Genomic DNA, 56453 nt, shown 5'->3' on the forward strand with positions numbered 1-56453 from the left:
AGCGGTGGATCGTATGCACAGCGGCCAGCGTTCCGATTTCGATAAGGAATTGTCTGCCCAAGGTGTCGGCAACATGCTCTGCGGCCTGGTGGGTGCCCTGCCGATGACCGGCGTGATCGTGCGCAGCTCGGCCAACGTCCAGGCCGGGGCTACCACTCGCTTGTCGGCGATGTTCCATGGCCTGTGGTTGCTCGGCTTCGTGCTCTTGCTGTCGAGCGTGCTGCAAAGCATTCCGGTCGCGAGCCTGGCGGGTGTGCTGGTGTACACCGGGATCAAGCTGGTGGACGTCAAGGCGTTCAAGGCGCTGGGACGTTACGGGCGGATGCCGATGTTCACCTATGCGGCCACGGCACTGGCGATCATCTTCACCGACTTGCTGACCGGTGTGCTGGTGGGCTTCGGACTTACGCTGCTCAAACTGGCCTTCAAGGCTTCGCGGCTGAAAGTCAGCTTGATCGACCTGCCTCAAGAGGGGGAGATGGAGCTGCGCTTGACGGGTGCGGCGACCTTTCTGAAAGTGCCGGCGCTGACTCAGGTGCTGTCGGCGGTGCCTGCGGGGACCACGTTGCATGTGCCGCTGAGTAACTTGAGTTACATCGACCACTCTTGTCTGGAATTGCTGGAGGAGTGGGGGCGGGCCAATGCGGCCAAGGGCTCGACGCTGGTGATCGAGGCGCGTGGCTTGAAGCGCCGGTTGGAAGGTCGGGTACGTACGACGGTGGGAATAGGTTCGGCGCCGTCCGTTACCTGACGAAACCCGATCAAAAAATGTGGGAGGGGGCTTGCTCCCGATAGCGGTGGACCAGTCAAAATCTCTTTGGCTGATACACCCCAATCGGGAGCAAGCCCCCTCCCACATTTGATCGCCGTAAAATGGCAGTTTTATGCAGGCTGATCCAGCGTCAGCTCAACCCCAAGCTGGCGCGACAGGCACGGCCAGCGCTTCCATGCCGCTTCGGTGCTCGGGCTCTTCAGGGTCTCGCGGTACGCCTCGACCGACTCCAGCGCAAAACTGTCTTCGTTGAGCATTTCATCCACTGCGTGGTGTACGGCTTCATCCAATTGGTTGGCGAATGTTTCGCCGATCAATTGATGGGCAATCACGTTGGCCACGGTGGTATCCGCCGGAATCAACGGCTGGCCGAAATGCTTGATATACAGATCGTTGACCTCCTCCACCAAGCGATGGGCCAGGTAAGCTTCGTCCAGCAGGCCGTCCAGACCTTCGTGGCCGGCCAGGATCGCGGGGGGTTGCAGGAAGAAGTGTTCGGCGATTTTCAGCACCGGCTTGATCTGGCTTTCAATTCCGGCCTCGCGGGCCACGTCATTGGCAGCGTCCAGCAAATCGGGAACCAGGTCGATGTAAGCGGTGACAAAGCGCGTCATAACGATGTTGCGATCACCGTCAGCCAGGGAAATGGCCGAGTGCAGGTGCGGCAATTGTTGTCCCAACTGAGTGGCAAGTTGGCCGGTGCTGGCTTCGTGTTGATGGGCACGGGAAATCTGCTCGCGCAATGCGGCGGTGTTCATGAAGGCTCCAGTGAAACAGGCGTAGGAAAAGGGAGAGGATAAGATAGTTCGTTTATACGAGCGCCTAAGACGCATTTGTCATAATTATTTCATGGTTATACGCAGGCGTTATATCGAAATGCCATCGTTCGTCGGATAAACGATTCCGCCGCCCATTTTACGGGGTCCGTCTGTCTGTTTCTATTCATTTGCCCCCACACATTGCGGGGTTGCTAGGGCTGTCTATACTCGATTTTGTACGCAATTAGCTGATGACGCCCAACTGCATGGCGCAGGCAAGGCTTGGCGGTTGTAAGCAGTATGGAAGCCGCTCCCTTGGCCGCAGGTGCAAACCGGCGGGATAACAAGAAACATAAAGGGGAACCCGCAATGACGCGACATCCACACGTATGGATGGGCCTCCTGTTGTGGTCGGTATTCGGCCAGGCGCACGCCGCCTGGACAACGAATATGGCGCCAGGGGCTACTGAAGTCAGTCACGCCGTGTTTGACCTGCACATGACCATTTTCTGGATCTGTGTGGTGATCGGCATCGTCGTGTTTGGCGCGATGTTCTGGTCGATGATTTTGCACCGGCGATCCACGGGCCAGGTCGCGGCCAAGTTTCACGAGAGCACCACGGTGGAAATTCTCTGGACGGTCGTGCCCCTGCTGATCCTGGTGGCCATGGCGATTCCGGCGACCAAGACCCTGATCAACATCTACGACAGCAGTGAGTCGGATATCGATATCCAGGTCACCGGCTACCAGTGGAAGTGGCACTACAAATACCTGGGCCAGGATGTGGAGTTCTTCAGCAACCTGGCCACGCCCGCCGAGCAGATTCATAACCAGGCCACCAAGGGCGAACATTACCTGTTGGAGGTCGACCAGCCGCTGGTGCTGCCGGTGGGTGCCAAGGTGCGCTTTCTGGTGACCGCCGCCGACGTGATCCACTCCTGGTGGGTGCCGGCCTTTGCGGTCAAGCGCGATGCCATCCCGGGCTTCGTCAACGAGGCTTGGACCCGTGTCGAGAAACCCGGCATCTACCGCGGCCAGTGCGCCGAACTTTGCGGCAAAGACCACGGCTTCATGCCCATCGTGGTCGAGGTCAAGTCCCGGGCCGACTACGACACCTGGCTCGGCGAGCGCAAGGAAGAAGCGGCCAAGCTCAAGGAGCTGACCTCCAAAGAGTGGACGCTGGACGAACTGGTGGCCCGTGGCGACAAGGTCTATCACACCACCTGCGTTGCCTGTCACCAGGCTGAGGGCCAAGGTTTGCCGCCGATGTTCCCGGCGCTCAAGGGCTCGAAAATCGCCACCGGCCCCGCCGCCGATCACCTGGGCATCGTCTTCCACGGTAAGCCCGGCACCGCGATGGCAGCCTTCGGCAAACAACTCTCGGAAGTGGATATCGCCGCCGTGGTGACTTACGAGCGTAACGCCTGGGGCAATAACAAAGGCGACATGGTCACGCCCAAAGACGTGCTGGCTTTGAAACAGGCCGAAAGCAAATGACTACTTTCAACGCCAATACCCTGAATCGCCCCGCTCACTCGCTTGCAGGAGAACGGCCATGAGCACTGTGATCGACCACGGTCATGCCGACCATGCCCACGGCCCCGCCAAAGGCTTGATGCGCTGGGTGCTGACCACCAACCACAAAGACATCGGCACGATGTACCTGTGGTTTGCCTTCACCATGTTCCTGCTCGGTGGCTCGTTTGCCATGGTGATCCGCGCCGAGCTGTTTCAGCCAGGCCTGCAGATCGTGCAGCCGGCGTTCTTCAACCAGATGACCACCATGCACGGCCTGATCATGGTGTTCGGCGCGGTGATGCCGGCCTTCGTCGGGCTGGCCAACTGGATGATCCCGCTGATGATCGGCGCGCCGGACATGGCCCTGCCGCGCATGAACAATTTCAGCTTCTGGCTGCTGCCGGCGGCGTTCCTGCTGCTGGTCTCCACCTTGTTCAGCCCCGGTGGCGGGCCGAACTTCGGTTGGACTTTCTATGCGCCGCTTTCCACCACCTATGCGCCGGAAAGCGTGACGTTCTTTATCTTTGCCATCCACCTGATGGGCATCAGTTCGATCATGGGCGCGATCAACGTGGTCGCCACCATCCTCAATCTGCGCGCCCCCGGCATGACCTTGATGAAGATGCCCTTGTTCGTGTGGACCTGGCTGATTACTGCGTTCCTGCTGATCGCGGTGATGCCGGTGCTGGCGGGCTGCGTGACCATGATGCTGATGGATATCCACTTCGGTACCAGCTTCTTCAGCGCGGCCGGTGGCGGTGATCCGGTGCTGTTCCAGCATGTGTTCTGGTTCTTTGGCCATCCCGAGGTGTACATCATGATTCTGCCGGCCTTTGGCGCCGTCAGCTCGATCATCCCGACCTTCTCGCGCAAGCCGCTGTTTGGCTACACCTCGATGGTCTACGCCACGGCGAGCATCGCGTTCCTGTCGTTCATCGTCTGGGCGCACCACATGTTCGTGGTGGGCATTCCGCTGGTGGGTGAGTTGTTCTTCATGTACGCCACCCTGCTGATCGCCGTGCCCACGGGGGTGAAGGTATTCAACTGGGTCAGCACCATGTGGCAGGGCTCGCTGACGTTCGAGACGCCGATGCTGTTTGCGGTGGCCTTCGTGATCCTGTTCACCATTGGCGGCTTCTCCGGGCTGATGCTGGCGATTGCCCCAGCGGACTTCCAGTACCACGACACCTACTTTGTGGTGGCGCATTTCCATTACGTACTGGTGCCCGGCGCGATCTTCGGGATCTTCGCCTCGGCCTACTACTGGCTGCCGAAATGGACCGGCCACATGTACGACGAAACCCTGGGCAAGTTGCATTTCTGGCTGTCTTTCGTGGGCATGAACATGGCGTTCTTCCCCATGCACTTTGTAGGGCTGGCGGGTATGCCGCGGCGGGTGCCGGACTACAACCTGCAATTCGCCGACTTCAACATGGTTTCGTCCATTGGTGCCTTTATGTTCGGCGCCACACAGATCTTCTTCCTGTTCATTGTCATCAAGTGCATCCGTGGGGGTACGCCGGCACCGGCCAAGCCCTGGGATGGCGCCGAGGGCCTGGAATGGAGCGTGCCCTCGCCTGCGCCGTATCACACCTTCACCACCCCGCCGGAGGTCAAATGAATACCTCTGTGTGTTGCGAACGCGGTCCATGTGGGAGGGGCGCACCAGCCTTGGGTGGGTGTCATGTCTGACTCCGTGCCGATCAAACGCTTGGTCACCCGCCTGCTGATCCTGGTACTGGCGATGTTCGCCTTCGGCTTCGCGCTGGTGCCGATCTACGACGTGATGTGCAAGGCCTTCGGCATCAACGGCAAGACCGCCGGGCAGTACGAGGGCGAGCAAATGGTCGACCCCTCACGTCAGGTTCGGGTGCAGTTTCTGTCCACCAACGCCATCGACATGGTCTGGGAATTTCATTCCAAGGCCGATGAGATTGTGGTCAACCCGGGGGCGGTCAACGAGATGCTGTTCGTGGCCTACAACCCCACCAATAAGCCGATGACCGCCCAGGCGATCCCGAGTATTTCCCCGGCCGAAGCGGCCATGTATTTCCACAAGACCGAATGCTTTTGCTTCACCCAGCAAGTGCTTCAGCCGGGTGAGCGCATCGAGATGCCGGTGCGTTTTATCGTCGACCGCGCGATGCCCAAGGATGTGAAGCATTTGACCCTGGCGTACACGCTGTTCGATATCACTGCGCGCCAACCGCCCGTGGCCGCGAGGACCGGGGGCTAGCTACTGTTTGCCCCCTCAATCAGGAGAGCGAATACATGTCGACTCATGATACGTACTACGTACCAGCGCAAAGCAAATGGCCGATAATTGCCACGATTGGCCTGCTGGTCACCGTGTACGGCCTGGCGGTGTGGTTCAACGACTTGAAGGCTGCGCGCCCCGAATCCCACGGGCCGTGGATCTTTTTCGTCGGCGGCCTGTTGTTGGCCTACATGCTGTTTGGCTGGTTCGGTGCTGTGATCAAGGAAAGTCGCGACGGGCTGTACAGCGCGCAAATGGACCGCTCGTTTCGCTGGGGCATGACCTGGTTCATCTTTTCGGAGGTGATGTTCTTTATCGCGTTCTTCGGTGCGTTGTTTTATGTGCGGCACATGTCGGCGCCATGGCTGGCAGGTGAGGGCTCCAAAGGCGTTGCGCATATGCTGTGGCCGAACTTCGAGTTCGCCTGGCCCTTGCTCAATAACCCTGACCCCAAGCTCTATCCTGCGCCTGAAGGCACCATCAGCCCGTGGGGCCTGCCGTTGGTGAATACCATCCTGCTGGTGAGCTCCAGCGTGACCATCACCATCGCCCACCATGCCCTGCGTAAAGGCCATCGGGGTGCGCTGAAAATCTGGCTGGCGATCACAGTGCTGTTGGGCTTGGCGTTTCTCGGGTTCCAGGCCGAGGAGTACATCCACGCCTATAAAGAACTGGGCCTGACCCTGGGTTCAGGGGTATACGGCGCCACGTTCTTCATGCTGACGGGCTTTCACGGCGCCCACGTAACCATCGGCACCATCATTTTATTCGTGATGCTGATGCGCATCCTGCGTGGGCATTTCAACGCCGAGCACCAGTTCGGCTTCGAGGCGGCCAGTTGGTATTGGCACTTTGTGGACGTGGTGTGGATCGGGTTGTTTTTCTTTGTTTATGTGCTGTGAGGCGGATTACCAAGGCGCATGAGAGACCAGTTGGCCGCTGAAAAAGCCCCAGGCGATCAAGCCCACGGTGATCACGGCCAGTACCACACGCACGGTCAAGGCAGTGACGAGGCGGTTGGAGTTGCCCTCGTCCTTGACCAGGAAGAACAGGCCACTGAACAGGCTCACGACAGTCGCGATCAGCATCAGGGCAATGGCTGCTTTGAGCATGGTCTGGCTCCAGGGCTACAGAGGGAGGGGCGATGAGATCCAGTATAGCCAGTGCCATGCAGCGCTTTCGTCCAGGTATCGCGCCGACGCTGGTGGTGCTGGTGTTGCTGCCGCTCATGGTGAGCCTGGGGTTCTGGCAACTGTCCCGTGGGCATGAAAAACAGCTGCTGGTGGAGCGTTATGCCGAGCGCCGCGCTGCCGAGCCGATCAGCAGTGCGCAGCTCAATGATATGGCCGACCCTGCCTTTCGCCGCGTCCATCTTCGCGGGCAATTGGACGCTGCGCACAGCATATTGCTGGATAACCGTATGCGTGACGGCAAGGCAGGTGTCGAGCTGCTGCAACCCTTTCAGGACCAGGCTAGCGGCCTGTGGCTGTTGCTTAATCGCGGCTGGTTGCCGTGGCCGGACCGGCGCACGCCGCCGGCCTTCTCCACGCCTGAACAGGCATTGAATCTTGACGCCTGGGTGTACGTCGCCCCCGGCGGGACCTTCCAACTGCATGCCGACCCTGCCAGCGCGCAATGGCCACGTTTGCTCACCGCACTGCATCCCGCCGCGCTGTGGGACGAGCTGGGGCGCAGCGGCTTTGCCTACGAACTGCGTGCCGAAGCGGGCCCGGGTACGTACGAAACCACCTGGCCTATCGTTGCCATGGGCCCGGAAAAACACTTGGCCTACGCAGTGCAGTGGTTCGCCATGGCACTGGCACTGCTGGTGCTTTACCTCTACCTCGGATGGCACAACAAAAAGGAGAAGCCCCATGGGAGCGGCCATGAATCCACCCAGCACGTCTGAAACGCCGGACCGGCGCAAAGGGCGCTGGCAGCTGATTTTGATCCTCATGATGGTGATCGGTCCGATGGCGCTGGCCACCTTCATGTACAAGTTGCAGTTCTGGGTGCCGGACAGCCGCAGCTATCACGGTGAACTGATCGGCAACGGCCAGACCCGTGCCGATATCGGCGTGCAGGCCGGCGAAGGTCGGTGGCAACTGTTGGTCACCGCACCCACCGCCTGCGCCGCCGATTGCCAACAACTGGTGTACTTGGCGCGCCAACTGCAAATCAGCCTTGGCCGTGATGCGTCCCGCGCCAACCATGCCCTGGCGGCTGCGCAACCGCTGAGCACCGACTATGAGGCCAAGCTCAAGGCTGAGTACCCGCAACTGCAGCGCTACCCGCTGGATGTGTCGACCTTTGCCAGGAACGCCGCGGCGCCCGGTGAGGCTCAACTGTGGATCGTCGACCCCCACGGCAACCTGGTGCTGCGCTACGACGCCAAGGTCAAGGGCAAGGACTTGCTCAACGACCTGCGCCTGCTGCTGAAACTGTCGAACATCGGATAGGGGCACCGTCATGGCCAAGCCTGGATTTCGCCTCGCGCTGTTTGCCACCTTATTGGCGCTGATCGTCGTGCTGCTCGGTGCCTATACCCGGCTGACCCACGCCGGGCTCGGCTGCCCGGACTGGCCCGGTTGCTACGGCTTTATCAGCGTGCCGCAAAGCGAAGCCCAACTGGCCCATGCCGAACTGCATTTTCCGGATGCGCCGGTAGAGGCTGACAAGGGCTGGGCAGAAATGACCCATCGCTACTTCGCCGGCACCCTGGGGCTGCTGATCGCGCTGCTGGCGGCGCGTGCGTGGAGCCATCGACGCGATCCGGGCCAACCGGTGAAACTGCCATTGTTTGTATTGGTGGTGGTGTTCGCCCAGGCGGCTTTTGGTATGTGGACGGTGACGTTGAAGCTCTGGCCGCAGGTGGTGACGGGGCATCTGCTGGGCGGCTTTGCGACCTTGAGCCTGTTGTTTCTGCTCACTTTGCGCCTGTCCGGTGTGCTGCCTGCGTTGATTGTGCCCAGGCGCCTGCAATATTGGGCAACGGCGGGGCTGGTACTGGTAATCGGGCAGATCGCGCTGGGCGGTTGGGTCAGTTCCAACTACGCGGCCGTGGCCTGTGTCGACCTACCGACCTGTCACGGCCAATGGTGGCCGGCGGCGGATTTTGCCAATGGCTTTCACCTGACCCAGCATATCGGCCCCAATTACCTGGGCGGCCAACTTGATAGCGAGGCGCGCACGGCGATCCACCTGACCCATCGCATCGGCGCGGTACTGGTCACCTTGGTGCTATTGGGGTTGGCCTGGCAACTGCGTGCAGTGGGCATGACGCGGTTGGCGGGCTTGCTGCTGATCGCCCTGGCTGCGCAAATCTGCCTGGGTGTGAGCAATGTGGCGTTCGGCCTGCCGCTGCCGGTGGCGGTGGGTCACAACGCGGGTGGAGCGGCCTTGTTGCTGAGCCTGGTGCTGGTCAATTACCACGCCCGCACGAGCCTGGTCCGGGTTCGCGCCCCGCTGACGCTCGGTTGGCGGTTCATCCCGCGCAAACAGGTCTCAGGCCTGATCACCCTTAAAGGAGAGATGCCATGGCGACCCTGATCGGCGCAGGTCACGATCGGGCAATCTGGCGTGACTATCTGGAGCTGACCAAGCCCAAAGTGGTGGTGCTGATGCTGATCACCTCGCTGGTGGGCATGTTCCTGGCCACCCGCGCTGGCGTGCCGTGGACGGTGCTGGTGTTCGGTAACCTGGGCATTGCCCTGTGTGCAGGCGGCGCGGCGGCGGTGAACCATGTGGTTGATCGGCGGATTGATGCGCTGATGGCGCGCACCCATAAGCGGCCACTGGCTGAGGGCCGTGTATCGCCCGCTGCAGCATTGGCCTTTGCGTTGTTGCTGGCGGTGGCGGGCCTGGCGCTGCTGTTGGCGTTCACCAACCCGCTGGCGGCCTGGCTGACATTGGCGTCGCTGCTCGGGTACGCGGTGATCTACACCGGTTTTCTCAAGCGGGCGACGCCGCAAAATATCGTCATCGGTGGCCTCGCCGGCGCAGCGCCGCCGCTGCTGGGTTGGGTGGCCGTCACCGGGCATGTGAGTGCCGAACCCCTGCTGTTGGTGCTGATTATCTTCGCCTGGACCCCGCCGCACTTCTGGGCCCTAGCCATTCACCGCAAAGAGGAATACGCCAAGGCCGACATCCCCATGTTGCCGGTCACCCATGGTGAGCACTACACCAAGGTGCATATCCTGCTATATACCTTCGCCTTGCTGGCGGTGAGCCTGATGCCCTATGTCATCCATATGAGTGGCGTGCTCTACCTGGCCTGTGCCCTGGTTTTGGGTGCACGCTTTCTGCAATGGGCCTGGGTGCTGTACCGTGGCAGCCAGCCGCACGCGGCGATCAACACGTTCAAGTACTCTATCTGGTACTTGTTGCTGCTGTTTATCGCCCTGCTCGTAGACCACTACTTACTGTTGAACCTATGACTCGAACTCAAAAAACCGTCTTCATCCTCGTGGCCCTGGTGGCGTTGATCATGGGCCTGACCGTCAACAAAGTGCTCTCGGGCAAAGGCCAGGGCGACCCGACCGCGCTGATCGACGCCGGCATCATCCTGCTGCCGCAAAGCCGCCAGTTGCCCGCAGTGAGCATGACCAACCAGGACGGCCAGCCGGTGCTGGCCAATGAATTGAAAGGCAAGTGGAGTCTGTTGTTCTTCGGCTACACCTTCTGCCCGGACATCTGCCCGACCACCCTCGCCCAGCTGCGCCAGATCAAGAGCGAGCTGCCTAAAGAGGCTGTGGATAAGTTGCAGGTGATTTTGGTCAGCGTCGATCCGAACCGCGATACTCCGGCCCAGCTCAAGCAGTACCTGGGTTACTTCGACCCGCAATTCCAGGGCCTGACCGGCGCGAATGTTGAGGATGTGCAGAAGGTATCGAATGCCGTGAGCATCCCCTTCATTCCGGCAGATACCAGCAAGCCGAATTACACCGTGGACCACAGCGGCAACCTGGCGCTGATCGGCCCGGACGGTACCCAGCGTGGGTTTATCCGTGCGCCGTTGAACAACCAGAAGCTGGTAGCGCAGTTGCCAGGCTTGCTACAGCGCAAGTAGCAGGCAACACAAAGCAAATGTGGGAGGGGGCAAGCCCCCTCCCACATTTTGATCTCCGGTGTGTTGGAGATCGGGGCATCAGAACGCCGGCTTGATCGCGCCTTTGTACTTCTCTTCGATGAATTTTTTCACTTCAGGCGTGTGCAAGGCTGCAACCAGCTTCTTCACTGCGTCCGAATCCTTGTTATCTTCGCGGGTCACCAGGATGTTCACATAAGGCGAGTCGCTGCCTTCGATGACCAGGGCGTCCTTGGATGGATCCAGCTTGGCTTCCAGGGCGTAGTTGGTGTTGATCAGTGCCAGGTCGACCTGGGTCAACACGCGCGGCAGGGTGGCGGCTTCCAGTTCGCGGAACTTCAGGTTTTTATCGTTGCCGGTGATGTCCTTGATGGTCGACAGGATGTTGGTCGGGTCCTTCAGGGTGATCAGACCGTTCTTGGCCAGCAGCAACAGCGCACGACCGCCGTTGGTGGCGTCGTTAGGGATCACCACGTTGGCGCCGTCAGGCAGGTCGGCCAGTTTCTTGTACTTGCTGGAGTAGGCGCCCAGCGGCTCCAGGTGCACGCCGCCAACGCTCACCAGGTGAGTACCCTTGGCCTTGTTGAACTCATCCAGGTACGGCTGGTGCTGGAAGAAGTTGGCGTCCAGGCGTTTTTCAGCCACCTGCACGTTTGGCTGCACGTAATCGGTGAAAACTTTAACCTGCAAATCCACGCCTTCTTTGGCAAGGGCGGGCTTCACGAATTCGAGGATTTCCGCATGAGGCACCGGCGAGGCAGCGACCTTGATCGTCTCGGCATGGGCGGAAAACGCGGCAACGGCAGCGAAGGCAACCAGTAGTTTTTTCATCCAGCAAGCTCCTTGTTCGGGCATCTGCCGGCTGTGAGCCGGCAATGGCCGTTATTTTCGAGAAAAATGCACCACCAGCCTGTCGCCGACGGTTTGCAGAATTTGCACCAGGATCAACAGCATTACCACGGTGACTACCATCACATCGGTCTGGAAGCGCTGGTAACCAAAACGGATTGCCAGGTCACCCAGGCCACCAGCTCCGACTACACCGGCCATGGCCGTGTAGGAAACCAGTGTAATCGCCGTCACCGTAATCGCCGCAAAAATGCCGGGGCGCGCCTCGGGCAACAAGGCGTTGGTGATGATCTGGCGGGTGCTCGCACCCATGGATTGGGTGGCTTCGATGATGCCGCGGTCGACTTCGCGCAGGGCCGTTTCTACCAGCCGCGCAAAGAATGGCGTAGCACCTACGACCAGCGGCGGGATCGCGCCGGCAACGCCCAGCGATGTACCGGTGATCAGGACGGTGAACGGAATCATCACGATCAACAGAATGATGAACGGCAGCGAGCGCAGGATATTCACGATCAGCGACAGCAGCGCGTACAGGCCTTTTTGTTCGAACAGCTGGCGCGGGCTGGTCAGGAACAGCAGCACACCCAGAGGCAGGCCCAACAGCACGGTGAAGAACAGCGAGCCGAACAGCATGGTCATGGTGTCGCCGGTGGCGAGCCAGATTTCGGACCAGTCGATATTGGCAAAGAAACTCAGGAAAACGTCCATCAGCGCAGGACCTCCATGTGAACGTCGGCGGCGGTGAAGCGCGCAAACGCGGCCTCCATGTCACCGCCGGTGACGGCGAGGGTCAGTTGCCCGTAAGGGATGTCTTTGATGCGGTCGATACGACCGGCCAGGATGCTGTAGTCCACGCCTGTTTCGCGAGCGACGGTACCCAGCAATGGCGCGTAGGTCGCATCGCCCTGGAACGTCAGGCGTACGATGCGGCCCGGCACGTGGGCGAAGTCGTCGCGCTGCTCGCCTTCGTCAACCTGTTCGGCTTCCTGAACGAAACGCTTGGTGGTCGGATGCTTTGGGTGCAGGAACACATCGGCGACCGAACCTTGCTCGACGATCACGCCAGCGTCCATCACTGCAACTTGGTCACACACGCGGCGGATCACATCCATTTCATGGGTGATCAGCACGATGGTCAGGTTCAGTTCGCGGTTGATCTCGGCCAACAGTTGCAGGACTGACGCGGTGGTCTGTGGGTCGAGGGCGCTGGTGGCTTCGTCGCACAGCAGGATCTTTGGCTTGGTCGCCAGGGCGCGGGCAATACCGACGCGCTGTTTCTGACCGCCGGACAGCTGCGCCGGGTACTTCCTGGCGTGGTCCGACAGGCCGACGCGAGCAAGCAGCTCAGCCACGCGCTGGTCGATCTCCTTGCGCGACAATTCACCGGCAAGCGTCAGTGGCAGAGCGACGTTGTCGGCCACGGTCTTGGACGCCAGCAGGTTGAAGTGCTGGAAGATCATCCCGACCTGCTGACGGAAGCGGCGTAGGCCGTTGGCATCCAGGGCGGTGACTTCTTCATCGTCGACCGTGATCTGCCCGCCGCTGGGTTCTTCCAGGCGGTTGATCAGGCGCAGCAGTGTGCTTTTACCCGCACCCGAGTGGCCAATCAGGCCAAACACCTGGCCATTGGCGACGCGCAGACTGGTGGGGTGCAGTGCGGGGATATCCTTACCGGCGACGCGGTAGGTTTTATGGACGTTTTGAAACTCGATCACGTAGCGAACCTTGTGGGGCGCATTGAAAAGGGATCAGCGGTTAGCCGGGCGCGCATTTTAGCCTGTCCATCTAGTGTTTCTTAGCATTTATTTCGTATCCATCCAGCGATTTGGCAATAACGAGACCAAAGGTCATAAAAAAGGAACGGCCCAAAACCCTGTCAGTCACTACTTAAGCAATTCGATCTCCCGGGTGCCGTGCCTGGGGTTTCGCTCAAACGAGCCGGGGACCGCTCTGGCCACTTTGACTAAGGAGTTTTGACTGATGAGTACCAAGAAGCCAGCCACCCCGCCCAAGAGTGAAGTCGCGGGCACTGATACCCTGGACCGAGGCAATACCAACGCCAAATTGCAGGCGTTGGAAGAATTCCGTTCCGATGCGACCGGCCAGGCCCTGCGCACCAACCAGGGCGTGAAGATTTCCGACAACCAGAACAGCTTGAAAGTCGGCGCCCGTGGCCCTTCGCTGCTGGAAGACTTCATCATGCGTGAAAAGATCACGCACTTTGACCATGAGCGTATCCCTGAGCGCATCGTGCATGCCCGTGGTACCGGCGCCCATGGTTATTTCCAGAGCTATGGTGACCATTCGGCACTGACCAAGGCCGGTTTCCTGCGCACGCCCGAGCATAAAACGCCGGTATTCGCGCGTTTTTCCACGGTGCAGGGCCCGCGCGGTTCCGGCGACACCGTGCGCGATGTGCGCGGTTTTGCCGTGAAGTTCTTCACCGACGAAGGCAACTTCGACCTGGTGGGCAACAACATGCCGGTGTTTTTCATTCAGGATGCGATCAAGTTTCCTGACTTTGTACACGCGGTAAAACCTGAGCCGCACAACGAGATACCTACCGGCGGCTCGGCACACGACACCTTCTGGGATTTCGTGTCGTTGCAGCCGGAGTCGGCGCACATGGTGATCTGGGCCATGTCTGACCGGGCGATTCCAAAAAGCCTGCGCGCCATGCAGGGTTTTGGTGTGCACACCTTCCGCTTGATCAATACCGAAGGTAAATCCAGCTTCGTGAAATTTCACTGGCGCCCAAAAGTAGGCACGTGCTCCCTGGTATGGGACGAGGCGCAAAAGCTGGCCGGTAAGGACACGGACTATCACCGCCGTGACCTGTGGGAATCGATTGAGAGCGGCGATTACCCCGAGTGGGAACTGGGTGTGCAGATCGTGGCGGAAGAAGACGAACACAAGTTCGATTTCGACTTGCTCGACCCGACCAAAATTATCCCTGAAGAGCTGGTGCCGATCACACCGCTGGGCAAGATGGTGCTCAACCGTAACCCGGATAACTTCTTCGCTGAAGTCGAGCAGGTCGCGTTTTGCCCTGGCCATATCGTGCCGGGCATCGACTTTACCAACGACCCGCTGCTGCAAGGCCGCTTGTTTTCCTACACGGATACGCAGATCAGTCGGTTGGGCGGCCCCAACTTCCATGAGATTCCGATCAACCGCCCGGTAGTGCCTTTCCATAACGGCCAGCGCGACGCTCAACATCGCACCGTGATCGATAAAGGGCGGGCCTCGTACGAGCCGAACTCGATTGATGGTGGCTGGCCGAAAGAAACGCCTGCCGGTCCTGCCGATGGAGGTTTCGAGTCCTACTACGAGCGCGTCGATGCCAATAAGGTGCGCGAGCGCAGCGAGTCGTTCGGCGACCATTTCTCCCAGGCCACGTTGTTTTACAACAGCATGAGCCACCACGAGAAAGAGCACATCATCGCGGCCTACAGCTTCGAGTTGGGCAAGGTTGAGCGCGAGTTTATCCGGGCGCGTCAAGTCAACGAGATCCTGGCCAACATTGACCTGGAACTGGCCAAACGCGTGGCGCAGAACCTGGGCTTGCCAGCGCCGACCAAGGGCACGGTGCCCGCACGTGAAACATCGCTGAAGGAATCACCGGCATTGAGCCAGGTGAATTTGCTGTCTGGCGATATCAAGACGCGCAAGGTGGCGATTCTGGCGGCTAACGGCGTTGATGGTGCGGCAATTGATGCGCTCAAGGCAGCGCTGGAGGCAGAGGGTGCCCATGCCAAGTTGCTGGGCCCGACTTCGGCGCCTGTGACCACTGCCGATGGCAAGACGCTACCCGTAGACGCTTCGATGGAAGGCATGCCGTCCATTGCCTTCGACGCGGTGTTTATCCCGGGCGGTAAGGACTCGGTGAAGGCGTTGAGCGGCGATGGCGTGGCGTTGCATTACGTACTGGAAGCGTACAAGCACCTCAAGGCGATTGCGGTGGCCAGTGATGTGAAACCGTTGCTGGACTTGCTGAAGCTGGAAGCGGATGCGGGGTTGATCGTGGGCGCTGATGCCAAGGCGTTCAAGGCGTTCTTTGCTGCGATTGCACAGCATCGGGTTTGGGAGCGGGAGCCGAAATCCAAGGCGATTCCGGCTTAAATTATCGGTTGTTTGTTAGATCGTCATCGCAGGCAAGCCAGCTCCCACACTTGAATGTGTTCACCCTTCAAATGTGGGAGCTGGCTTGCCTGCGATGCTTTTAGTCCGCCTTGCGCGGAATCAGCACAACCTGCGCCGGAATGTGTTTCAGGATCTGCCGGTGAATCTTCAGGTCATACCCCGAATCAATTCGTTTCACCCGTTTGGTCAGCAATGTGGCCAGCCACGGGTAATCCTGGGTGCGTGGCACCTGGATGCTGACATCGCACTGGTAATTCACCACGTCGGTGGCGATGGCATCCAACTGATGACGCATGTCTTCGACATCCGCGAGGTTCAGCGCCACGGTGGTGCTCGGCGCTGCGGGGTCGATGACCTTGGCCGCAGGCTTGGCTTCGGCGGCTTTCAACGCGGCTTCTGCCTGATCCAGCTCGGCCTTGCGCGCATGGCTGATAGCGCTGTTGACGCCACCGGTCAGTGCCGGGGCTTTTGGCATCAGCGCGCGGGCCCGGCTCAGGGCGGTGGCGGCGGCGTTGACATCGCCTTTTTGCAGCACGATCTGGCTGCGCTGCAGGTAGGCTTCGGCCAGTTGACGCTGATAGGCCTCAAGTGCGGGATCGTTGGGGGACTGGGCCTGCAACGCCGCAAGTTGGTCTTCGGCGGTTGCCAGTTCGCTGCTGGCCAGGTTTTGCTCCAGCTGCGCGATGGCCACAGCGCGTGAGTCCGGGGCCTCGGGGGCAGCGGGCGGCGTGCTTTGACAGGCACCCAGCAGCAGGGAAAATGCGGCAAGGAGCAGATAACTCGAGGTGAACGGCTTCATTCCTGCGACTCTCTATTTGCGCAAAAAGCGAGCAAGTCTACACCCCTCGACGGGGCAGGACAAAACTCAGCAGAAACAGGGCGGCCGCCGTAACCACAATCGACGGCCCGGCTGGCGTGTCCTTGAACCAGGACAGCGCCAGGCCCCCGCACACTGCACACATTCCCAAGAGGCTGGCGCCGATTGCCATCTGCTCCGGTGAGCGGGCATGACGCTGGGCGGCGGCGGCGGGAATGATCAGCAGCGACGTGATCAACAATACGCCGACTATCTTCATCGCGACAGCGATCACCACGGCGATGAGCAACATCAGGGCCATGCGCAGCCCTGCGACGGGCAAGCCTTCAACCCGGGCGAGTTCTTCATGCACGGTGATCGCCAGCATCGGGCGCCACAGGGCCACCAACAACACCAGTACGCCAGCGCTGCCGCCGAGGATCCAGGCCAGATCAGTCGGGCTGATCGCCAGCAGGTCGCCGAACAGGTAGGCCATCAGGTCGATGCGCACTTCATGCATGAAGCTCAATACCACCAGGCCCAGGGACAGGGTGCTTGGCGCGAGGATGCCCAGCAGGGTGTCGGAGGCCAGCGGCTGGCGTTGTTGCAAGGTCACCAGCAGTACCGCCAGCAGCAGGCAGCCCACGGTTACGGCGATGGTCGGGCTCACGTCCAGCAGAAAGCCCATGGCCACGCCCAGCAACGCCGCATGGGACAAGGTGTCACCGAAATAGGCCATGCGCCGCCAGACCACAAACGAGCCCAGCGGGCCCGCCACCAGTGCCAGAGCCAAGCCTGCCAGCAGGGCGTAGAGCAGAAAATCAGCCATGCTTGCAGCTATCTCCATGAACGTGGGGAGTATCGACAACGGCACCATGCAGGTCATGGGCGTGGTCGTGATGATGGTGGTAGATCGCCAGGCTCTGGGCGTTTTTGCCGAACAGTTCCACGAACGCCGGGTCGCCACTGACCTGTTCCGGGTGGCCGGAGCAGCACACATGGCGGTTGAGGCAGACCACCTGGTCGGTGGTGCTCATCACCAGGTGCAGATCATGGGAGACCATCAGCACGCCGCAGCCATGGCGGTCGCGCAGGCGGGTGATCAGGCTGTACAGCTCGGCCTGGCCGGCGACGTCGACGCCTTGTACGGGCTCATCGAGCACCAGCAACTCTGGCTCGCGCAACAAGGCGCGGGCCAGCAGCACGCGCTGCATTTCGCCGCCGGAGATGCTTTGCACCGGGCTGTCGATCACCTGCTCGGCGCCGACTTCCTTGAGCGCGGCCTGTGCACGGGCGCGGTCGACACCGGGCACCAGGCGCAGGAAGCGCAATACGGACAGCGGCAGGGTCGGGTCCACGTGCAGTTTTTGCGGCATATAGCCCACGCGCAGTTTGGGCTTGCGCCATACACTGCCGCTGTCGGGCTTGAGCAGGCCAAGCACGGCGCGCACCAAGGTGGTCTTGCCTGCGCCATTGGGGCCGATCAACGTGACGATTTGCCCCGGCTCCACGCTCAGCGCGATGTTTTCCAGCACGTTCTGTCCGGCGAACGTGACGCCGACCTGCTCCAGACGGATCAACGCGTTGCTCATCAAGCCCCCTGGCAGCCCGCGCACAGGCCGACCACTTCAACCGTTTGCCCCTCGACCTTGAAGCCGACGTCGGCAGAGCTTTGGATAATGGCGTCACTGATGCTTTTTTGTTCAAGCTCGATGGCCGCGTGGCACTCGCGACAGATCAGGAACTGGCCCTGATGCGCGTGCTCCGGGTGGTTGCAGCCGACAAACGCGTTGAGCGAGGCGATACGGTGAACCAGGCCATTTTCCAGCAGGAAATCCAGTGCGCGGTACACGGTAGGTGGTGCAGCGCGGCGGCCGTCCTGTTCGCTGAGTACGCCAAGAATGTCGTACGCGCCCAGCGGTTTGTGGCTCTGCCACACCAACTCCAGCACCCGGCGACGCAAGGCGGTCAGGCGCAAGCCTTTTTGTGCGCACAGGGTATCGGCCTCTGACAATGCGGTGTGCACGCAGTGAGAGTGGTCGTGGGGACGGCTGGCAAGCGGTGTTTTAGGCATGAGCGGCGACAGATATTTGATAGAGACGTTATTATGTTACCCGTTCCTACGCCATTGAGTGGTCATCGTGTCCCGACTTTTTCCCGTTTTTGTCGTATTTGTCACCAGTTTGTTCGTTGCGGGTGCCGCTCAGGCCGATGTGAAGGTGCTGACCAGCATCAAGCCGTTGCAGCTGATTGCCGCGGCGGTGCAGGACGGTGTGGCGGTTCCGGAGGTATTGCTGCCGCCGGGTGCGTCGCCGCATAACTTCGCATTGCGCCCATCCGACGTACGGCGCGTGCAGTCGGTGGACCTGTTGTATTGGATCGGACCGGACATGGAAACCTTTTTGCCGCGCGTGTTGAAAGGCCGTACGGCAAATACCGTGGCGGTGCAGGACCTGCCAGGGATGAAATTACGTATTTTCGGCGAAGATAGCCATTCCCACGCCGACGATGCCGACGAGCATGACCATTATCATCGACCTGGCAGCGTCGATGCGCATTTATGGTTGTCAACGGTGAACGCGCGGGTAATCGCCACGCGCATGGCTGCGGACCTCAGTGCGGCTGATCCTGCAAACGCCGAGCGTTATCAGAGCAACGCCAAAGCTTTTGGTGAGCGCCTGGATGCGTTGGATGCGCGCTTGAAAAAGCGACTGGCGAGCGTCGATGGCAAGCCTTACTTCGTATTCCATGAGGCGTTTGACTACTTCGAAGAGGCTTACGGCCTCAAGCACACCGGCGTATTCAGCGTGGCCGCCGAAGTGCAGCCAGGTGCCCAGCATGTAGCGGCGATGCGCACGCGCTTGCAGGAGGTGGGCAAGACCTGCGTGTTCAGCGAGCCGCCGTTGCGGCCGCGATTGGCCGAGACGCTGGTTGCCGGGTTGCCGGTGAAGTTGGCGGAGCTGGATGCGTTGGGTGGCTATACCCCGGCTACCGCTCAGGGTTATGAGCAGGTCCTGGAGAAGCTAGGTAATGATTTGGCTGGCTGTCTGGAGTCGCTTTAACCATCGCCGCATAACCAATGTGGGAGCGGGCTTGCCCGCGATGGCGGCGTGTCAGTCGACACCGCTATCGCAGGCAAGCCAGCTCCCACATTTTTTTGACCGAGTAGGCCTTTTAGAGCGCGAACGGCAGGTGGACACTGACCTGCTGGCGTTGCGCCAGACGGTGCTCGAACTCAGCGGGGTCGTGAATGAGAACATCCTGGCCGGCAAACGACTCCGCGGCGATCAGTCGTGACAGCCAGAAACGCACGCACGCCACACGCAGCAGGGTCGGCCATAGCTCGGCCTCCTTCGCGGTGAACGGTCGCAGCCCCGCGTAGGCTCCCAGCAGCGCCCGCGCTCGTTGCCCATCAAGCACGCCATCGGCATCCGAACACCAGTCATTCAAGGCAATCGCCACGTCGTAGAGCATCGGCCCCGAGCAGGCGTTGTAGAAGTCGATCATGCCCGTAAGGTGTGTGCCTTCGAACATCGCATTGTCGCGAAACAGATCGGCGTGAACGTTGGCCCGTGGCAGGCCGAGGATGTCAGCTTTGTGGGTTTCGATCTCGCTCAATGTGTCCTGCAGCAGGCGCTGCTGTGCGTCGTTGAGGTGTGAAATCAGCTGCGCGCCCTCACTGAGCATCCAGTCCAGCCCGCGGTCGGTCTTGCGCTCCAGCACTTTTTCGCCCTGAGTCGCCAAGTGCAGGTGGCCGAGCAGGTCGCCGACCTGGGCGCAATGTTGGGCGTTGGCGTCCTTGATGTGCTTGCCGGCCAGGCGCGGTTGCAGCAAGGCGGGTTTGCCCTTGAGTTCGCGCAAAGCGATACCGTCGGTGGTACGCAAGGCGTACGGCACCGGCAGGTTGGCGTCGTGGAGCACGTCGAGCAGTTCGATGAAGAACGGCATTTCTGCCACGGGGCCGCGCTCAACCAGGGTCAGGACAAACTCACCCTGCTCCAGGCTGATAAAGAAATTGGTGTTTTCGCTGCCGGCGGCAATCCCCTGGAAATCAAGCAGGCGGCCGAGCCCATAAGGGGCGAGAAAGGTTTCCAGCTCGGGCCGAGCCAGGGGGGTGAACACAGACATGGTTAAAACTGCCGTTACGGGCGCTGGCTTAGCAGCGCCGGTTAAAATTAAGAAATCATTTCCATTCGAAGATCTTCCATGACGGGATCAGCATATCCGGCTGGTCAGAGCGGATGAAGTTCGCATCGGTTCCGTCCGCGCGCACCAGGAAATACGGTGGAAAGCCTTTTTTTGTGATCTTGACTGCGTACAGGAAGCCGTTCTGGCGGTACTCCTGAATAGTCTTGTCGCCTTCCGTGCGAATGGTAACTTCCGGGTCTGCCGAAGGGGCATCGTCTGCCGCCATGGCAGCCATCGGAGCGAGTGCAATCAAACCGGTCAACAGCAGGCGATTGAATGTACGCATGATAACCTTGTCCCTTTGTTTTCATTGGTCCGGCTATTCTAGCGCCTGACCCGCCGAAAAGGTTGATCCTGCTCATGAGCCAAGCGCCCCTCGTCCTGGTGGACGGTTCTTCTTATCTGTACCGCGCCTTCCACGCGCTGCCACCGCTGACCACCTCCAAAGGCCTGCCGACCGGTGCGGTCAAGGGCGTGTTGAACATGCTCAAAAGCCTGCGCAAGCAGTACCCGGACAGCCCGTTCGCGGTGGTGTTCGACGCCAAGGGTGGGACCTTTCGCGATGAGATGTACGCCGAGTACAAGGCCAACCGCCCGAGTATGCCCGATGACATGCGCCTGCAAATCGAGCCGCTCCATCAAAGCGTGATCGCCCTGGGCTTCCCGTTGCTGTGCGTCGAAGGCGTCGAGGCTGACGACGTGATCGGCACCCTGGCGCGCAGCAGCGCGGCCGCCAGCCGCCCGGTGGTGATTTCGACCGGCGATAAAGACATGGCACAGCTGGTGGACGGGCACATTACCTTGGTCAACACCATGACCGGTAGCTCGATGGACGTTGAGGGCGTAAAGGAGAAATTCGGCGTCGCTCCCGAGCAGATCATCGACTATCTGGCGTTGATGGGCGATTCGTCCGACAACATCCCAGGCGTCCCGGGTATTGGGCCGAAGACCGCCTCGGGCTTGTTGGTGGGAGTGAATGGCGGCCTCAAAGAGCTTTATGAGCAGCTGGATATTGTGCCGACGCTGCCTATCCGCGGGGCCAAAACCCTGCCAGCCAAGCTTGAAGAGCACAAGGAGATGGCATTCCTGTCCTATCAGTTGGCGACGATCAAGATCGATGTGCCACTGGACGTGGGCCTGGATGACCTGCACCTGATCGAGCCGGATCGCGAAAAGCTGCTGGAGCTGTACACGCTGCTTGAGTTCAAGAGCTGGTACGACGAGATCCAGCGCGATGCCAAGCGTGTGGAGCTCAAGTCGGCGAGCGAGGTTGCACCTGCCGCCGAAACGCCGGTCGAGGCCGTTATATCGGTACCGGTAGAGGCGGTTTACACCACCGTCCTGGACCAGGCCACCTTCGACGTGTGGCTGAAAAAACTCAACGATGCGCCGTTGTTTGCCTTTGATACCGAAACCACCGGCATTGACGCTCAACAGGCGCAATTGGTTGGGGTCTCGTTTGCTGTGCAGCCCCATGAAGCCGCCTACATCCCGCTGACCCATTCCTATATCGGCGCGCCGGATCAATTGGATCGGGACACCGTGCTGCTGGCCTTGAAACCGCTGCTGGAAGACCCGACCAAACTCAAGGTTGGCCAGCACGCCAAGTTCGATATGAACATCCTCGCCAACTGCGCCATCGGTGGCGACCCTGCACAGGGCATCACTGTGCGTGGCATCGCCTTCGACACCATGCTCGAATCCTACGTGCTGAACTCCACGGCGACCCGCCATGACATGGACAGCCTGGCGAAGAAGTACCTGGACCACGACACGGTCAGCTTCCAGGACATTGCCGGCAAAGGCGCCAAGCAGCTGACGTTCGACCAGATTGCCCTTGAACAGGCAGGCCCTTACGCAGCCGAAGATGCCGATGTGACCTTGCGCCTGCATCAGGAGCTGCACGCAAAGCTGGCCGCGATCCCGAGCCTGGCCAGTGTGCTGACGGATATCGAGATGCCGTTGGTGCCGGTACTGGCACGTATCGAGCGCCAGGGCGCATTGGTGGACAAGGAGCTGCTGGGCATCCAGAGCATCGAGCTGGGTAACAAGATGGTCGAGCTGGAGCGCCAGGCCTTCGAGATCGCCGGTGAAGAATTCAACCTCGGTTCACCCAAGCAGCTTGGGGCGATTCTCTACGAGAAGCTGGGGATGCCGGTGTTGAAAAAGACCGGCAAGGGGCAGGCTTCCACCGCCGAAGAAGTGCTGGCCAAACTGGCCGAAGATGATTTTCCGTTGCCCAAGGTGCTGATGCAGTACCGCAGCATGAGCAAGCTCAAAAGTACCTACACCGACCGCCTTCCGGAGCAGATCAACCCTCGCACCGGGCGCATTCATACGTCTTACCATCAAGCGGTAGCGGCAACCGGGCGCTTGTCCTCCAGCGACCCGAACCTGCAGAACATCCCGGTGCGCACCGCCGAAGGGCGGCGGATTCGCCAGGCGTTTGTCGCGCCCAAGGGCTACAAGCTGCTGGCGGCGGACTATTCCCAGATCGAGCTGCGGATCATGGCGCACCTGTCCAAGGACGAAGGACTGATGAACGCCTTCCGAAACGATCTGGACGTGCACACCGCCACGGCTGCCGAGGTATTCAAGGTTGAGCTGGCTGAAGTCACGTCCAACCAGCGCCGCAGTGCCAAAGCAATCAACTTCGGCCTGATCTACGGCATGGGTGCCCAGAAGCTTGGCAAGGACATCGGCGTCGATACCAAGACCGCCAAGGCCTACATCGATGTGTACTTCGCCCGCTATCCAGGTGTTCGCGAATACATGGAGCGCACGCGTGCCCAGGCAGCGGACCAAGGCTATGTGGAAACCTTCTTCGGGCGGCGCCTGTACTTGCCGGATATCAACTCCAACAAGCCTCAGGAGCGCGCTGCGGCAGAGCGCACAGCCATTAACGCGCCCATGCAGGGCACGGCGGCGGACATCATCAAGAAAGCCATGGTGCAGGTGGATAACTGGCTGACCGAGTCGGGCCTGGATGCCAAGGTAATCCTGCAAGTGCACGACGAATTGGTGCTGGAGGTACGTGAGGACCTGGTCCCACAAGTCAGCGAGAAGATTCGCGAACATATGAGTGCTGCAGCCCGGCTGGACGTACCGTTGGTGGTGGATGTGGGCGTGGGCGATAACTGGGACCAAGCGCACTGATTGCAGAGCTGCGCCAACACCGAGGTGCTGGCGCAGTGCTTTAGAGCGCAAATCGCCGTCAGTTATTTCCAATAGTTTTTTGGAGCTGCCGGAACTTAACCTGTGAACTGCCACTCAGAGTTACTGAATGGGTGGTGAAGCCCTTCAATGCTCCTATGTTGTGTTAAGTGTTGGCAGATATCTGGACCCCGCCCTAGCGGTCCGGAACTTGGACCCCGAACTTCCCTCCCCATACGAAGTCCGGGGTTTTTTTTGCCCGCAGAAAAGTTACTCGGTAGCTTCTGCGCCTTTGTCCGCCAATTCCATCCAGCCGGCCAGCACCGTGTAAGCCTCTTCCAGGCCCATGCGCTTCGGCGCCGAGAACAGCTGGATAGTGATCGTATCGCCCCAGCCTTTACGGATGTCGGACTGCACTTTGAGCAGCGTGTTCTTGGCTGCGCCGTAGGTGAGCTTGTCGGCCTTGGTCAGCAGGATGTGCATCGGCATGCCGCTGGCGACGGCCCAGTCGAGCATCAGCAGGTCGAAGTCAGTCATCGGATGGCGGATGTCCATCATCAGAATCAGACCCTTCAAACTCTCCCGGCCACCCAGGTAAGCCTCAAGGTGACGCTGCCAGTGCAGCTTCAGCGGGATGGGTACTTTTGCATAACCGTAGCCCGGCAGGTCGACCAGACGCCGATCATCGTCTAGCTTGAAGAAATTGAGCAGTTGCGTGCGACCCGGGGTTTTCGAGGTGCGCGCCAGGCTGGCGTGGGTCAGGGTGTTCAGTGCGCTGGATTTGCCAGCGTTGGAGCGGCCGGCAAAGGCGACTTCAAAGCCCTCGTCATCGGGGCATTGGTCCACTTTGGCGGCGCTGAGCATGAACGTGGACTGTTGGCACAGGCCGAGGATGGGATTCTTGAGTTGCATGAGATTTCCGATGTGGGCGGTGCCGAAAAAGGGTGCGGCAAGCGGTGTCGTTTCCGTTTCAGTAGCGCCAGTATATAATGCCGCAGATTTTGTGTGTGCTTTGTCCCAGCGAAGGATGAAGTTCACGGGAGCGAAAGACCTTTATTGCGCATTAGAACGCAAAACGCTCTCAAACCCTGAAAAGGTCGATGTATGGCCTCAATGGTTGCCGCTTTTGGTGTCCTGAACCCGCTTTACGGCGCTCAGGCTACACAGGATCCACAAGCGCTGTACAACCGAGTTTGCGTGGTTATGCTGATGCAGCGCGTGACCCAGGGTTTCAAGGCAATGCCGCCGCGTGGTTTGTGCATGGACTGCAGTACTGAGGATTACCAGGCCGTCATTGAGTTGGTGGTGAGTAAACCCGGTAGATAACTCTTAAACCCTTAGCCGTAGTTGGATTAGCTGATGAACAAACTGATCGTGAGTCTGCTGTTGACCTTGGGCATCACAGGCGCTGCCGTCGCTGCAGAGGGCCCCGTCAAAGGTGATGCCACTGCCGGTCAAGCGAAAGCCGCCGTATGTGGTGCCTGCCACGGGCCGGATGGCAACAGCCCGGCGCCGAACTTCCCCAAACTGGCCGGCCAGGGTGAACGTTACCTGAGCAAGCAGATGCACGACATCAAGGACGGCAAGCGCACAGTGCTGGAAATGACCGGCATGCTGACCAATCTCAACGATCAGGACCTGGCGGACCTCGCGGCGTATTTTGCCAGCCAGAAAGGCAGTGTGGGAGCTGCTGATCCTAAATTGGTCGCTCGCGGAGAAAAGCTGTTCCGTGGCGGTGACCTGGAAAAAGGCTTGCCTGCCTGCACCGGTTGCCACTCGCCAAATGGCGCTGGCATCGCCGCCGCTGGCTTCCCGCACCTGAGTGGCCAGCATGCTACCTATATCGCCAAACAGCTGACCGATTTCCGTAAGGAAGAGGCCGGACGAGCGAATGATGGCGACGCCGCAATCATGCGCACCATCGCTCGCAAGCTGAGTGACGAAGACATTGCAGCCGTCTCCAGTTACATCCAGGGCCTGCATTAAGTTGCACGCAACGTTAACACTCGATTAATCCCGCGATGCAAGCATAAAAGGGTGGCTCAGGCCGCCCTTTTTTGTGGCCGCTGCCGTTACACTAACGAACTCATGCCCGCGTAGACCTGTCACAACAAAGGTCGCGTGAGGCGACTTTATTTGTCCAGGAGTAAAGCATGCGTAATCTGATCCTCAGCGCCGCTCTCGTCACTGCCAGCCTCTTCGGCATGACCGCGCAAGCAGCCGATGTGCCGCTTGAAGCCGGTAAAACCTACGTTGAATTGGCTAACCCTGTACCGGTGTCGGTACCCGGCAAAATCGAAGTGGTGGAGCTGTTCTGGTATGGCTGCCCGCATTGCTACGCTTTTGAGCCGACCATCAACCCATGGGTTGAAAAGCTGCCCAAGGACGTTAACTTCCGTCGCCTTCCCGCCATGTTTGGTGGCCCATGGGATGCCCACGGCCAACTGTTCCTGACGCTCGAAGCCATGGGCGTGGAACACAAAGTACACAACGCTGTTTTCGAAGCGATCCAGAAGCAGGGCAAGCGCCTGACCAAGCCGGACGAAATGGCTGACTTCGTCGCCACCCAGGGCGTGGACAAGGACAAGTTCATGGCCACTTTCAATTCCTTCGCCATCCAGGGCCAGATCAAGCAGGCCAAGGAGCTCGCGCAGAAGTACGGTGTGCAAGGCGTTCCAACCCTGATCGTCAACGGCAAGTATCGTTTCGACCTGGGCACTGCCGGTGGTCCTGAAGCGGTCCTCAATGTTGCCGACCAACTGATCGCTAAAGAACGCGCAGCCAAGTAAGGGGCCCGCCATGCGCCGTTGGGGTACCGAACGCGTCGTTGGCCTGCACGAGCCGCAGGTCAACGAACACCACCTGCAAGCCACGGGCCTGCCGGCAGACAGCCGCTTGCGCCTGCTCAGCTTCAACATTCAGGTGGGCAACAGTACCGAGAAATACCGGCACTACCTCACCCGTGGCTGGCAGCACGTTCTACCGCACAAGGGGCGTACCGGTAACCTGCAGAAGATCGGCGACCTGCTCAGCGACTTCGACCTGGTCGCCTTGCAGGAGGCTGACGGCGGTAGCCTGCGCTCGGGCTACATCAACCAGGTGGAGCATCTTGCCCAGCTCGGCGCGTTTCCGTACTGGTATCAGCAGCTCAACCGCAACCTGGGGCGCCTGGCACAGCACAGTAATGGTGTGCTCAGCCGCTTGAAGCCGACCGCCATCGAGGATCACCCGCTGCCGGGTCCGAAAGGCCGCGGTGCGATCCTCGTGCGTTTCGGTGAAGGTCCTGAAGCCTTGGTGGTGGTGATGATGCACCTGGCACTCGGCGGACGTACCCGCAACCTGCAGCTTGCCTATGTGCGTGACCTGATTGGTAACTACAAGCACCAGGTGTTGATGGGGGACATGAACACCCATGCCAACGACCTGTTGCAGAATTCCCCGCTGCGCGACCTGGGCCTGTTGGCCCCGCAAGTCGAAGCCACATTTCCCAGCTGGCGCCCGCAGCGCTGCCTTGACCACATCCTGCTCAGCCCGAGCCTTACACTGGAAAGTGTGCGAGTGCTGGCGCAGCCCATTTCCGATCACCTGCCCGTCGCGGTAGAGATTCGTCTGCCGGGTTCGCTTACCGCTGATGCATTACCCGCGTTGAGCCCAGGCCCTCGCGGACCTCTTGCATGAGCGACGACGCCCAGCGCTGGAAAGAGAAATACCTCAAGAGCATCGAGCAACAAGACAAGCTCGAACGCCGCTGGGCCGCCCGCCTCGACCTGCTGCGCCGCGGCCTGGTGCGCAGCACGCTGGCGGCTGAAGGGACTGACCGCGCTGTTGATCAATGCATGAAAGAAATGCGTGATGTAGTGCGCACGGACGACATGGACGCAGCCCTCGCAGCGCTGTTGCCGCGCCTGGAAAAGGCTGTGCTGGATTCCGAGCAGCGCCGCGAAACCCGGGTTGACCAGATCAGCACCGCACTCACGGCCCTGGTTGCCCAGCTGCAAAAGCTTGCGTTGCCCCGCGAGGTGGCCCGCCCGCTGAAGGCCTTTGCCAAACAGCTCGATAGCCGCGTCGGCCAGGCGCGGGAGATACCGCTGTTGCTCAGTGAGCTAAGCAGCCTGCAAGGGCAGGCGCTGAATAATCTGGAGCCTGAAAGCGAAGCCTCACGCGCGGGTCCTGGGCTGCTGCAGCGCCTGTTTGGCAGTAAGGAGGCATCGAGTGACGCGCCACAGGTTGACGCTGCGCCACTGCCCGCCGTGCAGTTGGCGTCGTCAAAGCCCGCTGCGCCGCCACCTTCGCCCGAGCCGCAGGAGCCCGTACAGTCCGAAGAGTTGACCCAGGCCTTGCGTGCCTTTGCACCGCAACCACAAACGCCGCTCGCTCCCGCATCGGAACTGGTAGCGCCGGCCCCGGTGGAAGCGGCTCGCGACACCTTCGCATTCGAGGCACCGCCTTCTGCAGCCCCGATTGCTTCACCTGTGCAGGCCCCTGAGCCGCCGATAGAAGAGCCGGCCCCTGAAAGCGCGCTCGCCGCCTTTATTGAAGCGCCGCAGGTTGAAGTCGACGCGCCGGATCAAACCAGCATAGGTAGCCTGTCTCTCCCCCCTGTGCTGGAAGTTCCCGAGCCCGACGAACTGCAGTCCGATGGGATATACGCCCTGCCCGACTCGCCTGAGCCGTCCTACAGCTCGGTGGCCAAGCACATTGAAGATACGTTACTGGGCCTGTTGGAAGATCTGTCCCTGCCTGAACGTCACCGGCCCCAGGCCGAAGCCATGCGCGAGCGGCTTGCCCACGGCTTGAATTGGTACGAGCTGATCCCGATCCTGGATGACCTGGCGGTGCTGATGCTGGCGATCACCTACAGTGGCCAGCATGAGTTCGAGGCTTATCTCAAGCAACTCAACGAGCGCCTTGAGGCATTTCAGGGCCACCTGCAGGTGGCCAGCGAGGGCCATGCCGATAGCAGCCTGGCCGCGCGGGAGCTGGATACGCAGATTCGTGAACAGGTCGACGGGTTGCAAAGCAGCGTGCAGGAAGCCGCCGATCTGAGCAGCCTCAAGCAGGTACTCGAAAGCCATCTCGAAGGCTTGCTCGGGACCATGGACGAGCATCAGCAGCAGCGTGACCAACGTGAGCAGGAAGTGGCGGCGCGCCTAAAAACCCTGGCTGAGCGGGTGGCCAACATGGAGCAGGAAGCCCAGGGCTACCGTGAGCACCTGGAAGTACAGCGCCAGAAGGCCTTGCTCGATCCGCTGACCGGTCTGCCCAACCGGGCAGCGTGGAGCGAACGCCTTGATCACGAGGTCAACGCCTGGCATCAACGCGGCAACAGCCTGTCGCTGGCGATGCTCGACCTGGATCATTTCAAGCGCATCAATGATGGCTACGGTCATCTGGCGGGCGACAAGGTGCTCAAGATCATCGCCAACGTGCTGAGCAAGCGCCTGCGGCCCACCGACTTCATCGCGCGTTTCGGCGGTGAGGAGTTTGTGCTGCTGATGCCCGACTCAGCCTTGGCGGATGCCTTGGCTGTCGCTCAAGTATTGCGCGCGGCCATCGAGGCATGCCCGTTCCACTTCAAGGGCGAGCCGGTGACGATCACGGTGTCCATGGGCGTAGCGCAGTTTCAACCTGGCGAGCGCAGCGACTTGGCCCTCAAGCGAGCCGATGAAGCGCTTTACAGGGCCAAGGCAGCGGGACGCAATCAAGTGCAGGTGGCATAAAAGATGTTCCATTTTGTAATTTGACCGCCGGGCTAATTACGTTACGTTACACTGTTGCATTATCGTCTCTCAGTGTACTGCTCCTGCCATGAAATCCTTGTCTATTGCTTTTGTGTTTCTCCTGCTCGCCGGTTGCGCCAGCGGCCCGCGGCTGAATACCAGCCACCCTTCGGTGAACCACGACAACCGCGTGCAGTTTGTTGTCGTGCATTACACCTCTACCAACCTTGAGCGCTCGCTGGCATTGCTGACCCATGGCCAGGTGAGCAGCCATTACCTGATCGGCGACGACGCCTCAGGCACCATCTACAAGCTGGTGGATGAAAGCCAGCGTGCCTGGCACGCGGGGGAAAGCGAGTGGATGGGGCGCACCTGGCTCAATTCCAGCTCCATCGGCATCGAGATCGTCAACCCTGGGTTCCGTGATACGCCGACAGGGCGTGTGTGGTACCCGTATTCCGAAGCGCAGGTGCAGTCGCTGATCGTGCTGCTCAAGGACATCAGCAAGCGTAACGGTATCGACCCCAAGAACATCATCGGGCATAGCGACATTGCCCCACTGCGCAAGCTGGACCCGGGGCCGCTGTTCCCCTGGAAGCGCTTGGCCGCAGAAGGCTTGGCCGTCTGGCCGGATGCACAGGCCGTGGCCCGATTCCAGGTGCAGTACGGCGCTCAGCTGCCGAGCATCACCTGGTTCCAGGAAGAGCTCGCTCGCCTGGGCTATCAGACGCCGCAGACCGGGGAGCTGGACGTGGCCACGCGGCACGTGATCGCCGCCTTCCAGATGCGCTTCCGCCCTTCATTGTTTGATGGCACTCCGGACGCTGAAAGTGCTGCGATCCTGCGGGCCTTGAACCAGCGCTGATTGTGTATAGGTAGGAGCGAGCAAGCTCGCTCCTACAACGGTAATGCCATATAGAACTGCGTACCCTGCCCTGGTCGTGAATACACGCCCATGCGGCCGCCGTGCAACTGCACGATCTCCTTGCACAGGGCCAGCCCCAGGCCCGCGCCGCCTTTCTTGCGACCCACCTGCACAAAGGGTTCGAAGATTCGCCCTTGCTGGCCATAGGCGATACCTTCGCCGTTGTCTTCAACACTGATAATCACCCGTTCGCCATGACGCCGTGCCTGCAGGCGAATCTGCCCGCCTTCGGCGGTGTGGCGCAACGCGTTGCCGAGCAAATTGTCGAGCACGCGCTCCAGTTGCACCTGGTCGGCATACAGTCGCGGCAACTCCGGCTGGGCTTCCACCAGCAACTCAATGTGCTGCGCATTGGCGGGTTCGGGAAATCGCGCCCGTGCGTGTTCCAGCAGGTCGGTCACATCGCAGGCCCCCAGGGTGAGTTTTTGTAGGCCGTTCTGGTAGCGCGAGAAGTTGAGCAAGTCGTTGATCAACTGCATCAGGCGTTGCATTTCTTCGTTGACCGTATCCAGCAGGTCCGCTTCACGGGAGTCTGCCGGGAACTTCGCTCGCTCGCGAAACAGGCCGAAGGCCATATGCATGCCGGTCACCGGCGTGCGCAGCTCATGAGAGGCGCGCAACACGAACTCGCTACGCACTCGTTCGAAGGCGCGCTGTTCGGTAACGTCATGCAGCACCATCACAGCCCCCAGAATATGACCCTGTGTATGGCTCACAGGGGTCAGGCTGTAGGTCAGCAGGCGCAGTTCGCCCTCGACCTCTACTTCCAGATCATCCGGCGCCCGCTCCAGGTTGCCGCCGCGCAGCACCAGTTGCAGTTGTTCATCCATCTCTGCACGACCCAGGGCTTCGCCCAGGCCCTGACCTAGGCGCTCTTCGTCCCAGCCCAGTTGGCGTTGTGCAACCGGGTTGAGGTGCTCCAGGCAGCCCTGCCGATCAATCATCAGCAGGCCGTCATCAATACTGTCGAGCACGGCTTGCAGGCGCTGTTGGCCGGCCAGCAGTTCATCGACATTGGTGGCCTGATGCTGGCGCAATGCTTCGGCCATGATGCCGAAACGGCGGGTCAGCTGATTCATTTCCGCTGCTGAGGAGATAGGCAGCGTCACTTCAAAATCGCCCTGTCCGATCTTGTCGGCGGCTTTGGCCAGTGCCTCGATCGGTCCGCCAAAACGCCGCGCGATGCCATGGGCCGTGACAAAGCCAATGATCAACACTGCGAGGCCCACCAACCCGAGCAGCCCTGCAATCAATAACGCGCGCTCACGGGACTTGTGCTCGCTGGCGCTGATGTTCTCCAGTGCCTGCTTGTGATCGGCAATCAGTCCGTTGCGCAGTATGTTGAAGGTTTCAGTGATTTTTTCCTTGCTGCCCGGCGGCGGTGTTTCCTGCTGGGATTGGTCGAACGCTTCGAGCAGGTTCTGGTAGTCGGAGCGGGCCTGGCCAAAGCCATGGCTTTTACCGATCGACTGCTCATGGGCAACGCCTTGGTCCAGCAGGTCGAAATAATGCTGCTTGGAGGCCCTCAGGGCCTCAGGGTCGGGTCGTTTCTCCAGCATCATGATCAGCTGGTCGCCCAGGCTCTGACGCAACTTGAGCCCCAGGTCCAGCGTGATGAAGTTACTGCGAATCAGCGATTCCTGGGTCTTGGCCATTTGCATGACGCTGACCAGGCCCAGGATCAATCCCAGCAAGGCCACGGTGATCAGCGCTGAAATGCTCAGAAATAACCGAGTGCGCAGTTTCATCGCGAGCTTCATAAGGTCCTGCTCACAGGTTGTACTGTTTGCGTTTGCGGTACAGGGTCGACGCGTCGATGCCGAGGGTGCGGGCTGCTTGATCCAGCGTGTCACTGGTGGCGAGCACGGCGCCGATATGGGCTTTTTCCAGCTCGTCCAGGCTCAACGCCGCGCCGATACGGGGCGCGTTGTTGGTCGGTTGCTCAGCCATCCCCAAATGGCTGATCTCTACCTTCTCCTGAGGGCAGATGATGCTGGCGCGCTCCACTACGTTACGCAGCTCGCGAATGTTGCCGGGCCAGCGATAGTTGAGCAGCGCTTCACGGGCCTGATCACTGAATCCGCGCGCGGGGCGGGCGTATTCCTTGACGAAGCGTGCCAGGAAGCGGTCAGCCAGGGTAAGGATGTCTTCACTGCGTTCGCGCAGCGGCGGCAGGTGCAGGGTGATGACATTGAGGCGGTACAGCAAGTCTTCCCGGAAGCGGCCGTCGCGCACCATGTCTTCCAGGTTCAGGTTGGTGGCGGCGAGGATGCGCACGTCGGCGCGGCGGGTGACTGGGTCGCCCACACGCTCATATTCCTTATCCTGAATGAAGCGCAGCAGCTTTGGTTGCAACGTGAGGGGAAAATCGCCGATCTCGTCGAGAAACAACGTGCCGCCGTCAGCCTGGTTAACGCGTCCCAAGGTGCTTTCACTGGCGCCGGTGAACGCGCCGCGACTATGGCCGAACAGTTCGCTCTCCATCAGCTCGGCGGTCAGTGACGGGCAGTTGATGGTCACGCAAGACTTCTTGGAGCGTTTGCTCCAGCCGTGAATGGCACGGGCCAGCTCACCTTTACCGGTGCCGGACTCGCCGAGGATCAAGATGTTTGCATCGGTCCCGGCCACTTGGCGCGCAGTTTCCAGTACCACCATCATCGACGGGCTGTGAGAGTCGAGGCCATCCTTGGGCTGGCGCACTGCGCCTTCCAGGGCCTCCAGTCGCGCAGAGAGCTGGCGTACTTCCAGTTGCTTGGCGGTGGCCAGGCGTAATTGGTCCGGACTGCAAGGTTTGACCAGGTAGTCGGCGGCACCGGCCTGGATTGCGTCCACGGCGGTATCCACGGCGGAGTGGGCCGTGACGATCACCACACGCATCCACGGAGCCTGGATACGCATCTGCGCGAGTACATCCAGGCCGTTGTCCTCGCCCAGGCGCAAGTCCAGAAAGCACAGGTCAAACACCTGGCGCTGCATCAGGGCATCGGCCTGGGCGGCGCTGTTGGCGGTGGCAACGGTGTAGCCCTCGTCTTCCAGGCAATAACGGAACGTGCGGAGGATTGCGGATTCGTCATCCACTAAAAGAATGCGGCCTTGAAGCTCCTTGGCTGAATCCATCTGTCCCGCGCTCCTTAACTATTAAATAAGATGGTGTTTAGTCCCGGAATAATCGGGCAAGTTGCATGGTTTATTCTGATTCATAAAAGGCATCTTCGTGTAGGTATCTACACGCCTTCCTACAAAGCGCCGGCTGATAGCCTTTTTGTGCGTTATCGCGACTTCGGCAACTGAGCGTGCGCTTTCGATCCCCTGACCCGACCACTGGCCATCGTGCATTTCGCACGGCATCTAAAGAGGCATCGTGCAGGATGCTGGGTGCAACATCCTTGAATTTCACATAACCTATTGATTTTATTGTGTTTTATTTTGCAATAAAGCTGGCACGCAGTCTGCAATATCCCTCCCAAGAGTGTCATGAACGAATAATCAGAATGCGGGAGAACAGCAGCATGACTCGCCAAAGCCTCAGCCAATTGCGTGTATCGCCGCTGCGTATGCAGCAGGGCCTGTTTGCCAGCCTGGCCTTGATGGTCACGTTGATTGCCGGCCAGCAGATGCAGCACTGGCAGCAGAGTGAGCAGCCAGCCCCGCAATTTGAGCGTCCGGTGATGACCCAGACCCATTTCCGTTCCATTGGCAGCGCCAGCGCTAATGTAACTGCCCCGCAATTGAGCTTGGTCGATCAGGATTCCACTCTGGACGAACTGCATGCTCAAGAGCGCTGGGTGTTCTAGGCAAGAACAAGTCGCTTGTGTTGAGCGACTGCACGGCACTACCGCTGTTACCCCTATAGAAGCATAAGGAGAATCACCATGTTGAGTTGGGCAATCACATTTCTGATCATCGCCATTGTCGCTGCAGTCCTGGGCTTCGGTGGTATCGCTGGCACCGCCACCGGCATCGCCAAGATCCTGTTTGTCGTCTTCCTGGTGATGTTCATTGCTTCGTTCTTCTTTGGTCGTAAAGGCCGAGGTTGAATATGACCACTCTGCCTTTTAAAGCCATTGCTGCCGCCCTGCTCTTGGGCGGCAGCAGCCTGGCGATGGCCGCCAATGACGGGCAATCCCGGGCGAACGAATTGCTCAATTCGGATCCGCAATACCGTGAAACCTGGCAAGGCGTGGTGAAGAAAGAAGAGCGTCTGCCGGAATGGGTGATGAACCTGTCCGGCACCGCTGAGCAAATGAACGCTGTCGAGGAAGATGGCGACAAGTACTTGGTCGGGCCGCTGTGTGAAACCGCGGATACCTGCCGGAGCAAGCGTTTGATCGTGGCCTTCAGCTTCGATAAAGAAGATGCCTATGCCATGTTGGTGGAAGTCCCAGCCGGTTTGCCGGCCGACAAGTCTCCGACGCGGCACGCCGATTACCGTTTTATCGGTAAACCGGACGAAGGTATGCAAAAGCTGCTGATGGAGCAGTTAAAGAAAGATCCGAATTGGTACTAGGTTCCGTCTGAGACGGAGCCAGCGTCCATAGAAAGAAGCCCCTGCGCTTCTTTCTGTTTGCATCACTCGCCAAGGGTGGTGCATGACCAGGGGGCCGGGTTGCTCTGATCGATCAAGATCGGCGTGACCTACGGGCACAGGGAGTGCCTGCGAAAGGGCCGGGTCAGGCCAAAAGCTGCGACGCAAGTTCACAAGTCCTCAAGCTTGCTGAACTTGCGGCGGGCTTATGACTCTCATGCCCGCGCTTGGCTCTCGCTTCATGGCTCTCGCTTTATGCCTCTCATAGTCGCAATTTTGCTTTTTGCCTCTCGCCAACCATTACCGGGTATGTCGACGCGACCATCTATCGAGAAATTTTCAGACGCGCCATAGGACATTTCCGGTGCTAGGTGATGGATTTCTCACGCATTTCTGCCAAACGTTGCAAGTCGTTCAGTATCACTGAGCGAGCCTGATTTGGCCGCCTCACGGCATATTCACCCGCCTGAATGGCGTATTCGAACTGACCGTTTGGACAATTATTTTCAAAAAAAGCCATGCCGATTCGGCATAGGGTAGGCGTTTACGGCATTAGACGTCGCTCCCTTGCATGGGAATAGTTGCGCCTTTTTTCGCCTACCAGTAAGCCATTTCGGCCACGCTGCGGTGACCTTCCATGGAGGCTGATGCACACACTTTTTCGCTTTCGAGCGTTGCAGCTGGCGCATTTGCCATAAGTCCACTTGAAGTAAGGGTAATGACATGAAGAAGGCAAAGCTAAGCCTCGCCTGGCAGATCCTCATCGGTTTGGTACTGGGGATCGCAATCGGTGCAGTGCTCAACCATTTCAGTGCTGAAAAGGCCTGGTGGATCAGCAATGTATTGCAGCCGGCAGGCGATATCTTTATCCGCCTGATCAAGATGATCGTGATCCCGATTGTGATTTCCTCGCTGATCGTCGGCATTGCCGGTGTGGGCGACGCGAAAAAGCTCGGTCGCATCGGCGTCAAAACCATCCTTTACTTCGAAGTGGTCACTACCATCGCCATCGTGGTTGGCCTGCTGCTGGCCAACCTGTTCCACCCGGGCGCCGGCATCGACATGAGTACCCTGGGTACCGTCGACATCTCCAAGTACCAGGCGACCGCCGCCGAGGTGCAGCATGAACATGCGTTCATCGAAACCATCCTCAACCTGATCCCATCGAACATCTTCGCGGCGGTTGCCCGTGGTGAAATGCTGCCGATCATCTTCTTCTCGGTGCTGTTCGGCCTGGGCTTGTCGAGCCTCAAGCCTGAGCTGCGCGAGCCGCTGGTGACGATGTTCCAGGGCGTGTCCGAGAGCATGTTCAAAGTCACTCACATGATCATGAAGTACGCCCCTATCGGCGTGTTTGCCCTGATCGCGGTGACCGTCGCCAACTTCGGCTTTGCCTCCTTGCTGCCGCTGGCCAAGCTGGTGATCCTGGTTTACGTCGCCATCCTGTTCTTCGCCTTCGCGGTACTGGGCCTGATCGCCCGTCTGTTTGGCTTCTCGATCCTGAAAGTGATGCGCATCTTCAAGGATGAGTTGGTACTGGCTTACTCCACCGCCAGTTCCGAAACTGTGCTGCCCCGGGTGATCGAGAAGATGGAAGCCTACGGCGCGCCGAAGGCGATCTGCAGCTTCGTGGTGCCGACCGGTTATTCGTTCAACCTCGACGGTTCGACCCTGTACCAGAGCATCGCGGCAATCTTTATTGCCCAGCTGTATGGCATTGACCTGTCGATCGGCCAGCAACTGATGCTGGTTCTGACCCTGATGGTTACCTCCAAAGGTATCGCCGGCGTGCCGGGTGTGTCCTTTGTAGTGTTGCTGGCTACCCTGGGCAGCGTGGGCATCCCGCTGGAAGGCTTGGCGTTTATCGCCGGTGTCGACCGTGTGATGGACATGGCGCGTACCGCACTGAACGTGATCGGCAATGCCTTGGCCGTATTGGTCATCTCCCGTTGGGAAGGCATGTACGATGACGCCAAGGGCGAGCGCTACTGGAACTCCCTGCCGCACTGGCGCAGCAAGGAAGCGTTGCCAGCCGGCGAGACTACTCGCGGCTGATAGCACGATTGCGCTGACACGAACCCCGGATAATTCCGGGGTTTGTCGTTTCTGTCAGCCCCGCTATCATTCGCCCCATCTTTCGGGGGATTCAACTGATGCTAAATGGCCTGTGGCTTGGCTTCTTTGTCGTGGCAATGGTGTCAGCACTGGCGCAATGGCTGGTGGGCGGTAACGCCGGGATTTTTGCGGCGATGGTCGAAAGCATTTTCGCCATGGCCAAATTGTCGGTGGAAGTCATGGTGCTGCTGTTCGGCACCCTGACCTTGTGGCTGGGCTTTTTGCGCATCGCTGAAAAAGCCGGGATCGTCGATTGGCTGGCCAAGGCGCTCGGCCCGTTGTTTCGAAGGCTGATGCCGGAAGTGCCTGCCGGTCACCCTGCCATCGGCCTGATCACCCTCAACTTCGCCGCCAACGGTTTGGGCCTGGACAACGCCGCCACGCCCATCGGCCTGAAAGCCATGAAGGCCTTGCAGGAACTCAACCCCATCCCCAACACGGCGAGCAACGCGCAGATCCTGTTCCTGGTGCTCAATGCGTCCTCGCTGACCCTGTTGCCGGTGACCATCTTCATGTACCGCGCCCAGCAAGGCGCCGCCGATCCGACGCTGGTGTTCCTGCCGATCCTGCTGGCCACCAGCGCATCGACCCTGGTGGGCCTGCTGTCGGTGGCGGTGATGCAACGCCTGCGGTTGTGGGACCCGGTGGTGCTGGCTTATCTGATTCCTGGCGCGTTGGTGCTGGGCGGCTTCATGGCGCTGCTGGCGACACTCTCGGCCACGGCGCTGGCCGGTTTATCCTCGATCCTGGGCAACCTCACGTTGTTTGGCCTGATCATGCTGTTTCTGGTGATCGGCGCGTTGCGCAAGGTCAAGGTGTACGAGGCCTTCGTCGAAGGGGCCAAGGAAGGCTTCGACGTGGCCAAGAACCTGTTGCCCTACCTGGTGGCGATGCTGTGTGCGGTGGGCGTGTTGCGGGCCTCGGGCGCGTTGGACTTCGGCCTGGAAGGGATTCGCCATGTGGTGGCCTGGACGGGCATGGATACACGGTTTGTCGATGCGCTACCGACTGCGATGGTCAAGCCTTTCTCCGGCAGTGCGGCACGGGCGATGCTGATCGAGACCATGCAGACCCAGGGTGTGGACAGCTTCCCGGCCTTGGTGGCGGCGACAATACAGGGCAGTACTGAGACCACCTTCTATGTGTTGGCGGTGTACTTTGGTTCGGTGGGCATCCAGCGCGCACGACATGCGGTGGGCTGTGCGTTGCTGGCGGAGTTTGCCGGTGTCGTGGCGGCTATTGCGGTGTGCTACTGGTTCTTCGGTTAAGCCTTAGATTGCTATCGGGGGCAAGCCCCCTCCCACATTTTGAATGCATTCGCAGATCAAGTGTGGGAGGGGGCTTGCCCCCGATGAGGCTGTCAGCGTTTAGAGGAAGCCTTGCCTTGCTGCACCACCCAATCCACCACCTGCTTGTTCAACTGATCCCCCACCTTTCCAAAGGCTGCCACCACCGCCGGCACCTTGGTATCACCCACCGGCTGCCTTACCTCAAACCGCCGGCTGGCAATAATCCGCTGATCGCTGCCGCGCACCAAACGCGCATCCAGGCGAATCACCACCTCCACCGCGTCACCCCGGTATTCACTTTGAAACGCCTGCAACTGCCCGCCCAACTCATAGTCGGCTTGCAGGTTGGTCTCGTCGGTACTCAGCAGCGTTACCCGTCCATCGCGTTGGAAGCCGTCCAGCAGGCGGTTGCGTAAGAGTACCGGCGCCGGGTCGCTCCAGCGTGAGTTCGCATAGCTGCTGATCAGGTTGCCGTCAGGCACCACGGCAATGCGTGGACTGTCGAGAAACTCGCTGGTCTGGGGTTTGGCTACGCGCAGCGACCAACTCACCGGCGTGCCTTGGGTGGTTGGTTGGGTGGACACCAGGCGGTACACGTCTGACGGGTCAGGCTTGGGCAGAATCGAGCAGGCGCTGAGCAGTGCCAGGGCCACAGGGGCGATCATCAGGTAAGCACGCTTCATGGCGTGAACTCCTTGTTCTTGTCACTGCCCAGCAGGTAACCGCTGGGGTTGGCTTCCAGGCGACGGGAGATGGCGCGCAGCGAACCGAGGGTTTCACGCAGCTCACGCACCGCTGGCGCCAGTTCGTTGAGGCCCTGCATACCGCTGTTCACCGAGTCCTGGTTGTTGGTCAGCAAGCTGTTGATGGTGGCGGTGCTTTGCTCCAGGGATTTCATCGCCTGCTCGGCGCTGCCGAAGGCTTGCTTGCCTTGCTCGTTGAGCAGGCCATTGGCGCTGCGCATCAACACGGTGGTTTGTTCCAGCGCGGCACCCGCCTGTTTGCTCACCTGCATCAATTGCTGCATTACCACCTTGATGTCGCCGCGTTGCTCGGCGATGGCACCGGTGGTTTGTTGCAGGTTATCCAGGGTGTTGCTCAAGCGTTCGACGTTTTCCCGGGAGAACATGTGGTTGGCGTTGTGCAGCAGCAGGTTGACGCTGGTCATCAGGTCGTTGCTGTTATTGAGCAGGCGCGCGATGGGCGATGGCGAGGCGATGATTTCCGGCAGGTTGCCGTTCTTGCCCTTGAGTTCCGGGCTCTGCGGGGTGCCGCCGCTGAGCTGGATGATCGAGGTGCCGGTGATGCCGGTCAGCGCCAGCTTGGCCTGGGTGTCTTCCTTGATCGGCGTCTGCCCGGCCAGGCGGATGCGGGCGAGGACGCGACGCGGGTCTTTGGGGTCCAGGCGCAGGCTGGTGACGTCGCCTACCTTGATCCCGCTGTACTGCACCGCACTGCCTTGGGACAGGCCGCTGACCGCTTCGTTGAAGATCACTTCGTAATCCTGGAAGGCGCTGTCGACGCTGGATTTGGCCAGCCATAGGCCGAAGAGCATAGCGCCGACCACCACAATTACGCTGAACAGTCCGATCATCACATGATGGGCTCGGGTTTCCATGTCATACCTCGTTGAGCGATTGAGCGGCATCCAATGCCGCGCGGCCCCGGGGGCCGTGGAAATATTCGTGAATCCAGGCGTCGTCCGTTTCCGAGACGACATCGATGGCGTCGGCCACCAGCACTTTCTTCTGCGCCAGCACCGCCACGCGGTCGGTGATGGTGTACAGCGTGTCGAGGTCGTGGGTGACCAGGAACACGCTCAAGCCCAACGCATCGCGCAGGGTCAGGATCAGTTGGTCGAACTGCGCTGCGCCAATCGGATCGAGGCCAGCGGTGGGTTCATCGAGAAACAGGATGTCCGGGTCCAGTGCCAGCGCACGGGCCAGGGCCGCGCGCTTGATCATGCCGCCGGACAACGAAGCCGGGTATTTGTCGGCGGCCGACAGGGGTAGCCCGGCCAGGGCCAGCTTGACTGCCGCCAAGTGCTCGGCGTCGGCGCGGCTGAGGCCGGCATGTTCGATCAATGGCAGGGCAACGTTCTCGGTAACGGTCAGCGAGGAAAACAGCGCGCCCTTCTGGAACAGCACGCCAAAGCGCCGCTCCACCAGCGAGCGTTCGTGCTCAGGCAGGCTGGGCAGATTCTTGCCGAACACCCGCACCTCACCTTCGCTGGGCCGACGCAGGCCGACGATGCTGCGCAGCAGCACCGACTTGCCGCTGCCGGAGCCGCCGACCACTGCCAGAATCTCGCCTTTGTATAAATCCAGGTCGAGGTTTTCATGCACGCTCTGGCTACCAAAGCGGTTGCACAAGCCGCGCACTTCAATCACCGCCTCAGTGGGCGCACGGTGTAGACGACTCACCAGCCCATCTCCATGAAGAACATCGCGGCGACCGCATCCAGCACGATCACCACAAAAATCGATTGCACCACGCTGGAGGTGGTGTGCGCGCCGACTGATTCGGCGCTGCCGCTGACCTTGAAGCCTTCCAGGCAACCAATGGCCGCAATCAGGAAAGCGAAGATCGGCGCCTTCACCATGCCTACCAGAAAGTGCTGCACGCCAATGTCCGATTGCAACAGCGAGAGGAACATCGCCGGTGAAATATCCAGGGCCACCGCACACACCACGCCGCCGCCGACAATCCCCGAGAGCATCGCCAGGAAAGTCAGCATCGGCAGCGCCACCAGCAGCGCCAGAACCCGCGGCAATACCAGCAGCTCCATCGGGTCCAGGCCCAGGGTGCGGATGGCGTCGATTTCTTCGTTGGCCTTCATTGAGCCGATTTGCGCGGTGAACGCACTGGCGGTACGGCCGGCGATCAGGATCGCGGTGAGCAATACGCCGAATTCGCGCAGGAAAGAGAACGCCACCAGGTCCACGGTAAAAATCGTTGCGCCAAAACTCTTGAGCACGGTGGCGCCAAGAAACGCCACCACCGCGCCCACCAGAAAGGTCAGGAGGGCCACGATAGGTGCGGCATCGAGACCGGTCTGTTCGATATGGGCGACCATCGGCGTAAGGCGCCAGCGCTTGGGTCGAAACATCCCGCGGACGAAGGTCTCAAGGATCAGGCCAATAAAACCCAGGAGTTTCTTGGCGTCTTGCCAGACGGTGTCCACCGCGCGGCCGATACGGGCCAGCACCTGGATGCCAGCGCTTTCTTCCGGCTCTTTGAGCGGGACGCAAAAATCATTGAGGGAGCGGTAGACCGTCTTGAGCAGCGCCCGGTCGGCGGCCGACAGGCTGCAATCGGTCTGCTCGGCGCAGTGCTGGATGCGGTCGGGGCCCAGCAGCTCGACCAGCAGTGACGCGCCGGCGGTATCCAGCGCACCGAGGCCGTTAAGATCGATGCGGGCGCCGGTGTCGTATTGGCCGTCGAGTGTGTCCGACAGCTTTTTCAGGTTGGCGTAGTGGGCAAGCGTCCAGTCGCCGGTAATCCGCAGCGAGGGCGGGTTGCTGGACGTATCAAGATGGGCTGCGCCGGCGGTCGTGCGAGTGGTCATAAGCTCCGAGCTTGTTTGGCTATCCACAATGGCTACGTAATAGCACGATCTGACCTACTTTGGGTTGTCCGCTTGTGCTGTGTCGATCACCTTGAAGCGCAAGACGCCGATCACCTGGCCGTCCTCGGTGAGGACCTGCACTTGCCAGCGCCCCGCTGCGTCGCCCGGGAAATTCTGCTTGTGCGTCCAGGCGCGATAGCCCTCCTTGCGCCCACCATGGATATCCAGGGCAATGCGGTCGACTTCCTTGCCGTTGAATTTCCACACATGGTAGATCCGCTCATCCAGCCCGCGTGGGGCGTTGATCGCGGTGTAGGCGTAGAGGCCACCGCTGCGCAACTGGTCGGCGGTGACCTCCTTGAGGTCATCGCCCGGGGTGCGATCCTGCAGTTGGGTGCTGATGGCGACTTCGGTCATCCACAGGGTGGCCGGCGGCACCCAACTGCGCAGGAACCAGCCGGCGCAACCGATCGCAGCCGTGACCCCCAGCAGCATCGCCCAGCCTTTGAGGCTGCGCAGCGGCAGGCTGACCGCCAGGCTCGGGATCGACAGCGCCATGGCCACGCCCAGCGCCAGCTTGTAACTCTGGGCAGTGGTCAGGTGCATGATAATCGGCAGCGCGGTGAGCAATGCGGCAAACAAGGTCAGGGTGTGCAGGGCCAGGAACAGCGAGCGCTTGGGCGCCAGCCACTTGTAGTACAGCGGGTCGATGATCGACACCAGTGCCGCCGCGCCGAGCAGGCCGGTGAACAGCGATTGGCCGCTGTTCCAGGCGGTGGTGACGAAAAAGAACGGCAGCACAAAGAACAGGCTTTCCTGGTGGATCATCTGCGTGGCATAGCGCAGCAGCGGTTCCGGGATCTCGCGCTTGAAGAGCTTGGCAAACAGTTGGGTGAAGCTGTTTTCCAGCATCAGCCACAACCAACTGACCAGCATGATGACGGCGATCCAGCTGGCCATGCCTTGCTGGCGGTCCACCAGGATGAAGCTGCCCACACCCGAGATAAAACCGCCGAGTGCAATTACCCCTGGGTAGCGCTTGATCAGTTCGAGGATGCGCTGGATTAGATGGGTCAGGTTTGGCATTCGGCGGTTCGCAGTCTTTGTAGGAAAAAATCCCAGACAGAATAACGTCTTAGCGCTGGGCTCGGTGCTTCATTCCATGATCCGTTGGCGATAACGCCGAACGCCAATCAACACTATGGCGATGAGCCCAAGAACGCCCGCACCTATCCAGGTCAGGGCGTCATAGCTCAACAACGGCTTTTCGATGCGCCAGTAGCCCGGTTGCTTGAAGACCTCGCGCATCGCCTGGTTGGTTTGCGAAAGGCTCACTGCCTTGATGCGCTTGACCGGGTCGCTGAAGCGGCCGTCAGCGTAGTCGCCGGCGGCACTCCAGTAATAATCGGCCAACGCACTGTTGCCCTGTACCGCCCAGGCTTGGCGGGCAATGGCAGCCTGCTGCAGGCGAGTGAAAACCTTCGGGTCGAGGCCGTCCTTGAGCAGTTGTGCCTTGAGGTCTTGCAAGACTTGCTCGGCTTCAGGGAGATTTTCCCGTTCGAGGTCGGCGTTCAGGCTCAGGAAGCCTACGCCGCCGAGCACTTCGCGTTCGCTCCACGGACCGTAGGACAAACCGTGCTTCAGACGCAGTTGTCGATACAGCGCCCAATCGAGATAATCCTTGAGCAGGTCGTAGGTTTCGTCATGCTGGTCGTCCAGCACCGGCTCGGGGAACAGCCAGTGCAGTTTGGCGCCATCGCCGACCCAGCCATGCACCAGGTCGCGCTGGCGGGCGGCGGTGTGCTGGATCTGCGGCAGCGGGCGATGCTCGCTCGGGTCTACCGGGTCGAGCTGGCCGTAGGTGCGTTCCAGGTAGGCTGGCAGCAGCTTGTCCAGATCGCCGACGACGATCAGGGTCATGTTGTTGGGCGCGTACCAGGCTTTGCGCAGTTTCTCCAACTGATCGCGGGTCAGGTGGCCGACCTGCGCGCGTTCGGCGCATTTGAGCCCCAACTCGACGGCTAATTGGTTGCTGGCGCTGTGGCCCAGGTCTTGGCGATCCAGCAAACGTTGCAGGTGCGAATAATGGCCGCCGTCTTCGCGCTCGACCACCTGCTTGGCGGCGTTGATATTGGCATCGGTCAACTGCGTGCGGGTCAGGATTGCCAGCAGCAGGTCCAGCACCTTGCGTTGGTTGTGCGCGGGGGCCTCGATGACGAATGTGGTGTCGGCGTTGCTGGTGTAGGCGTTCCATTCGCCGCCCAACGCTTGCATGCGGTCTTCGAGGTCGCCTTCGCCACCGCCGTCGATGCCGCTGAACAGCAGGTGTTCGAACAGGTGGGGAAGCTCTTTGTCTTCGCAACCGAAATCATCCAGGCCCACGCCGACCACCAGGCGGATGGCCACGTGCCCGCGTTCGGTGCCCGGTTTGAGCAGCAGCTGCAGGCCGTTGGGCAAGGTGTAGCCCTCGACTTGCTGACGGTCGAAGGCAAAGGTGTGTGCCGATCCTAGAAGCAGGCAGGCGAGTAACAGGCGACGCATAACAAGCTTCCTGGCGAGTGAGGTCCATTGTTAACTGACTTCACTGGCCGTCGTACGTTCAGGGCGAATGGGTGATGTCGGCAATATCTTCGGTGGAGAGTGCGCCAGTGTCGGACGTTTCCAAGACTACATAAGCGCTGCTGCAAAACAACGAGTTCAAGCGTTTCATGTCGGCGATCAGCTCCAGGTGCAGGGAGCTGGTTTCCAGGCTCTGTACGATTTTGCGCTGCAGGCGGCTGACATGGGCGTGAGCCAGGCGACGTTCCTGGGCGCGGAAGCGGCGCTTTTCACACAGCAATTGGCGAGCGCTCTCCGGGTCGCCGCTGAGGAACACCGACAGACCCAGGCGCAGGTTGGCGATCAGCTGGCTGTGCAAACCGCTGAGTTCTTCCAGGCCCACTTCGGAAAATTGCCGCCGCTGCGAGGTTTTCTGCTGCTGGACCTTGCGCAACATGCGTTCGATCAAGTCACCTGCCAACTTCAAGTTGATCGACAGCTCGATGATCTCAGCCCAGCGGCGGTTGTCTTGTTCGCTCAGGTCTTCACGGGGCATTTGCGCCAGGTAGAGTTTGATCGCGCTATAGAGCGCCTCGACATCATCGCTGAGGCTGCGCATTTGCTGGGTGATTGCGGTTTGATTACCGCGCAGCACCTCCTGCATGGAGGTGAGCATATTGTCGATCAGGTCACCCAGGCGCAGGGTTTCGCGGGCGGCGTTGGCTAAGGCCAGGCTCGGCGTGGTGAGCGCGGCCAGGTCGAGGTGGCGTGGTTTGGCCTTGCCATTGGTTTCTTCGCGCTCGGGCAACAGCCAGGCGCACAGCCGCGCCATAGGGCCAATGGTGGGCAGCAGAATCAAGCAGCGCGTGACGTTATAGAGCAGGTGAAAGGTGATGACCATGCCTTGTGCGCTGTAGTCCAGACCGTCCATCCAGCCCACGAGCGGGTCAAGCACAGGAATGATCAGCAACAGGCCGATCAGTTTGTACAACAGGCTGCCCAGGGCCACTTGGCGGCCGGCGGTGTTTTGCATGCTGGTGCTTAGAAATGCCAGCACACCGCTGCCGATATTGGCGCCGATCACCAGGCCGATGGCCACGTGCAAACCGATCACGCCGGCGCCGGCCAGGGTGGCCGTAAGCAGCACGGCGGCGAGGCTGGAGTAGGAAATCATTGCGAACAGCGCGCCGACCAGGGCGTCGAGCAAGATATCGCCGGTCAGCGAGGCGAAGATCACCTTGACGCCCTGGGCATGGGTGATGGGCCCGGCGGCCTCGACGATCAATTGCAGCGCGAGGATGATCAGCCCAAGGCCGATCCCCACCCGGCCCAACTGCCCTGCCCGCGTCTGTTTGCGCGACAGGAAGAAAATCACCCCAAGGAAGATCAGCAGCGGCGACAGCCAGGACAAGTCGAAGGTCAGCACCCGCGCCATCAGCGCGGTACCGACGTCGGCGCCAAGCATGGTGGCCAAGGCCGGTGTAAGGCTCATCAAACCCTGGCCGACAAAGGAAGTGACCAGCATCGCCGTGGCGTTGCTGCTTTGCACCATGGCGGTCACCAGGATCCCGGCGATAAAGGCCAGCCAGCGCTTGGACATGTTCTGCCCGATGACTTGGCGCAAGTTGGAGCCGTAGACCCGCAGGATGCCGGTACGGACGATGTGCGTGCCCCAGATAAGCAGGGTCACGGCGGAAAGCAGATTGAGCAGGGTCAGCATGCTCGGCCCCCCGTGTGGGTGCGCTCCAGGAGGAGCGAAGGAAAGTTACCGCGTGCCGTTCTACGTCTTGTACTTAAGCTGTAGTTGGCGAATGGGCTCTGCGCCAGCATCGCATAGCTAAAGTGGGGATTGAAACAAAACTGTCATGAAATCAGCTTTTTGGCAGACGAAAAAATGGGGCGCAAGCGCCCCATTTCAGCAGCGGGTCAGGTTTATTGACCCGGAATGTCTTTACGCAGTTTCACTGGATCCTGCTGCTTCTTCTTTTTGGCGATGGCGGTACGCATCTTGATGTTCACCGCTTCCACTGCCAGCGAGAACGCCATGGCGAAGTAGACATAGCCTTTTGGCACATGCACGTCGAAGGATTCGGCGATCAGCACGGTACCCACCACCAGCAGGAACGACAGCGCCAGCATTTTCAGCGACGGGTGCTTGTCGATGAACTCGCTGATGGTGCCGGCAGCCAGCATCATCACCAGTACGGCCACGACGATTGCAGCTACCATCACCGGCACATGGGAAACCATGCCGACGGCGGTGATCACCGAGTCCAGGGAGAACACGATGTCGATGATGGCGATCTGGATGATGGTGTAGATGAACTTGCCACCGGCGCCTTTGGGCTCGTCGTTGGTTTCGTCTTCCCCTTCCAGGGCGTGGTACATCTCCTGGGAGCTTTTCCACAGCAGGAACAGGCCACCGAAGAACAGGATCAGGTCACGGCCGGAAATGCCCTGGCCAAACACCACGAACAGGTCGGCGGTCAGTTGCATGACCCAGGTGATCGACAGCAGCAACAGGATGCGCGTGACCATGGCCAGTGCCAGGCCGAAGATCCGGGTGCGCGCCTGCATATGCTTGGGCATGCGGCTGACCAGGATCGAAATCATGATGATGTTATCGATGCCCAGGACGATCTCGAGAGCCGTCAGGGTGAAGAAGGCAATCCAGATTTCCGGATTGGTCAGCCATTCCATGTGTATTCCTTTGAGCAAGTGTTAAACCGCGCAAGCTGTAGCGCCGCGCGGTGAGTCAGTACGATTATAGAGTGCTGAACAGCGGAAAAATCCCCATCAGCAATGCGGCGAACATTATGCACAGGCATACCAGCACTGCCCACTTCAAGGTGAAGCGTTGGTGGTCGCCGAACTCAATACCCGCCAGCGCCACCAGCAAGTAAGTCGAAGGTACCAGCGGGCTGAGCAGGTGCACGGGTTGCCCGACGATCGACGCACGGGCCATTTCTACCGCGGTGATGCCGTAGTGACTGGCCGCTTCGGCCAATACTGGCAGTACGCCGTAATAGAACGCATCGTTGGACATGAAGAAGGTGAACGGCATGCTCACCAGCGCAGTGATCACTGCCAGGTACGGGCCCATGGCTTCCGGGATGACCGCCAGCAGGCTTTTTGACATGGCGTCGACCATGCCGGTGCCCGACAGGATGCCTGTGAAGATCCCGGCGGCGAAGATCAATCCGACGACCGCCAAGACGCTGCCGGCGTGGGCCGCGACGCGGTCTTTCTGCTGTTGCAGGCACGGGTAGTTGACGATCATCGCGATACTGAACGCCACCATAAACAGCACCGGCAGCGGCAACAGGCCGGCAATCAGGGTGCACATCAGGGCCAGGGTGAGGGCGCCGTTGAACCAGATCAGTTTCGGGCGGCGGGCGTCGGGGAATTGCGACACGCTGATTTCGCTGTGGTCGATCTCGTCGCCCTGCAGGTGCAGTTCACCCAGGCGTGCGCGCTCACGCTTGCCGTACATGTAGGCAATTACCAGGATCGCCACGACGCCAGCGGCCATGGCCGGAATCATCGGTACGAAGATGTCGGACGGATCAACATGCAACGCACTGGCCGCACGAGCCGTCGGGCCACCCCAGGGTGTCATGTTCATTACACCGCCGGCGAGAATGATCAGACCGGCCATGATCCGCGGGCTCATGCCTATGCGCTGGTACAGCGGCAGCATGGCGGCGACGCAGATCATGTAGGTGGTGGCGCCATCACCGTCCAGGGATACCACCAAAGCCAGCACGGCAGTGCCGACCGAGACTTTCAGCGGGTCGCCCTTGACCATCTTGAGGATCTTGCGCACGGCCGGGTCGAACAGGCCGGAGTCGATCATCAAGGCAAAGTAGAGGATGGCGAACATCAGCATCACGCCAGTTGGCGCGAGCTTGGTGATGCCTTCGAGCATCATTGGGCCGATCTTCGGCGCGAAACCGCCGAACAGTGCAAACAGGATGGGCACGATGATCAAGGCGATCAGCGCAGACAGGCGCTTGGTCATGATCAGGAACATGAACGTGATGACCATGGCAAAGCCAAGGAAAGTCAGCATAGGAATACTCCAGGCGTAGCGCGGCTAGGGAATGGCGAACCGGGTGAGGGTCAGCGCAGAACGAAAGGCACGAGGCGTACGGGTGGAGTGGGTGCGAACAGGCGGGTACGAGCGGACATCGGGAATCACCATTGTTGTTGTTTACAGCCGGTCTGTTGCCGGCAGTTGGGGCGATCCTAGACGGGTAAGCTTTCAGCCAGCTTTCGCTGGAGAAACTGGTGACACACGGTTTTAAGGCTCATGCAGATAAAAATGTGGGAGGGGGCTTGCTCCCGATAGCTGGAGTTCAGTCAATATTTCCAGTGACTGATACACCGCTATCGGGAGCAAGCCCCCTCCCACAATTTGATTGTGTACCGCTATGTTTTTAGGGCAGTTCGAGGCCGCCGGCCGCTTTATGCAGCGCACGCAGATGCTCACCCAACTGCTTGAGGTTGGCCTCACACGCCGCAATCTCGGCAGCGCGGGCCGGATCGAGCAGCGCCCTCACCTCTTTATCCAGCTCGCCGGTCAATGATTGCAACTGCTTCTGACGTTCGGCGCTCTCCGACTCCAGGCGCTTGGCTTCCGAAGGTTGCGGTAGGCCATAGCCGCCACTGTCGAGCAACTCGGCCGGGCGACTGAGAAAGCCACTGTTGGCGAGGATCTGTTGCAGCGTGTTGTTGGCTTTCTCCATGCCGCCATTTTTCAGCTCGCGGGCATTGAGATAGCGCTGTTTGACTTCGTCCTGAGCGAGCATCAGTTGCTTGCGATAGCTGGCTTGTTCAAGCAACAACAATGCAGCGCTGGTACGCAGGTCGGCCTGGCTGAACCACTGGCGGCGCGCTTGCGCATCCAGGGCCAGCCAGTCTTCGACCTGGGTCTGCTTGATCGGCAGGCGCTTGCGCAGTACATCGAACATCGCCTGGTAGCGTTCGCGGAATGAGTCGAAGTGGTACCCCAGGCGCAACGCCTCACGCTTGTCATTCAATACGCTGGTATCGGCCAGGCCACGTGCGCTGAGCACTTGCAGCAAACCGTTGGGGGTGATGTTGTCCAGGCCGGTCAGTTGCGGGTTGGCACTGCCACTGCGTAACAGTTTCAGGCTTTCAACCGCACAGTTGTTGGAGATAAAGAAATAGTTGCCGTCATAGCTCCAGTGCATTTCAGCCGCATGCTCGACGGTGTCGTTGATTTCCTGGCGGTTGAGCTTCAGCGGTACCGACGCCAGGCCTCGTAATTCGGTCTTGGTGTATTCATCGATGACCTGGGCCAGCGGCAATACGAACAATCGCGACGGGTACTTGCCCACCAGGCCATCCCAGCTCGACAGCTGTACGTCACCGACGAAGGCGCGGTAGGACAGCACCAGGTGGCGGTCCAGATCCAGCCGACAGTCAGGGCCACGCGGGCGACCTGGCGCGCAGATCACCAGCCGCAGCATGCTATGGCCCCAGCGGCTCACCAGATTCTGGTTGGCTTCGGCGAGCAGGTAGTCGATTTCATACACCCGCTCCGGGTCTATTTGCCCCAGTGGCGTCTTGGCGAAGTCATTGCCGGCGTTCAGGAACGGGTATGTCTTGGCACAGGGTTGCTGTTCGGGCGGCGCCCAGCCGAAATGTTCCTTGTAATAGCGGAACAGCGCGGGGCGTCGGCAGGCGTAGCTGGGGTCGAGGAGGAAGTACTCCATGTTGACCGCCACGAACTCCAACGGGCTGGTGGTTTCGTAGATGTCCGGGCTGCGCACCACCTGATTGTTATGCTGTTCACGCTCGCCGCGGCGGCCGACATATTGTGGCCAGCCGGCGAGGTCCAGCAGGCGGGGATCATCACTGAGAGTGAAGCGCCGGTCGTTCTGGCCACGGCATTGATCGGGCAGGCCGATCAAGCCGGTAATGTTGTTCTGGCGACTGCAACGCTGGATCAGTGCGCGCTCGTCTTTGGGCCACAGGCGTGCGCGGTCATAGATGTGGGTCAGTTCATGCAGCACCGTGGCGAGCAATTCCTGGCGCACGGTGCCGTGGGGGCGATTGGTTTTGAGGGTGGCGGCGCTGCCGTCGGTCAGGCTGGCGAGCAGGTTTTGATTAAGGTCCAGCTCGGACACCAGGGACGCCTGGCCATAGGCATTTTCAGGCATCTTGTCGGTCCAGCCGACATCAATCCGCCGATCCAATTGCTCGACAAAACGTGGCGGCAAGGCGCGCAGCGCTTCATCGAGCAATGCCTGGCTGGCCTGCTGTTCGGCCGGGCTCAAACCATCGGTTTTGAGCCGCAGTTGCAGGCTGGCATGGGCTGTACTTGCACACAACAGCACAACCCCGGCCAGGAGCCAGGTTTTGATGCGCCTCACAGAGCGAGGATAGCTTCGGCGAGGGTCTGGTCGCTGGCATCACGGGCTTCTGGCACGCGGGTGCGAAGGGTATCGAACGCAGCTTCAAGCTGGGCACCACGGATCTCTCCATTCGTGGCTACGAAGCTGGCGGCGTCGTCGTGGGCTTCGCGCACGATTTTGGAGTCGCGGATGGACGTGGTGGTGTCTGAGGTGAAATCAATGGTGCGCGCCGACGCACGCACGATGATGTTGCTGGTGGCCTTCAAGGTTTGCGCCTGGGCGACATCGACCAAAAACAGCAGGCCGAGGGCGGCGACGATCAACGGGCTACGCATCGAGTGACTCCGAAATACAAAGATAACTATTGGACGAGAATTGCTTGCGCCAGTTCAAGGTCGCTCGCATGAAGTTTTGGCCGACTGTGGCGCAGATAATCCAGCGCGGACTCCAGGCGTGCGCCCCGCCATTGGCCGTCAGTGGCAATGAAAGCGGCAGCATCATCCTGAGCGGCCATCACCAACTTGTTGTCGAACGGCGCAGAGGTCACCTTGCCGGTGGCATACACGCTGACAACGGTGCTCTGGGTGGACACATCCATGGCCAAAGCCAAGGGTGACCAGCAGGCGCAAAACAGTACGGGAACAATCAACAGGCGGTATGAAAAAGCCATGGGACTCGACAACTGAAAACGAGCGCCAAGGCTAGCGCAATGACCAGGCGAGGGCCAGCGCCGAGGCATTCGGGAGCGGCAGGCGCTCCCGTCTGTTGCCGCAGATCAGATCGCCAGGATTGCCTGTGCCAGCTGTGCATCGGTAGCGATGGCCAGTTGCGGCGCTTGCTGGCGGATGTGGGCCAGGGCGCTTTCCAGTTTCACGCCACGGATAGCGCCTTCGCTGGCGACGAAGCTGGCTGCGTCATCACGGGCGGCCTGTACGACCTTATTGTCGCGCAGGGAGGAGGTCGCATCGGAGGTGGCGTCGGAAGTGGCTTTCAGGGCGCCAACGATCGAGTCGGTGGTCATGATGAAGCTGCTCGCGTTAGCGTTGGCGGCCAGGGTCAGCACAGCGGCGGTGCACAGCAGGCGAAGGCGGGACATGGGGTAACTCCTGTAGACGAAATAAGGTGGCGCGACGCGGCCACAGTGAGACGGACTGGGACTGTTGAGCATCAGACGCTCGCTCTACAGGGTTCGCCACGTGGTGAGTGGATATTAGGCTTGGACCGGTGCAACAGGAAGCCTGTAATTTAACTGTACTGGTTAATAATGATTTTATTAGAACTGTACCTGTAGATAGAAATCCTACCGATTCAATGCCCTTTCGCAGAAACAACAAAGCCCGCCTCCGGTTACCCGGGGCGGGCTTTGCTTTAACAAATCAGAGTGCTGGCGGTGGACCCGGTGGGTCAGGGCCAGCGGGCGCTGCTTAGCGCCAGAACGGCTTGCTCAGCTCTTCGTAGCGTTGAGCTTCGCTGATACCGGCGTCAGCCAGCAGACGCGAATCCAGGCGAGCCAATTGGTGGCGGCTGGAGATGCGGCGCTGCCACAACATCAGGTTGGCGAGAACGCGCAAAGGCAGGGAAGCGTTGGTGTTTACAGCTTTCTCTTCGAAGAACAGTTCGGAACTGAGTGTACGTTCCATGATGACATCCTTCCGCTTGTGGCGGGATTAGGTAGTGGTTTAACTGATGCCAATGATCCTCCTCCGGCGCAAGACTCTCTAGATACAGTTCACCTGTATTGTGAGGGGCCAGTTAACTGTTTAATACGGCTGTACGGTACGGAAATGGGGCAACTGTACCTGTGTGCACCCAAAAGGTGCGAAATGGGTGTTTTCAAGATGAGTTGTGGGATATTTAAGTAGGAAATGAGCGGTACAGTAGTACAGTTTTTTGCATAGACACTGGCTAGGTTGCCGAGCTGATGAAACTGTAGTTGCATCAGCTCGGATCTGTATTCATCAAGCCTTGAGCATATGCCCGGTTTCTTCCAGGTTGATGTGCCAACTCAGTGCCTGGCGCAGGATATGCGGCGTGTGCCCACCGATGGCGCAGGCGGCTTCGAAGTAAGTATTGAGCGCGTCGCGGTAGGCCGGATGCACACAGTTGTCGATGATCACCCGCGCACGCTCCCGCGGTGCCAGGCCGCGCAGATCGGCCAAGCCCACTTCGGTGACGAGGATGTCCACGTCATGTTCGGTGTGGTCCACATGGCTGACCATCGGCACCACGCTGGAAATCGCGCCCCCCTTGGCAATCGATTTGGTGACAAAGATTGCCAGGTGCGCGTTGCGCGCGAAGTCCCCGGAGCCGCCAATGCCATTCATCATCCGCGTGCCGCAGACGTGGGTGGAGTTGACGTTGCCGTAGATATCGAACTCCAGCGCGGTGTTGATACCGATGATGCCCAGGCGGCGCACCACTTCAGGATGGTTGGAGATTTCCTGTGGGCGCAGTACCAGCTTGTCTTTGTAGTGCTCCAGGTTGCCGAAAACGTCGGCATTGCGGCGCTCCGACAAGGTAATCGAGCTGCCGGATGCGAAGCTCAGCTTACCGGCGTCGATCAGGTCGAAGGTCGAATCCTGCAGCACTTCCGAGTACATCGTCAGATCTTCGAAGGGCGAATCGATCAAGCCACACATCACCGCGTTGGCAATGTTGCCGATCCCGGCTTGCAGCGGGCCGAGTTTGTTGGTCATGCGTCCGGCATCAACTTCCTGCTTGAGGAAGTTGATCAGGTGGTTGGCGATGCCTTGAGTGTCACCGTCAGGCGGCGTCACGGTTGAGGCAGAGTCGGCCTGGTTAGTGACCACGATAGCGACGATTTTCTCTGGCGGGATCGGAATCGCAGTGCTGCCAATGCGGTCGTCGACCTTCACCAGCGGGATAGGCGTGCGCGTCGGCCGGTAGGTCGGGATATAGATGTCATGCAGCCCTTCCAGGTTCGGATTGTGCGCGAGGTTGATCTCGACGATCACGTGCTTGGCAAAAATTGCGAAGCTGGCTGAGTTGCCTACGGACGTGGTGGGCACGATGTGCCCTTGTTCAGTGATGGCGACCGCTTCGATTACCGCAATGTCCGGCAACTTGAGCTGGTTGTTGCGCAGTTGCTCGACGGTTTCCGATAGGTGCTGGTCAATAAACATCACCTCGCCAGCATTGATCGCTTTGCGTAGCGTGCTGTCGACTTGAAACGGCATGCGTCGCGACAGTACGCCAGCTTCAGTCAGTTGCTTGTCCAGGTCGTTGCCCAGGCTGGCGCCGGTCATCAGGGTGATTTTGAGGGGCGAAGTCTTGGCGCGTTCGGCCAGGGCGTGGGGGACGGCCTTGGCTTCACCGGCGCGGGTGAAGCCGCTCATGCCGACGGTCATGCCGTCCTCGATCAGTGCAGCGGCGTCTGCCGCGCTCATGACCTTGTTCAACAACGAAGGCAAGCGGATACGATCACGGTACATGAATTGTTATCTCAGGCTACGGAAGCAAGGTGGGCAGTGTAGTGATTTCAAAAAGTTTCGGCCCGCTACCATGGTCGAATGCCAGGTGGCGATTTAGAGCCTTTGGTCGGGTTTCATCCGCTAATAAAAAACCCCAGCCTACGTGAGGCCAGGGTTTCGGGTATTGCGCTGGCGCAGTGTTATTCGACGGCTTTGACCATATCTTCGATGACCTTCTTGGCATCACCGAAGACCATCATGGTCTTGTCCAGGTAGAACAACTCGTTATCCAGGCCTGCATAGCCGCTGGCCATCGAGCGCTTGTTGACGATGATGGTCTTGGCCTTGAACGCCTCGAGGATCGGCATACCGGCAATCGGTGAGTTCGGATCGTTCTTGGCCGCCGGGTTGACCACATCGTTGGCGCCCAATACCAGCACCACGTCAGCCTGGCCGAACTCAGAGTTGATGTCTTCCATCTCGAACACCTGGTCGTAAGGCACTTCGGCCTCGGCCAGCAGCACGTTCATATGCCCAGGCATACGGCCCGCCACCGGGTGGATCGCGTACTTCACGGTGACGCCGCGATGGGTGAGCTTCTCGGTCAGCTCTTTAAGCGCGTGTTGTGCCCGTGCGACAGCCAAGCCATAGCCCGGCACGATGATGACCGTGTCGGCGTTGGTCAGCAGGAAGGTAGCGTCGTCGGCCGAGCCGGACTTCACCGGCCGAGCTTCTTTCGAGCCAGCTGCTGCACCGGCGTCTGGCGTATTGCCGAAACCGCCCAGCAGTACATTAAAGAAGGAGCGGTTCATCGCCTTGCACATGATGTAAGACAGGATCGCGCCGCTGGAGCCGACCAGGGAGCCGGCGATGATCAGCATCGAGTTGTTCAGCGAGAAACCAATGCCCGCCGCTGCCCAGCCGGAATAACTGTTGAGCATCGATACCACTACCGGCATGTCGGCGCCGCCGATCGGGATGATGATCAGCACGCCCAGCACGAAGGCCAGGGCCAGCATCAGCGCGAACGCAGTGAGGTTGCCGGTGAACATGAACGCCAGGCCCAGGCCCAGGGTTGCCAAGCCGAGCACAAGGTTCAGCTTGTGTTGCCCACCAAACTGTACCGGTGCGCCTTGGAACAGGCGGAACTTGTACTTACCCGACAGCTTGCCGAATGCGATCACCGAGCCGGAGAAGGTGATAGCACCGATGGCGGCACCGAGGAACAGCTCCAGGCGGTTACCGGCCGGGATCGAATCGCCCAAGTGTTTGACGATACCCAAGGATTGCGGCTCGACGACCGCTGCAATCGCGATAAACACCGCTGCCAGGCCGATCATGCTATGCATGAACGCCACCAGCTCCGGCATCTTGGTCATTTCTACGCGTTTGGCCATGATCGAGCCGGCCGTGCCGCCGACCAGCAGGCCGACGATGACGTAGCCGATACCGGCGGTGGCCAGCTCCGCGCCGAGCTTATAGATCAGGCCTACGGTGGTCAGCACCGCCAGTGCCATGCCGAGCATGCCGAACAGGTTGCCGCGTCGGGAGGTGGTGGGGTGCGACAGGCCTTTGAGGGCCTGGATGAAGCAGATCGACGCGATCAGGTAGAGCGTCGTCACCAGATTCATGCTCATTACTTCTGCACCTCTTCTTTCACAGCTTTGGGCGCTTTCTTCTTGAACATCTCAAGCATCCTACGCGTAACCAGGAAACCGCCGAACACGTTAACCGCAGCCAAAGCTACCGCCAGGGTGCCCATCGTCTTGCCCAACGGCGTCACGGTGAGGGCGGCGGCCAGCATGGCGCCCACAATCACGATCGCGGAAATCGCGTTTGTCACTGCCATTAATGGCGTATGCAGCGCGGGGGTAACGTTCCAGACCACGTGGTAACCGACATAAATCGCCAGCACAAAGATGATCAGGTTGTAGATACCGGGGGAGATAAGCTCTTCCATCGTCTGAATCCCTGCTTAGGCGTTTTTGCGGATGACTTGGCCGTCGCGGCACATCAGGCACGCGGCGACGATGTCGTCTTCGAGGTTGATTTCAAACTGCCCTTCCTTGGTGAAGACCAGCTTCAGGAAGTCCAGCAGGTTGCGCGCGTACAAGGCCGAGGCATCTGCGGCGACAGCGCCTGCCAGGTTGGTCGGGCCGCAGATGATCACACCGTTTTCCACCACGACTTGGTCAGCGACGGTCAACGGGCAGTTGCCGCCCTGAGCTGCGGCGAGGTCGATGACCACCGAGCCGGGTTTCATCTGCGCGACGGTATCGGCGCTAAGCAGGGTAGGTGCCTTGCGGCCTGGAATCAGTGCGGTGGTGATGACGATGTCGGCCTGCTTCGCGCGTTCGTGCACGGCCAGGGCCTGGCGCTGCATCCAGCTGGTGGGCATCGGGCGCGCGTAGCCGCCGACACCGACGGCGCATTCACGCT

Annotated in this window: 56 protein-coding genes (2 of these 56 cut by a window edge); 24 read left to right on the top strand and 32 right to left on the bottom strand. The window is 60.1% G+C overall.

Annotated features, from left to right (window positions below):
• On the top strand, nt 1-751 hold the 3' portion of the coding sequence (locus E4O98_RS02005) for a SulP family inorganic anion transporter (RefSeq protein WP_248134022.1). It extends 797 nt beyond the left edge of the window; the window shows 751 of its 1548 coding nt (coding positions 798-1548); its start codon lies beyond the left edge, outside the window; its stop codon occupies nt 749-751.
• Between the two features lie 131 nt (nt 752-882).
• Here E4O98_RS02005 and E4O98_RS02010 read toward each other — a convergent pair whose 3' ends face one another.
• A complete protein-coding gene (locus E4O98_RS02010; protein ID WP_032878569.1) occupies nt 883-1530 on the bottom strand; it encodes a hypothetical protein in 648 nt (215 codons plus the stop codon).
• A 369-nt stretch (nt 1531-1899) separates the two neighbouring features.
• On the opposite strand from E4O98_RS02010, the gene coxB reads away from it, so the two are divergent.
• From coxB to E4O98_RS02030, 4 genes are all read left to right on the top strand, one after another.
• Entirely contained in the window at nt 1900-3027 is a 1128-nt protein-coding gene (gene coxB, locus E4O98_RS02015) for a cytochrome c oxidase subunit II (protein ID WP_005783424.1), read from the top strand.
• 58 nt (nt 3028-3085) lie between these two features.
• A complete protein-coding gene (gene ctaD / locus E4O98_RS02020; protein ID WP_005783425.1) occupies nt 3086-4669 on the top strand; it encodes a cytochrome c oxidase subunit I in 1584 nt (527 codons plus the stop codon).
• Between the two features lie 63 nt (nt 4670-4732).
• Entirely contained in the window at nt 4733-5284 is a 552-nt protein-coding gene (locus E4O98_RS02025) for a cytochrome c oxidase assembly protein (protein ID WP_078822713.1), read from the top strand.
• A 35-nt stretch (nt 5285-5319) separates the two neighbouring features.
• Complete coding sequence (locus E4O98_RS02030) at nt 5320-6207, top strand: cytochrome c oxidase subunit 3 (RefSeq protein WP_005783427.1); 888 nt, start codon at nt 5320-5322, stop codon at nt 6205-6207.
• Between the two features lie 6 nt (nt 6208-6213).
• Here the strand turns inward: E4O98_RS02030 and E4O98_RS02035 are convergent, their stop codons facing one another.
• On the bottom strand, nt 6214-6417 hold the full coding sequence (locus E4O98_RS02035; protein WP_032878566.1) for a twin transmembrane helix small protein: 204 nt from the start codon (nt 6415-6417) through the stop codon (nt 6214-6216).
• A gap of 32 nt (nt 6418-6449) precedes the next feature.
• Between E4O98_RS02035 and E4O98_RS02040 the strand changes: the two genes are divergently transcribed.
• From E4O98_RS02040 to E4O98_RS02060, 5 genes are read left to right on the top strand one after another with little or no spacing between them, the layout of a single operon-like run.
• The gene (locus E4O98_RS02040; protein WP_248134025.1) at nt 6450-7214 is read left to right on the top strand and encodes an SURF1 family protein; all 765 of its coding nucleotides are present in this window, start codon (nt 6450-6452) and stop codon (nt 7212-7214) included.
• Nucleotides 7180-7764 (top strand): hypothetical protein, encoded by a 585-nt coding sequence (locus E4O98_RS02045; RefSeq protein ID WP_005783430.1) that lies wholly within the window; start codon nt 7180-7182, stop codon nt 7762-7764. Before E4O98_RS02040 ends, E4O98_RS02045 begins: the two co-directional genes overlap by 35 nt.
• A 10-nt stretch (nt 7765-7774) precedes the next feature.
• On the top strand, nt 7775-8854 hold the full coding sequence (locus tag E4O98_RS02050) for a COX15/CtaA family protein (RefSeq protein ID WP_032878564.1): 1080 nt from the start codon (nt 7775-7777) through the stop codon (nt 8852-8854).
• Entirely contained in the window at nt 8842-9741 is a 900-nt protein-coding gene (gene cyoE / locus E4O98_RS02055) for a heme o synthase (RefSeq protein ID WP_248134027.1), read from the top strand. The genes E4O98_RS02050 and cyoE overlap by 13 nt, the downstream gene beginning before the upstream one ends.
• A complete protein-coding gene (locus E4O98_RS02060; protein WP_005783433.1) occupies nt 9738-10373 on the top strand; it encodes an SCO family protein in 636 nt (211 codons plus the stop codon). The genes cyoE and E4O98_RS02060 overlap by 4 nt, the downstream gene beginning before the upstream one ends.
• 78 nt (nt 10374-10451) lie before the next feature.
• Here E4O98_RS02060 and E4O98_RS02065 read toward each other — a convergent pair whose 3' ends face one another.
• From E4O98_RS02065 to E4O98_RS02075, 3 genes are read right to left on the bottom strand one after another with little or no spacing between them, the layout of a single operon-like run.
• Nucleotides 10452-11222: a MetQ/NlpA family ABC transporter substrate-binding protein gene (locus E4O98_RS02065; protein WP_032878561.1), complete on the bottom strand. Its 771-nt coding sequence runs from the start codon at nt 11220-11222 to the stop codon at nt 10452-10454.
• Between the two features lie 51 nt (nt 11223-11273).
• Entirely contained in the window at nt 11274-11948 is a 675-nt protein-coding gene (locus E4O98_RS02070; RefSeq protein ID WP_005783435.1) for a methionine ABC transporter permease, read from the bottom strand.
• Nucleotides 11948-12955 carry a methionine ABC transporter ATP-binding protein gene (locus tag E4O98_RS02075; protein ID WP_103734077.1) on the bottom strand — a complete coding sequence of 336 codons (1008 nt, stop codon included), beginning with the start codon at nt 12953-12955 and terminating at the stop codon, nt 11948-11950. The genes E4O98_RS02070 and E4O98_RS02075 overlap by 1 nt, the downstream gene beginning before the upstream one ends.
• 265 nt (nt 12956-13220) lie before the next feature.
• Here E4O98_RS02075 and katE point away from each other — a divergent pair, with 265 nt between their 5' ends.
• A complete protein-coding gene (katE, locus tag E4O98_RS02080; protein WP_078822718.1) occupies nt 13221-15362 on the top strand; it encodes a catalase HPII in 2142 nt (713 codons plus the stop codon).
• A 100-nt stretch (nt 15363-15462) separates the two neighbouring features.
• Here katE and E4O98_RS02085 read toward each other — a convergent pair whose 3' ends face one another.
• Genes E4O98_RS02085 through E4O98_RS02100 form a run of 4 tightly spaced genes read right to left on the bottom strand, consistent with a single transcriptional unit; the run spans nt 15463 to nt 18265 of the window.
• Complete coding sequence (locus E4O98_RS02085) at nt 15463-16182, bottom strand: PA5502 family lipoprotein (protein WP_248134029.1); 720 nt, start codon at nt 16180-16182, stop codon at nt 15463-15465.
• 37 nt (nt 16183-16219) lie between these two features.
• Nucleotides 16220-17008 (bottom strand): zinc ABC transporter permease subunit ZnuB, encoded by a 789-nt coding sequence (znuB, locus tag E4O98_RS02090; RefSeq protein ID WP_032878556.1) that lies wholly within the window; start codon nt 17006-17008, stop codon nt 16220-16222.
• Complete coding sequence (gene znuC, locus E4O98_RS02095; protein WP_005783440.1) at nt 17001-17771, bottom strand: zinc ABC transporter ATP-binding protein ZnuC; 771 nt, start codon at nt 17769-17771, stop codon at nt 17001-17003. Before znuC ends, znuB begins: the two co-directional genes overlap by 8 nt.
• A complete protein-coding gene (locus E4O98_RS02100) occupies nt 17771-18265 on the bottom strand; it encodes a Fur family transcriptional regulator (RefSeq protein ID WP_177327430.1) in 495 nt (164 codons plus the stop codon). Before E4O98_RS02100 ends, znuC begins: the two co-directional genes overlap by 1 nt.
• Nucleotides 18266-18311: 46 nt before the next feature.
• Between E4O98_RS02100 and E4O98_RS02105 the strand changes: the two genes are divergently transcribed.
• Nucleotides 18312-19241 (top strand): zinc ABC transporter substrate-binding protein, encoded by a 930-nt coding sequence (locus tag E4O98_RS02105; RefSeq protein ID WP_248134032.1) that lies wholly within the window; start codon nt 18312-18314, stop codon nt 19239-19241.
• A gap of 112 nt (nt 19242-19353) precedes the next feature.
• Here E4O98_RS02105 and E4O98_RS02110 read toward each other — a convergent pair whose 3' ends face one another.
• A complete protein-coding gene (locus E4O98_RS02110) occupies nt 19354-20307 on the bottom strand; it encodes a homoserine kinase (protein ID WP_248134034.1) in 954 nt (317 codons plus the stop codon).
• 55 nt (nt 20308-20362) lie between these two features.
• Nucleotides 20363-20653: a DUF2782 domain-containing protein gene (locus tag E4O98_RS02115; RefSeq protein ID WP_032878552.1), complete on the bottom strand. Its 291-nt coding sequence runs from the start codon at nt 20651-20653 to the stop codon at nt 20363-20365.
• Between the two features lie 74 nt (nt 20654-20727).
• On the opposite strand from E4O98_RS02115, the gene polA reads away from it, so the two are divergent.
• Nucleotides 20728-23523, top strand: coding sequence for a DNA polymerase I (gene polA, locus E4O98_RS02120; RefSeq protein ID WP_248134036.1), 2796 nt, complete (start codon nt 20728-20730; stop codon nt 23521-23523).
• 267 nt (nt 23524-23790) lie between these two features.
• On the opposite strand, the gene yihA is transcribed toward polA, so the two are convergent.
• The gene (gene yihA, locus E4O98_RS02125; RefSeq protein WP_005783451.1) at nt 23791-24432 is read right to left on the bottom strand and encodes a ribosome biogenesis GTP-binding protein YihA/YsxC; all 642 of its coding nucleotides are present in this window, start codon (nt 24430-24432) and stop codon (nt 23791-23793) included.
• A 192-nt stretch (nt 24433-24624) separates the two neighbouring features.
• On the opposite strand from yihA, the gene E4O98_RS02130 reads away from it, so the two are divergent.
• The 6 genes from E4O98_RS02130 to E4O98_RS02155 all read left to right on the top strand — a co-directional run bounded on the left by E4O98_RS02130 (nt 24625) and on the right by E4O98_RS02155 (nt 30105).
• Complete coding sequence (locus tag E4O98_RS02130) at nt 24625-24846, top strand: cytochrome (RefSeq protein WP_148854269.1); 222 nt, start codon at nt 24625-24627, stop codon at nt 24844-24846.
• Nucleotides 24847-24879: 33 nt separating this feature from the next.
• Nucleotides 24880-25506 carry a cytochrome c4 gene (locus E4O98_RS02135; protein WP_032878549.1) on the top strand — a complete coding sequence of 209 codons (627 nt, stop codon included), beginning with the start codon at nt 24880-24882 and terminating at the stop codon, nt 25504-25506.
• 167 nt (nt 25507-25673) lie between these two features.
• Complete coding sequence (gene dsbA, locus E4O98_RS02140) at nt 25674-26309, top strand: thiol:disulfide interchange protein DsbA (protein ID WP_032878548.1); 636 nt, start codon at nt 25674-25676, stop codon at nt 26307-26309.
• 10 nt (nt 26310-26319) lie between these two features.
• Nucleotides 26320-27198, top strand: a complete 879-nt coding sequence (locus tag E4O98_RS02145; protein ID WP_005783460.1) for an endonuclease/exonuclease/phosphatase family protein — start codon at nt 26320-26322, stop codon at nt 27196-27198.
• A complete protein-coding gene (locus E4O98_RS02150) occupies nt 27195-29240 on the top strand; it encodes a GGDEF domain-containing protein (RefSeq protein WP_248134038.1) in 2046 nt (681 codons plus the stop codon). Before E4O98_RS02145 ends, E4O98_RS02150 begins: the two co-directional genes overlap by 4 nt.
• 88 nt (nt 29241-29328) lie before the next feature.
• A complete protein-coding gene (locus E4O98_RS02155; protein ID WP_078822724.1) occupies nt 29329-30105 on the top strand; it encodes an N-acetylmuramoyl-L-alanine amidase in 777 nt (258 codons plus the stop codon).
• A 32-nt stretch (nt 30106-30137) separates the two neighbouring features.
• On the opposite strand, the gene E4O98_RS02160 is transcribed toward E4O98_RS02155, so the two are convergent.
• Complete coding sequence (locus E4O98_RS02160) at nt 30138-31925, bottom strand: ATP-binding protein (RefSeq protein WP_248134039.1); 1788 nt, start codon at nt 31923-31925, stop codon at nt 30138-30140.
• 10 nt (nt 31926-31935) lie between these two features.
• The gene (gene algB, locus E4O98_RS02165) at nt 31936-33282 is read right to left on the bottom strand and encodes a sigma-54-dependent response regulator transcription factor AlgB (protein ID WP_032878543.1); all 1347 of its coding nucleotides are present in this window, start codon (nt 33280-33282) and stop codon (nt 31936-31938) included.
• A 392-nt stretch (nt 33283-33674) separates the two neighbouring features.
• On the opposite strand from algB, the gene E4O98_RS02170 reads away from it, so the two are divergent.
• From E4O98_RS02170 to E4O98_RS02190, 5 genes are all read left to right on the top strand, one after another.
• Nucleotides 33675-33959, top strand: coding sequence for a hypothetical protein (locus tag E4O98_RS02170; protein ID WP_248134041.1), 285 nt, complete (start codon nt 33675-33677; stop codon nt 33957-33959).
• 78 nt (nt 33960-34037) lie between these two features.
• Entirely contained in the window at nt 34038-34202 is a 165-nt protein-coding gene (locus E4O98_RS02175; protein ID WP_003187386.1) for a DUF1328 domain-containing protein, read from the top strand.
• 2 nt (nt 34203-34204) lie between these two features.
• Nucleotides 34205-34672: an inhibitor of vertebrate lysozyme family protein gene (locus tag E4O98_RS02180; protein WP_248134044.1), complete on the top strand. Its 468-nt coding sequence runs from the start codon at nt 34205-34207 to the stop codon at nt 34670-34672.
• A gap of 741 nt (nt 34673-35413) precedes the next feature.
• On the top strand, nt 35414-36745 hold the full coding sequence (gene gltP / locus E4O98_RS02185) for a glutamate/aspartate:proton symporter GltP (protein WP_005783475.1): 1332 nt from the start codon (nt 35414-35416) through the stop codon (nt 36743-36745).
• Between the two features lie 98 nt (nt 36746-36843).
• The gene (locus tag E4O98_RS02190; RefSeq protein WP_005783476.1) at nt 36844-38073 is read left to right on the top strand and encodes a spore maturation protein; all 1230 of its coding nucleotides are present in this window, start codon (nt 36844-36846) and stop codon (nt 38071-38073) included.
• A 92-nt stretch (nt 38074-38165) separates the two neighbouring features.
• Here the strand turns inward: E4O98_RS02190 and E4O98_RS02195 are convergent, their stop codons facing one another.
• The 18 genes from E4O98_RS02195 to E4O98_RS02280 form a co-directional block, all read right to left on the bottom strand.
• Nucleotides 38166-38777 carry an ABC-type transport auxiliary lipoprotein family protein gene (locus E4O98_RS02195; protein WP_032878540.1) on the bottom strand — a complete coding sequence of 204 codons (612 nt, stop codon included), beginning with the start codon at nt 38775-38777 and terminating at the stop codon, nt 38166-38168.
• On the bottom strand, nt 38774-39712 hold the full coding sequence (locus tag E4O98_RS02200; protein WP_005783479.1) for an MlaD family protein: 939 nt from the start codon (nt 39710-39712) through the stop codon (nt 38774-38776). Before E4O98_RS02200 ends, E4O98_RS02195 begins: the two co-directional genes overlap by 4 nt.
• Before the next feature lies 1 nt (nt 39713).
• Nucleotides 39714-40517, bottom strand: coding sequence for an ATP-binding cassette domain-containing protein (locus E4O98_RS02205; RefSeq protein ID WP_014716351.1), 804 nt, complete (start codon nt 40515-40517; stop codon nt 39714-39716).
• Nucleotides 40514-41662: an ABC transporter permease gene (locus E4O98_RS02210; RefSeq protein ID WP_228309171.1), complete on the bottom strand. Its 1149-nt coding sequence runs from the start codon at nt 41660-41662 to the stop codon at nt 40514-40516. The genes E4O98_RS02205 and E4O98_RS02210 overlap by 4 nt, the downstream gene beginning before the upstream one ends.
• A 54-nt stretch (nt 41663-41716) precedes the next feature.
• Nucleotides 41717-42748, bottom strand: coding sequence for a DUF5924 family protein (locus E4O98_RS02215; protein WP_005783485.1), 1032 nt, complete (start codon nt 42746-42748; stop codon nt 41717-41719).
• Between the two features lie 69 nt (nt 42749-42817).
• Nucleotides 42818-44203, bottom strand: coding sequence for a pitrilysin family protein (locus E4O98_RS02220; RefSeq protein WP_078822730.1), 1386 nt, complete (start codon nt 44201-44203; stop codon nt 42818-42820).
• A 58-nt stretch (nt 44204-44261) separates the two neighbouring features.
• Nucleotides 44262-45920, bottom strand: a complete 1659-nt coding sequence (locus E4O98_RS02225) for a Na/Pi cotransporter family protein (RefSeq protein ID WP_248134046.1) — start codon at nt 45918-45920, stop codon at nt 44262-44264.
• Between the two features lie 212 nt (nt 45921-46132).
• Nucleotides 46133-46900 (bottom strand): TerC family protein, encoded by a 768-nt coding sequence (locus E4O98_RS02230; RefSeq protein ID WP_005783489.1) that lies wholly within the window; start codon nt 46898-46900, stop codon nt 46133-46135.
• A 64-nt stretch (nt 46901-46964) separates the two neighbouring features.
• On the bottom strand, nt 46965-48272 hold the full coding sequence (locus E4O98_RS02235; protein ID WP_003187405.1) for a CitMHS family transporter: 1308 nt from the start codon (nt 48270-48272) through the stop codon (nt 46965-46967).
• A 367-nt stretch (nt 48273-48639) separates the two neighbouring features.
• Entirely contained in the window at nt 48640-50601 is a 1962-nt protein-coding gene (locus E4O98_RS02240) for a DUF4105 domain-containing protein (protein ID WP_248134048.1), read from the bottom strand.
• Nucleotides 50598-50918, bottom strand: coding sequence for a DUF2388 domain-containing protein (locus E4O98_RS02245; protein WP_005783494.1), 321 nt, complete (start codon nt 50916-50918; stop codon nt 50598-50600). The genes E4O98_RS02240 and E4O98_RS02245 overlap by 4 nt, the downstream gene beginning before the upstream one ends.
• Nucleotides 50919-50944: 26 nt before the next feature.
• Nucleotides 50945-51253 carry a DUF2388 domain-containing protein gene (locus E4O98_RS02250; RefSeq protein WP_032878533.1) on the bottom strand — a complete coding sequence of 103 codons (309 nt, stop codon included), beginning with the start codon at nt 51251-51253 and terminating at the stop codon, nt 50945-50947.
• 105 nt (nt 51254-51358) lie between these two features.
• Entirely contained in the window at nt 51359-51679 is a 321-nt protein-coding gene (locus E4O98_RS02255; RefSeq protein ID WP_032878532.1) for a DUF2388 domain-containing protein, read from the bottom strand.
• 328 nt (nt 51680-52007) lie between these two features.
• Nucleotides 52008-52223 carry a DUF1127 domain-containing protein gene (locus tag E4O98_RS02260; protein WP_005783500.1) on the bottom strand — a complete coding sequence of 72 codons (216 nt, stop codon included), beginning with the start codon at nt 52221-52223 and terminating at the stop codon, nt 52008-52010.
• 318 nt (nt 52224-52541) lie between these two features.
• Nucleotides 52542-54035, bottom strand: a complete 1494-nt coding sequence (locus E4O98_RS02265) for an acetyl-CoA hydrolase/transferase family protein (RefSeq protein WP_032878531.1) — start codon at nt 54033-54035, stop codon at nt 52542-52544.
• A 179-nt stretch (nt 54036-54214) separates the two neighbouring features.
• Nucleotides 54215-55651 carry an NAD(P)(+) transhydrogenase (Re/Si-specific) subunit beta gene (locus tag E4O98_RS02270; protein WP_005783504.1) on the bottom strand — a complete coding sequence of 479 codons (1437 nt, stop codon included), beginning with the start codon at nt 55649-55651 and terminating at the stop codon, nt 54215-54217.
• Entirely contained in the window at nt 55651-55974 is a 324-nt protein-coding gene (locus E4O98_RS02275) for an NAD(P) transhydrogenase subunit alpha (RefSeq protein WP_005783507.1), read from the bottom strand. The genes E4O98_RS02270 and E4O98_RS02275 overlap by 1 nt, the downstream gene beginning before the upstream one ends.
• 15 nt (nt 55975-55989) lie before the next feature.
• Nucleotides 55990-56453 carry the 3' end of a Re/Si-specific NAD(P)(+) transhydrogenase subunit alpha gene (locus E4O98_RS02280; protein WP_005783509.1) on the bottom strand. The gene runs 658 nt beyond the window's last position, so only the last 464 of its 1122 coding nucleotides appear in the window; its start codon lies beyond the right edge, outside the window; its stop codon occupies nt 55990-55992.

Origin of the sequence: Pseudomonas sp. W2Jun17 (assembly GCF_023127795.1) — a bacterium.
GTDB classification, from domain to species: domain Bacteria; phylum Pseudomonadota; class Gammaproteobacteria; order Pseudomonadales; family Pseudomonadaceae; genus Aquipseudomonas; species Aquipseudomonas synxantha_A.

Coding starts and splice junctions, on each gene's coding strand:
- E4O98_RS02010 (WP_032878569.1), bottom strand. CDS start 1,530: ATGAACACCGCCGCATTGCGCGAGCAGATTTCCCGTGCCCATCAACAC.
- coxB (WP_005783424.1), top strand. CDS start 1,900: ATGACGCGACATCCACACGTATGGATGGGCCTCCTGTTGTGGTCGGTA.
- ctaD (WP_005783425.1), top strand. CDS start 3,086: ATGAGCACTGTGATCGACCACGGTCATGCCGACCATGCCCACGGCCCC.
- E4O98_RS02025 (WP_078822713.1), top strand. CDS start 4,733: ATGTCTGACTCCGTGCCGATCAAACGCTTGGTCACCCGCCTGCTGATC.
- E4O98_RS02030 (WP_005783427.1), top strand. CDS start 5,320: ATGTCGACTCATGATACGTACTACGTACCAGCGCAAAGCAAATGGCCG.
- E4O98_RS02035 (WP_032878566.1), bottom strand. CDS start 6,417: ATGCTCAAAGCAGCCATTGCCCTGATGCTGATCGCGACTGTCGTGAGC.
- E4O98_RS02040 (WP_248134025.1), top strand. CDS start 6,450: ATGAGATCCAGTATAGCCAGTGCCATGCAGCGCTTTCGTCCAGGTATC.
- E4O98_RS02045 (WP_005783430.1), top strand. CDS start 7,180: ATGGGAGCGGCCATGAATCCACCCAGCACGTCTGAAACGCCGGACCGG.
- E4O98_RS02050 (WP_032878564.1), top strand. CDS start 7,775: ATGGCCAAGCCTGGATTTCGCCTCGCGCTGTTTGCCACCTTATTGGCG.
- cyoE (WP_248134027.1), top strand. CDS start 8,842: ATGGCGACCCTGATCGGCGCAGGTCACGATCGGGCAATCTGGCGTGAC.
- E4O98_RS02060 (WP_005783433.1), top strand. CDS start 9,738: ATGACTCGAACTCAAAAAACCGTCTTCATCCTCGTGGCCCTGGTGGCG.
- E4O98_RS02065 (WP_032878561.1), bottom strand. CDS start 11,222: ATGAAAAAACTACTGGTTGCCTTCGCTGCCGTTGCCGCGTTTTCCGCC.
- E4O98_RS02070 (WP_005783435.1), bottom strand. CDS start 11,948: ATGGACGTTTTCCTGAGTTTCTTTGCCAATATCGACTGGTCCGAAATC.
- katE (WP_078822718.1), top strand. CDS start 13,221: ATGAGTACCAAGAAGCCAGCCACCCCGCCCAAGAGTGAAGTCGCGGGC.
- E4O98_RS02085 (WP_248134029.1), bottom strand. CDS start 16,182: ATGAAGCCGTTCACCTCGAGTTATCTGCTCCTTGCCGCATTTTCCCTG.
- znuB (WP_032878556.1), bottom strand. CDS start 17,008: ATGGCTGATTTTCTGCTCTACGCCCTGCTGGCAGGCTTGGCTCTGGCA.
- znuC (WP_005783440.1), bottom strand. CDS start 17,771: ATGAGCAACGCGTTGATCCGTCTGGAGCAGGTCGGCGTCACGTTCGCC.
- E4O98_RS02110 (WP_248134034.1), bottom strand. CDS start 20,307: ATGTCTGTGTTCACCCCCCTGGCTCGGCCCGAGCTGGAAACCTTTCTC.
- E4O98_RS02115 (WP_032878552.1), bottom strand. CDS start 20,653: ATGCGTACATTCAATCGCCTGCTGTTGACCGGTTTGATTGCACTCGCT.
- polA (WP_248134036.1), top strand. CDS start 20,728: ATGAGCCAAGCGCCCCTCGTCCTGGTGGACGGTTCTTCTTATCTGTAC.
- yihA (WP_005783451.1), bottom strand. CDS start 24,432: ATGCAACTCAAGAATCCCATCCTCGGCCTGTGCCAACAGTCCACGTTC.
- E4O98_RS02130 (WP_148854269.1), top strand. CDS start 24,625: ATGGCCTCAATGGTTGCCGCTTTTGGTGTCCTGAACCCGCTTTACGGC.
- E4O98_RS02135 (WP_032878549.1), top strand. CDS start 24,880: ATGAACAAACTGATCGTGAGTCTGCTGTTGACCTTGGGCATCACAGGC.
- dsbA (WP_032878548.1), top strand. CDS start 25,674: ATGCGTAATCTGATCCTCAGCGCCGCTCTCGTCACTGCCAGCCTCTTC.
- E4O98_RS02145 (WP_005783460.1), top strand. CDS start 26,320: ATGCGCCGTTGGGGTACCGAACGCGTCGTTGGCCTGCACGAGCCGCAG.
- E4O98_RS02150 (WP_248134038.1), top strand. CDS start 27,195: ATGAGCGACGACGCCCAGCGCTGGAAAGAGAAATACCTCAAGAGCATC.
- E4O98_RS02155 (WP_078822724.1), top strand. CDS start 29,329: ATGAAATCCTTGTCTATTGCTTTTGTGTTTCTCCTGCTCGCCGGTTGC.
- E4O98_RS02160 (WP_248134039.1), bottom strand. CDS start 31,925: ATGAAGCTCGCGATGAAACTGCGCACTCGGTTATTTCTGAGCATTTCA.
- algB (WP_032878543.1), bottom strand. CDS start 33,282: ATGGATTCAGCCAAGGAGCTTCAAGGCCGCATTCTTTTAGTGGATGAC.
- E4O98_RS02170 (WP_248134041.1), top strand. CDS start 33,675: ATGACTCGCCAAAGCCTCAGCCAATTGCGTGTATCGCCGCTGCGTATG.
- E4O98_RS02175 (WP_003187386.1), top strand. CDS start 34,038: ATGTTGAGTTGGGCAATCACATTTCTGATCATCGCCATTGTCGCTGCA.
- E4O98_RS02180 (WP_248134044.1), top strand. CDS start 34,205: ATGACCACTCTGCCTTTTAAAGCCATTGCTGCCGCCCTGCTCTTGGGC.
- gltP (WP_005783475.1), top strand. CDS start 35,414: ATGAAGAAGGCAAAGCTAAGCCTCGCCTGGCAGATCCTCATCGGTTTG.
- E4O98_RS02190 (WP_005783476.1), top strand. CDS start 36,844: ATGCTAAATGGCCTGTGGCTTGGCTTCTTTGTCGTGGCAATGGTGTCA.
- E4O98_RS02195 (WP_032878540.1), bottom strand. CDS start 38,777: ATGAAGCGTGCTTACCTGATGATCGCCCCTGTGGCCCTGGCACTGCTC.
- E4O98_RS02200 (WP_005783479.1), bottom strand. CDS start 39,712: ATGGAAACCCGAGCCCATCATGTGATGATCGGACTGTTCAGCGTAATT.
- E4O98_RS02210 (WP_228309171.1), bottom strand. CDS start 41,662: ATGACCACTCGCACGACCGCCGGCGCAGCCCATCTTGATACGTCCAGC.
- E4O98_RS02215 (WP_005783485.1), bottom strand. CDS start 42,748: ATGCCAAACCTGACCCATCTAATCCAGCGCATCCTCGAACTGATCAAG.
- E4O98_RS02220 (WP_078822730.1), bottom strand. CDS start 44,203: ATGCGTCGCCTGTTACTCGCCTGCCTGCTTCTAGGATCGGCACACACC.
- E4O98_RS02225 (WP_248134046.1), bottom strand. CDS start 45,920: ATGCTGACCCTGCTCAATCTGCTTTCCGCCGTGACCCTGCTTATCTGG.
- E4O98_RS02230 (WP_005783489.1), bottom strand. CDS start 46,900: ATGGAATGGCTGACCAATCCGGAAATCTGGATTGCCTTCTTCACCCTG.
- E4O98_RS02235 (WP_003187405.1), bottom strand. CDS start 48,272: ATGCTGACTTTCCTTGGCTTTGCCATGGTCATCACGTTCATGTTCCTG.
- E4O98_RS02245 (WP_005783494.1), bottom strand. CDS start 50,918: ATGCGTAGCCCGTTGATCGTCGCCGCCCTCGGCCTGCTGTTTTTGGTC.
- E4O98_RS02250 (WP_032878533.1), bottom strand. CDS start 51,253: ATGGCTTTTTCATACCGCCTGTTGATTGTTCCCGTACTGTTTTGCGCC.
- E4O98_RS02255 (WP_032878532.1), bottom strand. CDS start 51,679: ATGTCCCGCCTTCGCCTGCTGTGCACCGCCGCTGTGCTGACCCTGGCC.
- E4O98_RS02260 (WP_005783500.1), bottom strand. CDS start 52,223: ATGGAACGTACACTCAGTTCCGAACTGTTCTTCGAAGAGAAAGCTGTA.
- E4O98_RS02265 (WP_032878531.1), bottom strand. CDS start 54,035: ATGTACCGTGATCGTATCCGCTTGCCTTCGTTGTTGAACAAGGTCATG.
- E4O98_RS02270 (WP_005783504.1), bottom strand. CDS start 55,651: ATGAGCATGAATCTGGTGACGACGCTCTACCTGATCGCGTCGATCTGC.
- E4O98_RS02275 (WP_005783507.1), bottom strand. CDS start 55,974: ATGGAAGAGCTTATCTCCCCCGGTATCTACAACCTGATCATCTTTGTG.